We start from the raw sequence: 49,584 nt of genomic DNA on the forward strand, positions 1-49,584 counted from the left end.
CATCCGGCCCACCCACCCGACCAGAGGGAGAGGGGGAAGAGGAGAAGAGCACAAACCCCCCCCCCCCCCCCCCCCCCCCCCCCCCCCCCCCCCCCCCCCCCCCCCCCCGCCCCTACCTCAGAAGCTGGGCCAGGATCTAGAAGTCGTCGTCGAAGGCGACCGAGCCCTCCACCGCCACCTGGTAGGCGGACGGCCGACGTTCGAAGAAGTTCGTCAGTTCCTGCACACCCTGCAGCTCCATGAACGAGAACGGGTTCTCGGAGCCGTAGACGGCCGGGAAGCCCAGCCGGGTGAGCCGCTGGTCGGCCACACATTCCAGGTACTGGCGCATGGACTCGGTGTTCATGCCCGGCAGCCCGTCGCCGCACAGATCCCGGCCGAACTGCAGCTCCGCGTCGACAGCCTCCTTCAGCATGTCGGTGACCTGCTGCTGGAGTTCGTCGTCGAAGAGGTCCGGCTCCTCCTTGCGAACGGTGTCCACGACCTCGAACGCGAAGTTCATGTGCATCGTCTCGTCACGGAACACCCAGTTGGTGCCCGTGGCGAGCCCGTGCAGCAGACCCCGCGAGCGGAACCAGTAGACGTACGCGAACGCGCCGTAGAAGAACAGCCCCTCGATGCACGCCGCGAAGCAGATCAGGTTCAGCAGGAAGCGACGGCGGTCGGCCTTCGTCTCCAGCCGCTCGATCTTCTCGACCGAATCCATCCACTTGAAGCAGAACTGCGCCTTCTCACGGATCGACGGAATCTCCTCGACCGCGTCGAACGCGGCGGCACGGTCGTCCGGATCGGGCAGATACGTGTCGAGCAGCGTCAGATAGAACTGGACGTGCACGGCCTCCTCGAAGAGCTGCCGCGACAGATACAGCCGCGCCTCGGGGGAGTTGATGTGCTTGTACAGCGTCAGCACGAGGTTGTTCGAGACGATCGAGTCTCCGGTCGCGAAGAACGCGACGAGCCGGCCGATCATGTGCTGCTCGCCGGGCGACAGCTTGGCGAGATCGGCCACGTCGGAGTGGAGATCGACCTCCTCGACCGTCCACGTGTTCTTGATGGCGTCGCGGTAGCGCTCGTAGAAGTCCGGGTAGCGCATGGGGCGCAGAGTCAGCTCGAAGCCGGGGTCGAGCAGGTTCTTCTCGGTTGAGCTCATTACTGACAGGCCTCGCAGGACTCGGGGTTTTCGAGGGAGCAGGCGATCGCGTCCGCGTCGGGGCCCGATGTCTGCTGTACGGGAATAGGGGCGGCGGCCGCGGCCTGGCCGGATGCCGCGCGGGCGATCCGGGTCGCCGGGCGCGAGCGCAGGTAGTACGTCGTCTTCAGCCCCTGCTTCCAGGCGTACGCGTACATTGAGGAGAGCTTGCCGATCGTCGGCGTCTCCATGAACAGGTTCAGCGACTGGCTCTGGTCGAGGAACGGCGTACGGGCCGCTGCCATGTCGATCAGACCGCGCTGCGGGATCTCCCACGCCGTGCGGTACAGCGCCCGCACATCCTCCGGGATCCAGGCGAAGCCCTGCACGGAACCGCTCGCCTCGCGCAGTGCCTCACGGGTCCGCGCGTCCCACACGCCGAGCTGCTTCAGCTCATCTACCAGATATGCGTTGACCTGGAGGAACTCACCGCTGAGCGTCTCGCGCTTGAAGAGGTTGGAGACCTGCGGCTCGATGCACTCATACACACCTGCGATCGAGGCGATCGTCGCCGTCGGCGCGATGGCGAGCAGCAGCGAGTTGCGCATCCCGGTCTTCGCGACCCGGGCGCGCAGCGCGTCCCAGCGCTCCGGCCAGTTCAGCTCGGTGTCGTAGTGGTCGGGGTGCAGCACACCGCGCGCGGCACGCGTCTGCGACCACGCGGGCAGCGGGCCGGAGCGCTCGGCGAGCTCGCAGGAGGCCTCGTACGCCGCGAGCATGATCCGCTCGGAGATCTTCGTGGAGAGCGCGCGGGCCTCGGGGGAGTCGAACGGCAGCCGCAGCTGGAAGAAGACGTCCTGCAGACCCATCGCACCCAGGCCGACGGGGCGCCACTTCGCATTGGACCGGCCGGCCTGCTCGGTCGGGTAGAAGTTGATGTCGACGACCCGGTCGAGGAAGGTCACGGCGGTGCGGACGGTCGCGTCCAGCCGCTCCCAGTCGATGCCACCGTCGGCGACGAACGCACCGAGGTTGACCGAACCCAGGTTGCAGACGGCCGTCTCGCCGTCATCGGTGACTTCGAGGATCTCGGTGCACAGATTCGACGAGTGGACGACGCGGCCCGGCTCGGCGGTCTGGTTCGCGGTCCGGTTGGAGGCGTCCTTGAACGTCATCCAGCCCTGGCCGGTCTGCGCGAGGGTACGCATCATCCGGCCGTACAGCTCACGGGCCGGCATCGACTTGCGGGCCAGCCCCTTGGCCTCGGCTGCCCGGTACGCGGCGTCGAACTCGTCGCCCCACAGGTCGACCAGCTCGGGCACATCGGCGGGCGAGAACAGTGACCAGTCGCCGTCCGCGTCGACCCGGCGCATGAACTCGTCCGGGATCCAGTGCGCCAGGTTGAGGTTGTGCGTACGCCGCTGGTCCTCACCCGTGTTGTCGCGCAGCTCCAGGAACTCCTCGATGTCCGCGTGCCAGGTCTCCAGGTAGACGGCGGCGGCGCCCTTGCGGCGGCCACCCTGGTTGACCGCGGCGACGGAGGCGTCGAGCGTCTTCAGGAACGGCACGATGCCGTTGGAGTGCCCGTTGGTGCCGCGGATCAGTGAACCGCGGGCGCGGATGCGGGAGTACGAGAGACCGATTCCGCCCGCGTGCTTGGAGAGCCGCGCCACCTGGTGGTAGCGGTCATAGATCGAGTCGAGCTCGTCGAGCGGGGAGTCCAGCAGATAGCAGGAGGACATCTGCGGATGCCGGGTGCCGGAGTTGAACAGGGTCGGCGAGGACGGCAGGTAGTCGAGCCGGCTCATCAGCCCGTACAGTGCCGCGACTTCGTCCAGGGCGCGCTTCGAGTCGTCCTCGGCGAGTCCGGCCGCGACGCGCAGCATGAAGTGCTGCGGCGTCTCGATGACCTGGCGGGTGTGCGGGTGACGCAGCAGATAGCGGCTGTGCAGGGTCCGCAGCCCGAAGTAACCGAAGCGGTCGTCGGCGCCGTCGGCGAGCGAACGCTCCACCAGCGCGTCGAGTGCGGCCGCGTGCAGCGCGACGAACCCGGCGGTACGGTCCGCGATCAGGCCCTCGCGGTGCCCGACGGCGACCGCGGCGGAGAAGGAGACCGCGCCCTGGCTCGCCGCCTCGTCCGCGATGGTGCGGGTCAGCAGCCTGGCCGCGAGCCGGGAGTAGGCGGGGTCCTCGGAGATCAGCCCCGCGGCGGCCTCCGTTGCCAGCGAGCGCAACTCCGCCTCGTCCGACCGGGCGCTACGGCCGCGCAGCGCGGCGGCGGCGACGCGACCGGGGTCGGTGTCGGGCAGATCGACGGTGAGGTCGGTCAGGGTCCGCAGCAGTGCGGTCCCCGGTCCGTCGTGTGCGGTTCCCTCGGACTCGGCCGCTTCGGACACAGCGACTGAAGCCGGATCGGCTGGCGCGATGGTCACGTGGTGCTCTCCCTCGCTCGGCTCGGGGCCGGCGGGGAGCGGGGCAGCCGGGCAGAGGCGGGCCCGCGTCGGGGCAGCACTCATTACGGCGTCCACCGGCCCATCCGCGAGGCCCGGACGTCTGGCATCCGGTTCGGTCGAGCCGGATGCGCTGTCGGCAGGTCCTCGGACTTACTTGAAGGTGCGCAAAAGCACACTGAATACACCGTTGCGGGACAGTTCCGGATTCGCACCGGATTTCCCTGCGACGACAGCGAGCACGAGCATACATGTGGGGGCCGCTGGATGGGACGGCCCCCACATGTTGTGTCGCGCAACAGAAGTCGAGTCGACGGGACAAGCCGTGCGATCCCCTGTCGGAGCAGACGGACGGCCCGCCACGCCCCGCTGAAGGGGGCGCGACGGGCCGTCATCCGGCCGTGGGAGCGGTCGTCAGTGGCCGCCGCCCGGGGCTCCCGCCGTGGCCGGCGGGAGCTCCGCCCGGACGCCCGGGTCGCCCGCGTCGGCCGTGTAGTCGGCCGGGGAGGTCTCGTCGATCCCGGCGGGTGCCTTCACGGCGTTCAGGACGAAGGTGAGCACCACCGTCACCACCACGTTCAGCACGAACGCGGTCAGGCCGATGTAGCCGATCTCGCCGATGCCCGGGATCTCCTTGGACGACCCGCCGAAGTGTGCCTGGGTCGGGCTGGCGACCCCGTACGCGGCCACCGTCCCGTACACCATGCCGACCGCCCAGCCCGCGAGCAGTGCCCAGCGGTGGAACCAGCGGGTGAACAGACCGCCGACCAGGGCCGGCATCGTCTGGAGGATCCAGATCCCGCCGAGCAGCTGGAAGTTGATCGCGACCGTCTTGTCCATGGTGAGGACGAAGGCGAGCGCGCCGACCTTCACCAGCAGCGACACCAGCTTGGAGACCTTGGTCTCCTGTTCCGGGGTCGCGTCCGGCTTCAGGAAGTCCTTGTAGATGTTGCGGGTGAAGAGGTTCGCCGCGGCGATCGACATGATCGCGGCGGGCACCAGAGCACCGATGCCGATGGCGGCGAACGCGACCCCTGCGAACCAGTCGGGGAACATGTTCTCGAACAGCTGGGGGATGGCCAACTGCCCGTTGTCCACCTTGATCCCGGCGGCGATCGCCATGAAGCCGAGCAGCGCCAGCAGGCCCAGCATCAGCGAGTACAGCGGCAGGATCGTGGTGTTGCGCCGGATCACATTGCGGCTGCGGCTGGAGAGCGTCGCCGTGATCGAGTGCGGATACATGAAGAGCGCCAGCGCCGAGCCCAGCGCCAGTGTGGCGTAACCCCATTGGCCCGCTTCACCCGGCGCGAGCGCGCCGCGCGGCTTGCCGGTTGCCGGGTTGGTCTGGGAGAACGCATCGCCCGCCTTGGCGAAGATGTCGTCGAAGCCGCCGAGCTTGATCGGGATGTAGATGATCGCCACCGCGATGACCAGGTAGATCAGTCCGTCCTTGACGAACGCGATCAGCGCCGGCGCGCGCAGACCGGACGAGTAGGTGTACGCGGCGAGCACCGCGAACGCGATCAGCAGCGGCAGGTCCTTGACGAACCAGTGGGTGTTCTCTCCACCGCCCACGCCCATCACGTCCAGCACGGCCTGGATGCCGACGAGCTGGAGCGCGATGTACGGCATCGTGGCGAGGATGCCCGTGACGGCGACCGCCAGCGAGAGCCCCTTCGAGCCGAAGCGCCCGCGGACGAAGTCCGAGGTCGTCACGTACCCGTGCTTGTGCGAGACCGACCACAGCCGCGGCAGGAAGGTGAAGATCAGCGGGTACACGAGGATCGTGTACGGCACGGCGAAGAAGCCTGCCGCGCCCGCCGCGTAGATCGCCGCGGGAACGGCGACGAAGGTGTACGCGGTGTACAGGTCGCCGCCGAGCAGGAACCAGGTGACCCAGGTTCCGAACGAACGTCCGCCCAGGCCCCATTCGTCGAGGCTGGCGTCGTTCTCGGCCTTCCGCCAGCGCGCCGCCAGGAAGCCCATGACCGTGACGGCCAGGAAGAAGAAGATGAAGACGCCGAGCGCGACGCCGTTCACGCCGTCCTTCATGCCGACGCACCCCCCTTGCGGGCGCGCTGGTCACGCTGCCACAGCTTGTACGCGATCACCGTGAGTGCGGTGGAGATCAGCACCCAGAGCATCTGGTACCAGTAGAAGAACGGGATACCGATGAAGGTGGGGTCCACCTTCGCGTACGAACTCACCCAGAGCATCGCCACGAACGGCGCGATGAGACAGAGGGCGATGACCACCCGCACGGGTGTGACGGTGGGCGGTTTTCCTTCTGGGTCTGCTGGCATGTGGCGACTCCGTCCCCTCGCTGATCACCTGGTGTAATGCGCAGGAAATCTAGGGGAGGCTTCCGGTCACCGTCACCCCCTGTCCGCATTGCGGTCCGGCAACGGTCCCGTGTGCGGGCGCGAATGTTCGGAATGTTGTCAAACGTACGACGCATGGTCTGTGCCAAGGTGTGCCAACGGCCCCCGCTGAGTGTGGATTCCACGGGGGCCGCGACGGTTGCGCCCAGGGGTGCATGGCCGGAATCAGCCGGTCGACGCACCTGGACCTCAGTCCGTCGGCCGCTTCAGGCGCGCCACGAACTTGTACCGGTCGCCCCGGTAGACCGAGCGCACCCACTCCACCGGCTCGCCCTGCCCGTCGAGCGAGTGCCGGGACAGCATCAGCATCGGCAGGCCCACATCCGTACCGAGCAGTCCGGCCTCGCGCGGGGTGGCGAGCGAGGTCTCGATGGTCTCCTCGGCCTCGGCCAGCCGGACGTCGTACACCTCCGCCAAAGCGGTGTAGAGCGAGGTGTACTTCACCAGCGAACGGCGCAGTGCCGGAAAGCGTTTGGCCGAAAGGTGCGTGGTCTCGATCGCCATCGGCTCCCCGCTGGCGAGCCGCAGCCGCTCGATCCGCAGCACTCGCCCACCGGTCGTGATGTCGAGCAGCCCGGCGAGCGTGTCGTCAGCCGTGACATAGCCGATGTCCAGCAACTGGGACGTCGGTTCGAGTCCCTGGGCGCGCATGTCCTCGGTGTACGAGGTGAGCTGCAGGGCCTGTGAGACCTTCGGCTTGGCGACGAAGGTGCCCTTGCCCTGGATGCGCTCCAGCCGGCCCTCGACGACCAGCTCCTGGAGCGCCTGGCGCACGGTCGTGCGCGAGGTGTCGAACTCGGCGGCCAGGGTCCGCTCCGGCGGCACGGGAGTGCCCGGCGGCATGGTGTCCGTCATGTCGAGGAGATGTCGCTTCAGCCGGTAGTACTTCGGGACGCGCGCCGTCCGTGTGGCCGCGCCCGTCTCGTTCTCCGTACTGCCCCCGTCGGCACCCATGGTCCGCCTTCCCGACTGCTGCGTTGCTGCCGTCACCGGCTCCTCCGTCTGTCGCGGCTCACATGGTGGCACGGTCCGGGCACGGCTCGTCGCCCTCCCTCAGGTGTCGGTCCTGTAACGGACGCGAGTGCACTTCTTATACACCCTTGACACCCCTAAAGGTCTAGGCCAAGCTCCCGGTGCTGGTCTAAACCATTAAAGACCAGGTCCAGCCCCAGCAGTACTCGTCGAATGTCTTCGCGGTGGGCGGGGTTGCAGTTTCCCTGAGGAGGGTTTGGCGTGAAGCGCAAGCTCATCGCGGCGGTCGGCGTCGCGGGCATGATGATCGGCCTCGCGGCGTGTGGGTCCGACGACGGCGACAGCAACAGCGGTAAGAAGACCGGCCCGGACAGCTACAAGGGCGAGACGCTCACCGTCTGGACGATGTCAGGATCGAACCCGCCCGGGTGGACCAAGACGGTCACCGATGAGTTCGAGAAGAAGACCAAGGCCAAGCTGGAGATCGAAGTCCAGGACTGGAACGGTATTCAGCAGAAGGTCACCACGGCCCTCTCCGAGTCCAACCCGCCGGACGTCCTGGAGATCGGCAACACCCAGACCCCGGCGTACGCCAAGACCGGTGGCCTCGCCGACCTCGGTGACCTGAAGAAGGAGATCGGCTCCGCCTGGGCCGACGGCGTCAACCAGCCCTCCATATACGACGGCAAGCAGTACGCCCTGCCGTGGTACGTGGGCAACCGCGTCGTCATGTACAACAAGAAGGTCTTCAAGGACGCCGGTATCACCGAGACGCCGAAGACCCGTGCCGACCTCTTCAAGGCGTTCGACGCCATCAAGGCGAAGGGCGACGCCGAGCCCATCTACCTGCCCGGCCAGAACTGGTACTTCTTCGACGGTCTGCTCGTCGGCAAGGACGTCTCGCCGGTCAAGAAGGAGGGCGACAAGTACGTCTCCAACCTGGCCGACCCGAAGGTCGGCCAGGCCATGGACGTGTACAGGCAGTACCAGTCCTACTCCAAGGCTCCCAAGGACAAGGACGAGGCCACTCCGCAGCAGGCCGAGGTCTTCGCCAAGGGCAAGACCGGCGCCATCATCGCCATGGGCTACGAGGCCGGCACCGCCATCAAGGCCAACCCGAAGCTCAAGGACGACATCGGCTTCTTCACCATCCCCGGTGAGACGGCGGACAAGCCCGAGGGGGTCTTCCTCGGTGGCTCCAACCTCGCCGTTGCCGCGGGCAGCAAGAAGCAGGAGCTGGCCAAGGAGTTCCTGAAGATCGCGCTCTCCGAGAAGAACGACGGCGCGCTCATCAAGGAGGCCGGCTGGTCTCCGAAGAACGACGCCATGCAGCAGTACACCGTCGGCCAGCCCGCCGCCGAGGCGGCCGGCCCGGCCGCCGCCAAGTCCGGTGGCACCACCCCGCTGATCCCTGAGTGGGCGCCGGTCGAGAACCCGCCGAACCCGATCAAGACCTACATGACGCTGGTCCTGCAGGGCAAGTCGCCCGCCGACGCCGCCAAGCAGGTCGAGGGCGAGCTCAACAAGCGCCTCAGCCAGCAGCAGTAATCGCAGTAGCGCGTCCCGCGCCGGGGCGGCGGTTCTCGACCCGCCGCCCCGGTTGTACGCACCGTTCCGTGTAGGGCTTTGTTGGAAGAGATGGCGAGCATGGCAGTGCAAACCGACCCCTCGGATGTGGCCAAGACGGTCGCAGTCCGCGGGCAGGACGGGAAAACACCCGTCGGGCAGCACGGGGGAAGCAAGCGGAAGGCGGGTATCGGCACAGCGCCGTACCTGTTGATGGTCCCCGCGCTTGCGGTGACGGCGATCTTCCTCGGGTATCCCTTGGTCAAGAACGCCATGCTGTCGTTCCAGAACCTCAATATGGGACAGCTGATCCAGCACGTCACCGAGTGGAACGGCTTCAAGAACTACCAGGAGATCCTCACCGGTGAGGACTTCTGGAAAGTCACGCTCCGCACGATCGTGTTCACCGGCGTCAACGTCGTTCTGATCATGATCATCGGCACGCTGGTCGGACTGCTGCTCGCCCGTCTCGGCAAGAAGATGCGCCTCACCCTGATGGTCGGTCTGGTGCTCGCCTGGGCGATGCCGGTCGTGGCCGCGTCCACCGTGTTCCAGTGGCTGTTCGCCTCGCGCTTCGGCGTCATCAACTACACGCTGGACAAGCTCGGCTGGCACTCGATGGCCGACTTCAACTGGACCGGCTCGCAGTTCTCCACCTTCTTCGTGGTCACCCTGATGATCGTCTGGCAGTCGATCCCGTTCGTGGCGATCAACCTGTACGCGGCGACCACCACCATCGCCAAGGAACTGTACGAAGCCGCGTCACTCGACGGCGCCGGCGTCTGGAAGAGCTTCACATCGGTGACGTTCCCGTTCCTGCGGCCCTTCCTCTACGCCACGACCTTCCTCGAGGTCATCTGGGTCTTCAAGGCCTTCCCGCAGATCTTCACCATCAGTGAGGGCGGCCCCAACCGCCTCACCGAGACACTGCCGATCTACGCCTTCGTCGAGGGTGTCGGCAACCAGCACTACGGCATGGGCGCGGCGATCTCCCTGCTGACCATTCTGATCATGCTGGGGCTGACCTCGTACTACCTCCGCATCGTTCTCAAGCAAGAGGAGGACGAGCTGTGAAGCGCTCACTGCTCGGCCGCATCTGGCCCAACGCAACGGCGATCGTCCTCCTCGCCGCACTGGTCTTCCCCGTCTACTGGATGTTCAGTACGGCGTTCAAGCCGACCGGCGACATCATCACCGAGACGCCGGTCTGGTTCCCGACCGACGTCACGTTCGAGCATTTCAAGACGGCGTACCACGCACCGAACTTCCTGACCCTGGTCAGGAACTCGCTCACCGTCACGCTGCTCGCCGTGGTCTTCTCGCTGATCATCGCGCTCTTCGCGTCGTTCGCGCTGGCCCGGATGCGGTTCAAGGGCCGCAAGGGCATGATCCTGGTCTTCATGATTGCGCAGATGGCCCCCTGGGAAGTCATGGTCATCGCGATCTACATGCTGGTCCGCGATGCCGACATGCTCAACAGCCTGGTCCCGCTGACGCTCTTCTACATGGTGATGGTGCTTCCCTTCACGATCCTGACGCTGCGCGGCTATGTTGCCGCGGTGCCCAAGGAGTTGGAGGAGTCGGCCATGGTCGACGGCTGCACCCGCCCGCAGGCCTTCATCAAGGTGATCCTGCCGCTGCTCGCCCCCGGCCTGATGGCCACCTCGCTCTTCGGCTTCATCACGGCGTGGAACGAATTCCCGCTGGTTCTGATCCTCAACAAGGACCCCGAGGCCAAGACACTTCCGCTGTGGCTCTCCCAGTTCCAGAGCCAGTTCGGCGACGACTGGGGTGCCACCATGGCGGCGGCCTCGATCTTCGCCATCCCGATCCTCATCCTCTTCGTCTTCCTGCAGCGCAAGGCCGTCAGCGGCCTCACCGACGGCGCCGTGAAGGGATAACACCGCTCCATGACCACGCTGATATCCACCACGGACACCATCACCCGCGACGCTCTCGCCGTCCTGCAGCCCGGATTCACCGGCACCACCGCCCCGGACTGGGTGCTGCGCCGGGTCGACGAAGGCCTCGCCTCCGTCGCCCTGTTCGGCCGCAACATCCGGACGCCCGAGCAGGTTGCCTCGCTCACCGCCCGGCTCAGGGCCGAGCGCGACGACCTCCTCGTCGCGATCGACGAGGAGGGCGGTGACGTCACCCGACTCGAGGTGCGTACCGGCTCCTCCTTCCCCGGCAACCTCGCGCTCGGCCACGTCGACGACGTGGCGCTGACCCGTGCGGTCGCCCAGGAACTGGGCCGACGGCTCGCCGAGTGCGGCGTCAACCTCAACTGGGCGCCGTCCGCGGACGTCAACTCCAACCCGGGTAACCCGATCATCGGTGTGCGGTCCTTCGGCGCCGAGACCGAGCTCGTGGCCCGGCACACCGCCGCGTACATCGAGGGCCTCCAGACCGCCGGAGTCGCCGCCTGCACCAAGCACTTCCCCGGGCACGGCGACACCGCGATCGACTCGCACCACGCGATGCCGCGCATCGACGTGGACCTGGAGACGCTGCACACCCGTGAACTGACGCCCTTCCGGGCGGCCATCGCCGCGGGTTCCAAGTGCGTGATGAGCGCGCACATTCTGCTGCCCGCCCTCGACCCGGACCGCCCCGCGACGGTGAGCCCGCAGATCCTCACCGGTCTGCTGCGCGAGGAGCTGGGGTACGACGGCCTGATCGTCACCGACGCCGTGGAGATGCAGGCCATCGCCGGGACGTACGGCATCGAGCGCGGCTCCGTCCTCGCGATCGCCGCGGGGGCCGACGCCCTGTGCATCGGTGGCGGCCTGGAGGACGACGGCACGGTGCAGCGGCTGCGCGACGCGCTGGTCGCGGCGGTGCGCAGCGGTGAACTCGCCGAGGAGCGGCTCGCGGACGCGGCGGCACGGGTACGCGCCCTCGCGTCCTGGACGCGGGGGGCCGAGGGAGCCGGTTCGCAGCCGGGCGCGACGACGCAGGGGGGGACCGCGCCCGGCACCGGGATCGGTTCCGACATCGGCCTGGTCGCCGCCCGCCGCGCGGTGAAGGTGACCGGCTCCGCCGAGCCGCTGACCGACCCCGCTTACGTTGCCGCGTTCACCTCCGCGTCGAACATCGCGGTCGGCGACGAGACCCCGTGGGGCGTCGCCGCGGAGCTGGGCCGGCTGCTGCCGGGCACGGAGACCGACACGTACAGCAGCGAGACCGAGGCACCCGTCGCCGCTGTGCTGCGGGCCGCGGGGGAGCGGCGCATCGTCGTGGTCGTCCGCGACGCCCACCGCCATGCCTGGATGGCCGAGACCCTCGACGCCCTGGTGGCGGAGCGCCCCGACATAGTCGTGGTCGAAATGGGCGTCCCGCAGGCGGCCCCCAGGGGCTCCCTGCACATCGCCACCCACGGCGCGGCCCGCGTCTGCGGCCTCGCGGCCGCGGAGATCATCGCCAGGGGTACGGACCGCCCCCAGGCCTGAAAGCAGGGCGTGATGCAGCACGAGGGGCCGCATCACGCCTGCCCCACCACCGGTCGGCCCAACGCCCTTTCAGACGGACGGGCGTTGCCTGCTGCACGGCCGGTCCAAGCCGACCGGGCGCTTCAAGCCGCTCCGGCGAGTCAAGCCGGTCCGGCGTTTGAGGACACCCCGTCCACCCGGACACGCCTCCCCACGGCGCGAGGGTCAAATCAAGCCCGTCCGGCGATTGAGGACAAGCACGTCCGCAGGACGCGTAACGGCATACGAGAGGGCCGGGACACCCACCACGGGTGTCCCGGGCCCTCTCCCCACGTCCGGTCGGTCTAAAGACCCTGCCACAGCGGCTTCGCCGCATACGTGGCGCGGAAGTAGTCCGCCAGCCTCAACTTCGACGCGGCAGCCTCGTCCACCACCACCGTCGCATGCGGATGCAACTGCAGCGCCGACGCGGGCACGATCGAGGCCACCGGCCCCTCCACCGTCTGCGCCACGGCGTCCGCCTTGCCCTCCCCGGTGGCGAGCAGGATCGGGTGGCGGGACTCCAGGATGGTGCCGATGCCCTGGGTGATCACGTGGTGCGGCACCTGCGTGATGTCGTTGTCGAAGAAGCGCGCGTTGTCGACCCGGGTCTGCTCGGTGAGCGTCTTGATCCGGGTACGGGAGGCGAGCGAGGAGCACGGTTCGTTGAAGCCGATGTGCCCGTCGGTGCCGATGCCGAGGAGCTGAAGGTCCACCCCGCCGGCCTCGGCGAGCGCCTTGTCGTATGCCTGGCAGGCGGCCAGGACGTCCTCGGCGGAGCCGTCGGGGCCCATGAAGGACGCCTCGGACAGGCCGAGCGGTTCGACGACCTCGCGCAGCACCACGGAGCGGTAGGACTCGGGGTGGCCCGCGGGCAGCCCGACGTACTCGTCGAGCTGGCAGATGCGGGCGCGCGAGGCGTCGACGGCGCCGGAGCGGACCTTGGCCGCCAGCGCCTGGTAGATGGGCAGCGGGGTAGAGCCGGTGGCAACGCCGAGAAGGGCGTCGGGCTTGCGGCTCAGCAGGGCGCCGATGGCCTCCGCGATGAGTTCGCCGCCTGCCTTGGCATCCGGGACGATGACAACTTCCACGCGGGGCCTGCCGATCTGAAGAGTTGAATTATGTGGTATAGACCAATCAGGATCCAATCTAGCAGAATCCGGTAACGCGGACACGACGGCCGTACCCGTCCCGGCCGTGGCCCGCTGGCGAGTCTCCGGTTCGCCGTGGTCGACTGGGTCGAACGGCGTTCCTGACACACCGGGACACCCCTGGGAGGCACTCGACATGTCCGCCACGATTTCGGCAGGGAAGAGCGAGCGGCCGGGCCGGATCATGTCCGGCGAGATGGCCGAACAGCCCGGAGTGCTGCGGCGCATCCTCGACCTGGGTGCGGCGTCCGCGGGTTTCGTGCTGCCGACGGCGGGGGTCGCCGAAGAGGTCCAGCCGATCCTGGAGATCCTGCCGCTGCAGATGCTGGCATACGAGGTGACGATCGCACGCGGTCAGGACCCGGACGCGCCGCGTGCGCTGGCCAAGGTCACCGAGACCCGCTGATCACGGGGCGGGGCACGGGCGACGCCCGTAGAACACCCGCGGGCCGCGGCGCCGGGACGGGACCCTCAGCCCGTCCGGCACCGCAGCCCGGAGTTAAGACCGACCACCACCTGGGGGGCGGCGTCGCGGGGTTGGGCACGCACATCTGCGGCGTTGTCGTCAATCACCAACGCTCCGCGTTGGCTCAATCCTCCGCCTTGCAGCTGCACGCACCCAACCCCGCTCCTTCTCCCACCCCCCAGGCGCCGGGCGGTCTGCTCGGCCGGCGGTGTGCGGTGCCCCCGGCCGGGGAGAGGTGCCTGCGCAGTCAGGGCAGAGAGCGCGGGTACCTCGATCCACTCTCCTGTGCGGGGAGAGCGGAAGCTCTGTCTTGAGCATTGTGGACTAGACCATTCTCCCCTGTCTATCCATCGGAAGGCCGCAATTTTCCGGGCCTCCTACCCTTGCACGTACGGCAGGGTCGTTCGGTTCGGAACCATTGCCCGTCCGCGGGTACGCTCGCACATGTGCCCTCCATGAACGACCTCGTCCGCCAGCACACAGCCCTCAGTGACACCGACCTGGAGTGGCTGCATCTGCTGGTCTCGGAGTGGCAGCTGCTCTCCGATCTGTCCTTCGCCGACCTCGTGCTGTGGGTTCCCACCCGCGACGGCACCCGCTATGTGTCCGTGGCCCAGATGCGGCCCAACACCGGCCCCACCTCCTACCAGGACGACATGGTCGGCCACTTGGTGCCGCGCGGCCGCCGCCCACTGCTCGACGCGGCGCTGGACGAGGGCCGGATCGTGCGCGAGGGCGATCCGGAGTGGCGCGAGGAGGTGCCGGTACGGGTCGAGTCGATCCCCGTACGCCGTGAGGGCCGGGTCCTCGGAGTCATCGCCCGCAACACCAACCTCCTGACCGTCCGTACACCGTCCCGGCTGGAGCTCACCTACCTCCAGTCGGCCTCCGATCTGGCCCAGATGATCGCCGCCGGGTCCTTCCCGTTCCCCGGCCAGCAGGTCGACATGGACGCATCGCCGCGCGTCGGTGACGGGCTGATCAGGCTCGACGCCGACGGAGTCGTCCAGTACGCCAGTCCCAACGGTCTCTCCGCGTACCACCGCCTCGGCCTCGCCTCCGACCTGGTCGGCCACCACCTGGGTGGGATCACCGCCGAACTCGCCCCCTCCCGCGGCCCGGTTGACGAGGCCCTGGTCAAACTCGCCAGCGGATACGCGCCCCGTGAGTTCGAGGTCGAGTGCGCGGGCGGGGTGATCCAGCTCCGGGCGATCCCGCTCAAGCCCAAGGGGGTCAGGATCGGTTCCCTGGTCCTCCTCCGGGACGTCACCGAACTGCGCCGCCGCGAGCGGGAGTTGATCACCAAGGATGCCACCATCCGGGAGATCCACCACCGGGTGAAGAACAACCTCCAGACGGTCGCTGCCCTGTTGCGGCTCCAGGCCCGCAGGATGGACTCCGCCCAGGGCCGCGAGGCGCTCAACGAGGCGGTACGGCGCGTCGGTTCGATCGCCATCGTTCATGAGACGCTGTCCCAGAATCTGGACGAGCGGGTGGAGTTCGACGAGATCGCCGACCGGGTCATCGCGATGGTCGCCGAGATCTCGCCGGGCAAGGTCACCTGTCGCCGTGCGGGACGCTTCGGCATTCTCGACGCCGAAGTGGCCACACCGCTGGCGATGGTGCTCACGGAGGTTCTGCAGAACGCCCTGGAGCACGCCTTCACCCTCGCCGAGTCCGGCACGGTGGAGGTGTCGGCGGTACGCGGCGGTTCCCCCGCCGGGAAGCGGCTGCTGATCACGATCCAGGACGACGGCTGCGGACTGCCCGAGGGATTCGACCCGCAGCGCGCCGGCAACCTGGGGCTGCAGATCGTGAGGACGCTGGTGGAGGGCGAGTTGAGCGGCACCTTCGGCATGGTCCCCGCCCCGGACCGCGGCACCCAGGTCGTCCTCGACATCCCGGTTCGCGCCGAGAAGTAGTCCCGGCTGCAGGCAAGGCACGAACACAGCAGTGAGCCCGGACCGTTGATCACGGTCCGGGCTCACTGTTCATGCATGCGCTTCGGGGGTACTGCGCGCTGCGACTCGGGGGGCGGGGTTGTGCGTACGCTCTGTACGCGCCGCCTGGCTGAGGCTCGTAGCGGTGGCGTCGGATCAGGCGCTGGCGTTACGCGCCCGGTTGCGAGCGGCACGGCGCTTCATCGCGCGGCGCTCGTCCTCGCTGAGGCCACCCCAGACGCCGGAGTCCTGGCCGGACTCGAGCGCCCACTGCAGGCACTGCTCCATGACGGGGCAGCGACGGCAGACGGCCTTGGCTTCCTCGATCTGCAGCAGCGCAGGACCGGTGTTGCCGATGGGGAAGAACAGCTCGGGGTCTTCCTCACGACAAACGGCGTTGTGACGCCAGTCCATGGCTGCTACCTCTCCTTGGTATTACATACTGTTGCTTGTGAATGTGAACGCTTTCACGAATCCCCCCGCAGATGACGGGCCGACGCCCAGATGAACTGGTTGCGGTCCTGTGAAGTGAGGAGGGGTTCTGGCTCTCAGTGGAGGCCGTTGTTGCGGGCCGTCCCGATCGCCATGTAGAGATTCGCAAACCTCAGCTGCGGATACAACCCCTTCTGGAAACTTTTTTTTGATTCCTCGGTGTCGACTAGGTCACAGCCGTACTTCTATGGGGTGGAGCCCAGCCCAAACGTTCGAGTTAAAGGACTTTGGTCCCTTCCACTCACACAATCACACGCAGTGCACGGCGTACGCCTGTGAACGTCACACTGGTACGCACTCCCAGATGGTCGCCGTCCATCTGGAAGGGGAGTGGCACCTTTGAATGCAAGGTGAAGTCCGTGAGGTCATGAAGTGAAACGGCGTGCTTGCCGGACGGGCCCTTCTCCGGGCTCGAAGTGAGCAGCTGGGTGCCGTAGCGGGCGACCGCCGGGGCGGAGAGCCGCTTCAGTCCGAGCACGTCCAGGCCGGTGTCGAAGGTGGCCTTCGGGGACGCGTACATGGGGCGACTCCCCAGGTACGTCCACGGAGCCGTGTTGGAAATTATGGACAGCGCGAGGTCGGTGACCGGTTCCCGTCCGGGCCTCTCCAGTGTCATCACCCCGTGCCGCCGGTGCGGCTCCTCCAGGAATTGCCGGACCACCTGGCGTACATACAGCGCATGCGTCGAGCGCTTACCGCGTTCGCGTTGCTGTTCGACCCGGCCGACCACGCCCGCGTCGAACCCGAGCCCCGCGCAGAAAGTGAACCAGCGTTCCGGAACCGACTCGTCCTCGGTACCGGGGGTACCGGCCGCCAGCCCGAGACCGACCGTGCGTTCGGTGCGGTTGGCGAGTGCGTCCAGGATCGCGCCGGTCGCCTCCACCGCATCATTGGGCAGGCCCAGGGCGCGCGCGAAAACATTGGTGGAGCCACCGGGAACCACCGCGAGACTCGGCAGGTTGTCCAGGTCGGGGCCGTTGTGAAGCAGACCGTTGACGACCTCGTTGACCGTGCCGTCGCCGCCCAGGGCGACCACCAGGTCGATCTCTCCGGAGTCCGCGGCCTGCCGCCCCAGGTCCCGGGCGTGGCCGCGGTACTCCGTGGTCACGGCCTCCAGCTTCATCTCGCTGGCCAGCGCGTGGATGAGCACATCACGCGTCCGCGCACTGGTGGTGGTAGCAGCTGGATTGACCACAAGGAGTGCGCGCATGACGGCCAGACTACCTACCGCGTGGTATCGCTCTGAAGTCCTGCCCCATGACCTTCACTCCCGGTGACGACCCGGGCGCGGTCGGACGGGGGATGTCCGTTTCCCGTACGGTTCCCGACCCCGGCTTCGCTTTCGCAGGGCCGGGATGTCAACCTGCAAGGGTGAGTACTCAGCAGAACACGCCTTCCTCGTCGCCTTCGCCGTCGGTCGGACCGGCGAAGCCGAGCAGGATCACTCTCGTGGCCGGACTCACCGCCTTGGAAGGGGCGGCGCTCGTCGGCGGCGGTATCTACATGCTGGTGATGGGGCTGCTCGGGCACCCCGAGAGCCCGCAGCAGGCGGAGATGGGCGGCCTCACGCTGATCGCGCTCGGCCTGATCCCGCTGTTCGCCGCACGTGGTCTGCTGCGGCGGCGCAGCTGGAGCCGCGGCCCCGCGCTCATCACGCAGATCATCGCGCTTCCGGTGGCCTGGACGCTGCTGAAGTCCCACGGCGCACTGATCCCCGCCGGGATCGTTCTCGCCGCGGTGGTCCTGACGGCGCTCTACCAGCTGGTCAGGCCGACGACGGTCGAGGCACTCGGTATCCGCCGACCGGGCACCACGCCGGACGCCTGAGCCGGATGCCCGGCGTCCGGGCCGGGTGAGGCGGCCTTCGGGTGCCGGCGACTCCCCGGGCGCAGGTGCTGCACGCACGAGCCGACCGCCGGGCGGCCGCTGCCCCGCGGGCACGGCCGTTTCCGTCGGCCCCCGCGCCCGAATCGGCCCTTCGTGCTACTCCTCGACGAGCAGCCGCTCGCGCAGCTGCGCCAGTGTGCGGGCCAGCAGCCGCGAGACGTGCATCTGCGAGATGCCGACCTCCTGCGCGATCTGCGACTGGGTCATGTTGCCGAAGAAGCGCAGCAGCAGAATCCGCTTCTCGCGCGGCGGCAGGTCCTCCAGCAGCGGCTTGAGCGACTCCCGGTACTCGACGCCCTCCAGCGCCTCGTCCTCGGAGCCCAGCGTGTCCGCGACCGCCGGGGACTCGTCGTCCGTGTCCGGTACGTCCAGCGAGAGCGTGCTGTACGCATTGGCCGATTCCAGGCCCTCCAGGACCTCTTCCTCGGAGATACCCAGCCGCTCCGCCAGCTCGTGCACCGTCGGCGAGCGGCCGTGCTGCTGGGAGAGTTCGGCGGTGGCCGTGGTGAGCGAGAGCCGCAGCTCCTGGAGCCGGCGCGGCACCCGGACCGCCCAGCCCTTGTCACGGAAGTGGCGCTTGATCTCGCCGACGACCGTGGGGGTCGCGTACGTCGAGAACTCGACGCCGCGGTCCGGGTCGAACCGGTCCACCGACTTGATCAGACCGATCGTGGCGACCTGGGTCAGATCATCCAGCGGCTCGCCGCGATTGCGGAACCGGCGGGCCAGATGCTCCACGAGCGGCAGATGCATCCGCACCAGCTGATTGCGCAGCTCCGCCTTCTCGGCCGACCCGTCGGGAAGCTCGCGCAGTTCGATGAACAGCGCCCGCGCCCCGCTGCGGTCGTGTGGATCGTGGTGCCCGTGCTCGCTCATCTGGCCTGCCTGCTCCGCCTGCGACTGCTCCACCGCGACCGTACGGCCCGCAGGCCCGTCCGCCCCGTCCTCCGGATGGGGCAGGGCCTGCTGTTCCGGGATGCCTGCTGGTCGCACCACCCCTGGTCGGATCGTCTCGTCCCGCACAGGACCGTCCCCGTTCCCGTTGCTCACGCCGGCCCGGGTCCCGCGCCGCGCTGTTTGTAGAGGCTGATACTGACAGTACGGTCGTCGGCGACCGAGGAGTCGACCTTTCCGGCCAGTGCGGAGAGCACCGTCCATGCGAAGGTGTCTCGCTCCGGCGCCCGGCCGTCCGTCGTCGGGGCCGAGACCGTCACCTCGAGAGAATCCTCGATGAGCCGGAAGACGCAGCTGAGGACGGAGCCCGGCACGGCCTGCTGAAGCAGGATCGCGCAGGCCTCGTCGACCGCGATGCGAAGATCCTCGATCTCGTCGAGAGTGAAGTCCAAGCGCGCTGCGAGACCGGCCGTTGCCGTACGCAGCACCGACAGGTAGGCACCCGCAGCGGGCAGCCGGACCTCTACGAAGTCCTGATTCCCGGGCTCGCCTGCGATCTGGGACACCCTCACCTCCAAGGTGGCACAAACTCTTTCGAGGATCCGGGAAGGGTGCCCCGGAGCCATGCGGTACGTCTTCGGTTCTGGTCCGGCGACGCTATCGCGATCCATGATGCCGTGTCGCCGGACCCCCAGCCCATGGCTGTCACTCATGGTAAACCCATGAGTACACACAGTGGGTAGGGGCTTGCGGCGGTCAATTACGAACAACCGGCGCCGGTTTGACGTACCCAGGCGTCAGACGATCGAACCGTCCTCGAAGCACCAGCGCCAGCTTTCGCCCGCCTCGAAGCTCCGCATCACCGGATGACCGGTCTCCTTGAAGTGCCCGGTGGCGTGCTGCAGCGGCGACGAATCGCAGCAGCCGACATGACCGCAGAGCAGACAGAGCCGTAGCTGCACCGGGTGGGTGCCCGCCTCGAGGCACCCGAGGCAGGTCCCGCTGAGCGGGGCCGGCTCGGGGCGCGGCAGTTCGGACACGTGCGCGCAATCACTCATGATTGTCAGGTTACGACGGATGCGAGGACCGTGAAATGGACGCATTGCCGCTGGTGGCATTGGTCGCGGCCAGTGCGGCCGTGGCGGGGGCCGCTCGCCGTACCCCCGTGCCGGCCCCCCTGCTGCTGGTCACGGTGGGACTGATCGCCTCGTATCTGCCAGGGGTGCCGACGTACACCCTGGACGCGCACATCGTGCTGCCGCTGCTGCTGCCGCCGTTGCTCTATACGGCGGCCGTCGACAGCTCGTACCTCGACCTGCGGGCCAATCTCCGGCCGGTGGCGCTGCTCTCCGTCGGTTACGTCCTGTTCGCGACCGTCGCGGTCGGCTGGCTGGCGTACCGCCTCGTGCCGGACCTGCCGCTCACCGCCGCGCTGGTGCTCGGCGCGGTCGTCGCTCCGCCGGACGCCGTCACGGCCGCCGCGATCGCCCGCCGGGTCGGGCTGCCCGGCCGGGTCACGACGATCCTGCAGGGCGAGTCCCTGGTGAACGACGCCACCGCGATCACCGCCTACAAGGTGGCGCTCGCCGCCGCCGTCGGCGAGGGCATGAGCTGGGGTGCCGGGATCGGCGAATTCCTCCTCGCCGCGGTCGGCGGCGTCGTGGTCGGCCTGGCGCTGATGGTGCCGCTGCACTGGCTCCGTACGCACCTCAAGGAAGCCCTGCTGCAGAACACGCTGTCGCTGCTGATCCCCTTCGTGGCGTACGCGGCGGCCGAACGCGTACACGCCTCCGGAGTGCTCGCCGTGGTCGTCGTCGCGCTCTATCTGGGCCACCGCTCCTGGCAGGTCGACTTCGCGACCCGGCTCCAGGAGGCGGCCGTCTGGAAGATGGTCGCGTTCATCCTGGAGTCCGCGGTCTTCGCGCTGATCGGGCTCCAGCTGCCCTTCGTGCTGAAGGGTCTCGGCACATACGCAGTGGCAGATGCCCTCTGGTACGCGGTGGCCGTGTTCCTCGCCGTCGTCGTGGTCCGCTTCATCTGGGTCTACCCGGCGACGTATCTGCCCAGGTGGCTGTCGAAACGGATCAGGGAGCGCGAGACCGAGACCAACTGGACGGGGCCGCTGATCGTCGGCTGGGCCGGGATGCGCGGAGTCGTCTCGCTCGCCATCGCCTTCTCCATCCCCCTGCTCGCGACCGACGGGCGTGCCTTCCCGGCCCGCAATCTGGTGCTGTTCCTGACCTTCACCACCGTCATCGGCACCCTCGTCGTCCAGGGGCTCAGCCTGCCGCTGCTGGTACGCGTCCTGAAGCTTCCGGGGCGCGATGCGACGGCGGAGACCCTGGCCGAGGCGCAGGCGCAGAGCGAGGCGTCCACGGCCGCCGAGGCGCGTCTGGAAGAGCTGCTCACCGACCGGCGCAACTGGCTGCCGGGACCGCTCACCGACCGGCTGCGCACCGTCCTGGAGCGCCGCCGCAACGCGGTGTGGGAGCGGCTGGGTGCGGCCAATCCGGTGACCGGGGAGTCTGCGGACGACACGTACCGGCGCCTGGCCGGGGAGATGATCGAAGCCGAGCGCGAGGTCTTCGTACGGTTGCGGGACGAGCGGCAGATCGACGACGAGATGCTCCGCACGCTGCTCAGACGGCTCGACCTGGAGGAGGCGGCGGCCTACCGGGAGGAGTCGGAGGCGCCTTAGGCCGACCGGTGGGATGCGCCTACGGCCGGCCCGTGACGACGGCCGCGACCGTGGTTCCCGCGGGGAACGCGCCCTCCTCGGCCAGCGCGGTGAGTGCGTACAGCAGCTTGGCGACATAGAGGCGCTCGACGGCCAGCCCGTGCCGCTGCTCGAAGTCGTCCGCGAAGGCGTGCAGTTGCGGGGTCGTACGGGCGTAGCCGCCGAAGTGGAAGCGCTCGTCCAGGGACCACGACCCGGCGGGCCCGCCGAACGCCTCCTGCTGCAGTTCCCGTACCGCGTCGCCGAGGAAGCCGCCGCGCAGCACCGGGATGCCGAGCGCGCGCTGCCCCGGTGCGAGGCCGGCGGCCAGTCCGGCGAGGGTGCCGCCGGTGCCGCAGGCGACCGCGACCACGTCGGCCCGGCCGTGCAGTTCGCGGCCCAGCTCCGTACAGCCCTGTGCGGCCAGGGCATTGCTGCCGCCCTCCGGGATGACGCGGCACTCCCCGAAGGCGTTCAGCAGCCCCGCCAGGACCTCTGGATCGCCCTTCGCGCGGTACGTCGTACGGTCCACGAAATGCAGGGTCATCCCGTCGGCGGCGCAGCGGGCGAGCGAGGGGTTGAGGGGACGGCCGGCCAGTTCGTCACCGCGCACGACCCCGATGGTGGGGAAGCCGAGCAGCCGCCCGGCGGCGGCGGTGGCCCGCAGATGGTTGGAGTACGCGCCGCCGAAGGTCAGCACGGTGCGCCCGGCGGCGGCCCGCAGGTTGGGGGAGAGTTTGCGCCATTTGTTGCCCGGGAGATCGGGGTGGATCAGATCGTCGCGTTTGAGCAGCAGCCGTACGCCGTGGCGCGCGAAACGTACGTCCTCGGCCGGTTGCAGGGGCGAGGGGAGCACCGGCTGCAGGCGGGAGAGGTCGAGTGCTTCGGAGGGCATGCCGCAATTGTCGCTGTGCCATGCCGTGCCGGGTGGGCGCGGGTCATTTCAGGCGGTCGTGGATCCGGTCCCGCATGGAGTCCATCGAGAAGCCGCGGGGATCGATCTTGCCGGGCTGCCACTCCTTGTGGCCGATCACTGAGCGGGACGTCCAGCTGTGTTGACGGCAGACCGCGGCGGCGGCCTTCTCGATCGCTTCGAGCTGTTCGTCGGGCCAGGGGTCCTCGCCATCGCCGAGGTTCTCGCACTCGAAGCCGTGGAAGTGCCTGTTCCAGTCGGTGTTGGCCTCGTTGTCGGACGGGAGGCGCTTCTCGGCGACGACGGCGCGCAGAACGTCGTCGTCGCCGAGTCCGGCGTGGTGGGCGCGGCCGTAGCCGACCAGGTGGACCCGGCCGTCCTTGGCGATCACGCCGTGGCACAGCGGGCCGGGCAGCTCCGGATAGCCGTCGCGGCAGATGCGGACGGTGGCGGCGGTGCCCTCGGTGACCGTGTGGTGGATCATCACGCTGTTGACCGGGCCCCAGGGGCCCTGGTGGTTGCGGTTGTGGGTGCGCCGGTCGCCGATCTGGACGACGGTGAGCCCCTCGTCCATCAGGGCTTCCAGAAAGGTGCTCGCGGACATGGGTGAGGACATGGCCGACTCCTTTTGCGCGTGGGGGACCGGGCCTTGACGCGCTTGTACCGGAATGTCGGTCTCCGGGCCATCCCCGGACCGGTTGTTCGGGCCGTGTGCGAGCCGTTCCGGTCAATTCCGCGAGCAGTGGGCCGGGGTCAGCCCTGGGCGAGCCACAGGTCGGGGCCGAACACCTCGTAGTGGATGTCCGCAGCCGGGACGCCCTTGGCCAGCAACTGGGTACGTACGGCGCGCATGAAGGGCAGTGGTCCGCAGAGGTAGGCGTGGGTGCCGGGGGCGATCGCGAGGCCGCTCAGGTCGACCCGGCCGGTGCGGTCGGCGGGGTGGCCGGGCTCCGGGGTCTCGTACCAGAAGTGGGCGATGGCGTCGGGGAGTTTGCCGGTGAGCAGGGCGTGGTCGGTGCGCATCGCGTGGTCCGCGGGGGAGCGGTCGCCGTGCACGACGGTGACCGGGGTGCGGTGTCCGGTCGCCGCGAGGTGTTCCAGCATCGACAGCATGGGGGTGCAGCCGATGCCCGCGGAGGCGAGCAGGAGCGGGGCGTCGGCGGAGTCGAGTACGAGATCGCCGTACGGGGCGGAGACGCGCAGCCGGTCGCCCGCCCCGACCTCGGCGTGCAGATGACGGGAGACCTCGCCGTCGGGCGATCCGTTGCCGTGCACCCGCTTGACGGTGATCGAGCGGAGCGGGGAGCCGGGGGCGCTGGAGAGGCTGTACTGGCGGATCTGGCGGGCCCCGTCGGGGAGCTTCACCTGTACGGAGACGTACTGGCCGGGGCGGAAGGCGGGGGCGGGTGCGCCGTCTGCCGGGCGGAGCTGGAAGGTGGCCGCATCCGCCGTCTCCTCGATCCGGGTGGCCACCTCCCACTCGCGCCACACGTCACCGGCGACGACGCCCTGCTGTGCGTACAGCCGCTCCTCGATCGAGATCAGGGCGCCCGCCATCAGCCAGTAGACCTCGTCCCAGGCGGCGGCGACCTCCAGGGTGACCGCGTCGCCGAGCACCTCGGCGATGGCGGCGAACAGATGGGTGTGCACGATGTCGTACTGCGCGGCGGTGACGCCGAGCGAGGCGTGCTTGTGCGCGATCCGGCTGAGCATCACGTCGGGACGGGTGTCCGGGTGCTCGACCAGCTGGGTCGCGAAGGCGGCGATGGAGCCCGCGAGAGCCTGGCGCTGGGCACCGGACGCCTGGTTGCCGCGGTTGAAGAGGTCGCGCAGCAGCTCGGGGTGGGCGTCGAAGAGCTTGCGGTAGAAGAGATCGGCGATGTCTCCGATGGCCGCTCCCACGGCGGGGAGGGTGGCACGGACGGTGGCGGTCGACGTCTCGGAGAGCATCGTGACTCCTTGGCTCTTGAATTGGTATCTGAGATTCGTATTTTTGGACGGTGTGAAACCGGGCGATGGCGCCCGTGGTGCGGTGTGCGGTGGCTCAGAGCCTGTCGGGTGACCTCTGATCGGGCGGCCACGGCATGGCACGCACTCCCCCAAGGCCTTAAGGGCCAGGGGGCCCCTCCGGCGTTGCCGAAATGCCCTAGTAGCTCCGCTACGAGGCCATCCCGGCGCCTTGGAATCGCACGCACCATGCCGCGTCCGCTCTCCGGCCGAAGGGCACCCGACGGGCTCTCAGTCGGCGGCCGGGTGGCCGCTGCTGATGCCGATGAGCAGCGGTCCGGTGGGGGAGGTGACGAGTTCGCCGACGGTGATCGGATCGAGCGAGGCGTAGAAGGCCTCCTCCGCCCGGCGCAGCGCGCCGCGCAGCCGGCAGGCCGAGCGCAGGGGGCAGGGGGTGGCGCCCTCGCACTCGACGACGTCGCCGGGTCCCTCCAGCTCCCGGACGAGTCCGCCGATCGAGGCGGTCCGGCCCGCTCCGGTGAGGCTGAGCCCGCCGCCGCGGCCCCGGCGCGCCTCGATGAGGCCGAGGTGCTGGAGCTTGGCGACGACCTTCGCGGTGTGGGTGTACGGCACCTGCATGGTCGCCGCCACCTCCCGGGTGGTCGGCGGGTCCTCGTTCTCCACGACGGCGAGGCGCATCAGTACGCGCAGCGCCACGTCGGTGAATCTCGTCAGCCGCATGGTGGACACGGTAGATAATTTGCATCAGGGATGCAAATTAATGGGACCCGTGGACATCGCTGAACGTCGTGCCCAGCCCAAAGCCCGAATAGTCACACTCTTTTGTGTAATGGCGTGCCGACTCTCCGTGCTGAAAGGCTTCTTCACGCAGGTCAGCCGATGATCGAGAGGACGTCAGATGTCCGTTGGTGAAGAGGTTCAGAACGCGCCGGTGCCGCCGCAGCAGAGTCTGGGCACGGCAGCGGCGCGGAACCTCGCGACGACCACCAAGTCCGCTCCGCAGATGCAGGAGATCACCTCACGGTGGCTGCTGAAGATGCTGCCATGGGTGCAGGTGCAAGGTGGCACCTACCGGGTCAACCGCAGGCTGAGCTACTCGGTCGGGGACGGCCGGGTGACCTTCGTGCAGACCGGTGACCGGGTCACGGTCATTCCCGCCGAGCTCGGAGAGCTGCCCGCCCTGCGGGAGTTCGACGACGAGGAGGTGCTCGGCGAACTGGCCCGGCGGTGCGAGCAGCGTGAAATCGCCGCGGGCCAGGTTCTGGCCGGCGCCGGGGACGCGGCGGACCGTGTCTTCCTCCTGGCGCACGGCAAGGTCGAGAAGGTCGGCACCGGCCCGTACGGGGACGAGACGGTGCTCGGGGTCCAGGCCGACGGGGCGTATTTCGGCGACCACGCACTGATCGACGGCGACGCCGTCTGGGAGTACACGGCCCGTGCTGTCACCGCCTGCACGGTGCTGACGCTGAGGCGGGCCGACGTGCTGAATCTCGCCGAGCGCGCGGATTCGCTCCGCACCCATCTCGCCGGACTGCTTAGCATTCCGCAGCAGCGCACCAACAAGTACGGCGAGGCGGAGATCGATCTCTCCGCCGGCCATGTCGGCGAAGCCGTCGTCCCGCATACATACGTGGACTATGAATCGGCGCCGCGCGAGTACGAACTCAGCGTCGCCCAGACCGTGCTGAAGGTCCACAGCAGGGTCGCCGACCTCTACAACCAGCCGATGAACCAGACCGAGCAGCAGTTGCGGCTCACGGTCGAGGCGCTGCGCGAGCGCCAGGAGCACGAGCTGATCAACAACCGCGAGTTCGGTCTGCTCAACAACTGCGACTACGGGCAGCGCCTCCAGCCGCACGACGGAGCGCCCAGCCCCGACGACATGGACGAACTGCTCTCGCGCCGCCGCGGCTCGAAGCTCTTCCTCGCGCATCCGCGGGCCATCGCCGCATTCGGCCGTGAGTGCAACAAGCGCGGTCTGGTGCCGGAGAGCGTGGAGGTCGGCGGACACCATGTGCCGGCCTGGCGGGGCGTACCGATCTTCCCGTCCAACAAGATCCCGGTCACCGACGCCCGGACCACGTCGATCATCTGCATGAGGACGGGTGAGGCCGAGCAGGGCGTCATCGGACTCCAGCAGACCGGCATCCCCGACGAGATCGAGCCCAGCCTGTCGGTCCGGTTCATGGGCATCGACGAGCAGGCGATCATCTCCTACCTGGTGACGGCCTACTACTCCGCAGCCATCCTCGTTCCGGACGCCCTCGGCGTACTGGAAAACGTAGAGGTCGGCCGCTGGCGGTAGCCCATCGGGGGCCCGGACGGCGATGTCCGGGCCCCCGTCAACCCCCGCCACCGGGCAGCCGTGCCCGGGGCGGCCTCGGGAGGACGCCCAGTGAAGACCCACCACGCACCTCAACCACCCACACCCCGGGCCCCGGGTGACGACGACCCGGCCGCCCTCGCAACGCAGGGCCATGAGGCCGCAGCCCTCCTGGAGCAGACCCGCACCCTCGTCGATCCTCAACTGCACGCCGCCGTCGACTCCTTGCCCGGATCGATCCGCCGCGTGGCGATGTACCACTTCGGCTGGCAGCAGGCCGACGGCACCCCGTCATCGGGACGGGCGGGCAAGGCGATCAGGCCCGCGCTCGTCCTCGCCGCCGCCCGCGCGCTGGGCGGTGACCCGCAACGGGCGGTACGGGCAGCCGTCGCCGTGGAGCTGGCCCACAACTTCACCCTGCTGCACGACGACGTCATCGACGAGGACCGGACCCGTCGGCACCGGCCCACGGCCTGGGCGGTCTTCGGCATTCCGGACGCGGTCATCGCCGGTGACGCCATGCTCGCCCTCGCCCAGCGGCTGCTCGCCGAGGACACCGGCCCGGCCTCGGTCCGCGCCTCGGCGAGGCTCTCGACCTGTGTCATCGAGCTGTGCGCAGGCCAGCAGGCCGACTGCGACTTCGAGGACCGCGGTCCGGACGAAGTCTCGCTGGACGAGTGCCTGGCCATGGCCACCGCCAAGACGGGCGCCCTGCTCGGCTGCGCCTGCGCACTGGGTGCGCTGTACGCCGGCGCGGGGGAGCGGGCGGTCGGCGCCATGGACGGATTCGGCCGGGAGGCGGGCCTCGCCTTCCAGCTCATCGACGATCTGATCGGCATCTGGGGGGATCCTGCACAGACCGGAAAGCCGGTCGGGGCGGATCTGGTCGCCCACAAGAAGTCCCTGCCCGTGGTCGCAGCACTGACCTCCGGCACGCCCGCAGCAGCCGAACTGGCCGTGCTCTACCGGGGATCGATGAATGCACCTGGTGAGGTGAGTCGCGCCGCCGATGCCGTCGACCGGGCCGGCGGCCGGGACTGGGCGCAGGTCTGCGCGGCCGACCGGATGGCACGCGCGGTCCACCACCTGTCCCGGGCGGTCCCCGACCTGGCCGTGGCGGGCGATCTCCTGACCCTGGCGGAGTTCGTCACCCGCCGGACGCACTGAGCACGGAAAGGAGGGAGCGGGACGCGGAGGGGGATCAAAGGGGCACGGAGAAAGGAACGGAGAGCCGAGACCGGTGAAGGGGGCGGAGGAAGGGGAACGGAGCAAGGTGCCGAGGTCACAAGGCCCGTGAGACGAAAAGGAGGGCGACCGGGCGACTGTCATGCGCACGGGCTACAGTCCGTGCCCATGACAGATGAGTCATGGGCAGGGTGGTACCGGGACCGACAGGGTTCCGACGCCGTCATCCTCACCACCGACGGACAGCAACTCCGCCTCCGCGCCAGAGGCATCGACTTCGAGGGCGAAAGCTTCGACGGCCTCACCCCGGTGGCCGGCACACCACCGGCCGACGACCTGTTCGCCCTGGTGGACGGCGCGTTGGGCGACTGTGTCCTGGAGTGGGACCTGCCGCTCCCGGTCCTCTGGGACGGTGCCGTCCATCAGGCCACGCTCAGCTGCCTGCTGTCGCTGCGCCGCCCCGATCCGTATCTCTACCTGGAGCTGCAGTTCGGCGGGGCGGCCTACCGGTCCCATCGTGCAGAGAGCGATTTCGCGTCCGCCCTCGCCACGATCCAGCGCGTCCTGCCGCCCGGCGTGCGCCTGCAGACCTGCATCGCCTGCGCCTTCTCGGACTACTTCCCGACCCCCGGCCGCGGCCTTTCCGGCGGCCTCGCATGCTTCCGGGGCGCCAAGGACGCCTACCGCGGGGCGGCCGGTGAGGGCGATGTCATGGATCTGTGGGACCGGCGGACCGGATTCGTCCAGGAGATCTGGAGCTGCCGCGAGTACGAGCCCCGCCCGGACCGGGGCGCCGGCACCGGGCACCGGGGTGCGTTCCCGCTGGAACTGGCTTGACCTTCTCTGCCTGACCGGTTGCCGCCTGCCGCCTGCCGCCTGCCCGCCTGCCCGCCTGTCCGCCCGCCTGCCCGCCTGTCCGCCCGGCCGCCCGGCCGGCCGGGCCGGGGCGAGCTCGGTCCCGGGCTCGCCGCCCTCCGGTTGCTCGTCGGGCTGTTCCCGGCCACGACGAGGGCGGTCCGTACCTGATCCCGCCATCCCCGACGGCATGCCATCCCAATGGCATGCCGTCAAAGCTTTGCCGCATCTCCATTGTTCTACTAGCATGCAAACAATGGAGGTTTTCATGATGCGTAAGAATCTGGGCCGCGCGACGCTCGTCGCCCTGCCGTTCCTGCTCGCGCTCGTCGCCGATCTGGTGCTGCTCGCCGTCTTCCGAGACCGGCTTCCCGGACAGCTGGCCAGTCATTTCCGGGCCGATGGCCGGGCGGACGGCTATACGGGGCAGGTGTGGCACGCCGTGGCCGACGTTCTGCTGTTCGCCGTGACCGGTGCTCTGTGGGCCCTCACGGTGCTGCGGGGGAAGTTCTACGGGTGGGCCTACCGCTGGCTGGTGGCCGGTGGATATGCCTTCGCCGGATTCCTCGGCTGGGTGATGGCAGCCGTGCTGCTCGCCAACGTGGATGCCGGTGAGAATGCGCAGGGGGAGGCGCAAGGTGTGTCATTCCCGATGTGGCAGCTCGCGGTCGCCCTGGGAGTCGCAGTGCTCGCCGGAGGGCTGGGGATGGTGCTGGCCGCGCTCGGTCCCGTACCGAAGCAGCCGGCCGCGACCGGGCAGGCCGGGGGCGGCGCGCGGATCGTGCTCGCCGACGGGGAGGTCGCCGGATGGGCGCGCAGCACCGGGAGCTGGTGGCTGCCGCTGATCGCGCTCGCGCTCGTGGCCGGCGGGGTGGTGCTGCTGTTCGTCTCGGGCTGGGCGGCCGCGATTCCGCTGCTCCTCCTCGGTGTGCTGCTGGCCGCCTTCGCCCGGCCGTACGTGGTGGTGGACCGGCGCGGCATCACCATCTCGGGAATGCTGCCCTGGCCGCGCCTCAGAGTGCCGCTCGACCGGATCGAGGCCGCGACCAGCAGGGACATCAACCCCCTTGCTGAGTATGGGGGCTGGGGGTATCGCATCCGCCCGGGACGGAGCGGTGTCATGATCCGCTCCGGTGAGGGAATCGTGGCGACACTGGCCGGCGGCCGGGACTTCGCGGTGACCGTCGACGATTCGGCGACCGGCGCCGCGCTCCTCAACACCCTCATCGACCAGCACCGAGCGGAGCACTGACCATGCTCTTCCGGGTCGATCCCACGTCCACCGTGCCGCTCGGTGATCAGATCGCGGCGTCCGTGCGCCGCGCCGTTGCCGAGGGGGCGGTGGTGCCGGGCGAGCGTCTGCCCGCCGCCCGGGTGCTCGCCGATTCCCTGGGGGTCAATGTCCATACGGTGCTGCGGGGTTATCAGCAGCTCCGCGAGGAGGGGCTGATCGAACTGCGCCGGGGGCGCGGTGCGGTCGTCACCGGCGGCGCATCCCCGCACCGGGCCCGGCTGCTGGAACGCGTACGCGAAGTGGTCGCGGACGCGCGCGAGCTGGGGATGACGGAGGACGAGCTGCTGACCCTGGTCCGTACCGCACTCAACAACCCGTAGGCCGGCGCAGGCCGTCCCAGCCCCAGCGCGGCGTCGGGCCGGGATCGCCGAGGTCCTCGCCGACCGGGGACGCCGACACATCGCGGGCGACGCCCGTGCCCCAGTCGAAGTACTCCAGGACCCGGCGGCGCAGCAGCGCGTCGTCCGGGAGTTCCTTCTCGACGGCGTCCGTCATCAGCTCCATCCAGCGCAGCCGCTGCGGCTCGGTGATGGACAGCCCGAGGTGGGCGCGCAACAGGGCCTGGTGGCCGCCGTGTTGCGCGGTGAAGTCGGTGGGACCGTCGAAGATCTCGGCCAGCCAGACGGCGACATGCTCGATATGGGTCGGGGTGAAATCCGCGAAGACGGGTGCGAGCAGCGGATCCGCCAGCACGTTGTCGTAGAAGGTGTTGCTCAGCCGGCGCAGTGGGTCCATGCCGCCGACGGCTTCGTACAGGGAATCGGGACGCTCGCTCACGCTCGTACCTCCATGGGGGACGGCCCGTCTGTGGCGGCCGTTTCCAGCATCCCCGGGAACGAGTGGCACACCCGGCCCGTTCGCTGCGGGCGGATCGAGTGGGGGCGAGCATTCACCTGTCCGTCGGACGCCCAAGGGGCCACCCCGTCCTACGAGGTGGCCCCCGGTGCCGCTGAGCGGCCGGACAGTGGTCAGGAGCCGCTGCGGGCGAGTGCGGCCGCGAAGCCGTTCTGCCACAGGTTGTTCACCCGGCTGCGCTCGTTCGCGTTGGGGTAGGGATTCGTGCAGGACGTGCCGGGGCCGCCGCCCGACATCAGCTCGCTGCACGGACCGGAGTAGTGGTCCGGCAGGCCGAGCACATGACCGGTCTCGTGCGCGGTGACGCGGGTCGAGTTGTACTGCTGGTTCTGCGCGTAGTCGAGGAAGATGTAGCCGTTGCCGTGCCCGTCGGTGCTGGCGTACGAGCCGCTCGGGTCGTTGCCCTCGTAGTAGGCGAAGTCGGCGTTCGAGCCTTCCTGCAGCCGGACGTTGGAGACCGAGCTGTTCCAGATCTGCGCGCTGTTGGCTATCTGGGTGCGGAAGCTCGGCGCGTTGGCGGTGCTGTAGACGATGGTGACCGCCTGGGCGCCGGGGTTCGCCGCCCGCTTCTTGGCGACGGACTTGGCGACCGCCTCGAAGAACGCCTTGTTCGCGGCGGCGCTCTCGTGCGACCCGGAGCCGGAGGTGTAGCCCGCGTGAGCCTCCGAGGCGGCGGCGGGTGCGGGAGAGGAGGCGATGGCGGGTGCGGTGCCCAGCGCGGCCGCGAGTCCGAAGCCGAGGCCGACCACGGCCGACATGACGGTCCTGGGGTGTCTCATGGGGGGTCTCCTACCGATTGCCTGTCCGATGAACCCGTCCGGTCATCGGACTCGGACGGGGTGCGGTACGGAGAGAGTGTCGGGGAGCGGAAGCCGTGGCGGATGATGTCAACCGGCGATAGCACCGGCCTATCGCCGCCCCCGGTGCCGTTGTCGACGTCTCCACCAACTCCAGTTGAATTAAAGGGCTTTGATGGGATTGGGGCGTCTGGTGCGACAGTGGCCCGCCGTCCTACGCTCGACCGTATGGAGCTTGAGGTGAGACACCTCAGGGCGCTGTGCGCCATCGCTGACACGGGCAGCCTGCACCGAGCGGCCCGCAGGCTGGGCGTGAGCCAGCCCTCCCTGACCACCCAGCTGCGGCGGATCGAGAACACTCTGGGTGCCGAGTTGTTCAGCCGTGAACGGACCGGTTGCCGGCCGACGTTGCTCGGCCGCTCCGTCCTCAGCCGGGCCCGCCCTCTGGTCGACGGAATGACCGCCCTGGTCAGCGAGGCGAAGGCGGAGGCCGGCGCGGTCCGCGCCTCGGGCCCGCGGCTGCGCATCGGCTGCACCGCGAGCCGGGTGATCGGCGGCTGGCTGCGCAGGCTGCGGCTCCGGCTGCCCGGCACGGACATCTCGCTGCGGGTCGACGTATCGGCCAGTGCCCTGCTGCATACGGTCGATGCGGGCGGGCTCGATGTCGCCTTCGTGCACGAGGTCGAGGGCTGTCCGCTGGCCGTCCCGGAGGGCCTGGAGCAACGCGTACTCCTGGACCGTGAGCCGCAGTTCATCTCCATGGCCCGGGACCATCCCGCCGCCGCCCGGCCCGTGGTCGACCTCGGGGACCTGGCCGCCGACCGGTGGATGGTCGACCCCACGGTGGACGGCGAATGGGACGGGCTGCGCCGGGTGTTCGACGAGGCGGGCCTCGCGCCGACCGTCCTGCACGGCGACTACCTCACCGCCGCGTCCCTCGTGGTGCTCGGCGAGGCGGTCGCACCCTGCCAGCCCACCTCCGGGCCGCGCGACGACATGGCGATCCGTCCGCTGCGCGACGACCCCCTGGCCGTACGGCTGCTGCTGGTGTCCCGGCCGGGTGCCGACATGGCGACGGTGTACGGGGAGCTGGAGGCGGCCTACCGGGAGGCGGCCCAGCGGGCGGCCGGGTACCACCAGTGGCTGCTGCGCAACCGCAGCCCGCTCGCCCGCACACCGTGAAGGTCCGCTGTCCGATTCCGCCGAGAGCGAGGAGCTGTTCCGGTCCGGCCGTCCCGCGGGCAGAGTCGGTCCCATGAGGCTTCTGATGCTGGGCGGTACGGAATTCGTCGGTCGCGCCGTCACCGAGGCGGCGCTCGCGCGCGGCTGGGAGGTCACGGTGTTCCACCGAGGCCGTCACGCACCCCCGCAGGGCGTGACGGAACTCCTCGGTGACCGCGCCACCGGCGACGGCCTCGCCGCGCTGGCCGCAGCCGCCGGCCGCCACGGGGGCACGCCCGAGTGGGACCTGGTCGTCGACACCTGGAGCGGCGCCCCCTCGGCCGTACGGGACGCGGCCCGTCTGCTGGCCGACCGGGCCGCCCGCTACGCATACGTTTCCAGCCGTTCCGTGTACGACTACCCGGCCCCGGCCGGTCTGCCCGAGGACGGCCCGCTGGTGGCCGGTGCCTCGCCCGACGCCGGTGGGGACGTCTCGTACCCCCTTGCCAAACGCGGCGGCGAACTGGCCGCACTCGACGCCTTCGGGGACCGGGCCCTGCTGGCCCGAGCGGGACTGATCCTGGGCCCCTGGGAGAACGTGGGCAGACTGCCCTGGTGGCTGCTGCGGATCGCCCGAGGCGGGCGCGTACTGGCCCCGGGGACACCGGACCTGACGCTCCAGTACATCGACGCCCGCGACCTCGCCGATTGGCTCCTGGACGCGGGTCGCGGTGGTCTGCACGGGCCGTACAACCTGGTCAGCCGCCCCGGCCACGCCACCATGGGGCAGCTGCTGGACGCCTGTGTACGCGCCACCGGCTCAGACGCGGAACTTCGCTGGACACCCGCTCGGACCATCCTCGCGGCAGGTGTGGAGCCCTGGAGCGACCTGCCCATCTGGCTGCCGCCGGGCGAGCTGTACGACACCCTGCACCAGGGTGACGTCAGCAAGGCGTACGCGGCCGGTCTGCGGTGCCGGCCGGTCTACGAGACGGTCGCCGATACCTGGAAGTGGCTGGTCGAACTGGACGGCGCGGCCCCGCAACGGCCGGACCGGGCCGCGGTCGGTCTGGACCCGCGGGTGGAGGCCGAGCTGCTGGCGGATACGGCCTGACGCGCGCTCGCCCGCACGGTGTGCCCCGATGCGGCGGCCCTACGTATCGGGGTATTCCCGGGTGCATCGGAAACGGGCCGGCCCACCCTGACCCCCTCGGATTCGGAATCACCCACCCCGGCCCCTACGGAGACGGCCCCCGCACCGAAGCCCACCCCCACCCACTCCCGACCACAATCGGCCGGACGGCGCCGGCCACAGGGGCTCGCTCCCGAACACGGGTTCCCACGGCGGTGAATGGATTCTCGGCAGCATTGCCGCAGTTCTGCTCGCTGCCGGATCGGCGGCCGCGCTGATGGCCCGCAGGGCGCGTCGACGCAGCTAGTTTTGGCCCATGGCCGAACTGCTGCTGCACCTCACCGAAGGCCCCTTGTGGGAGGCGGCCCGCGGGATCGGGACGTACGAGATGTCCACCCGCGGCCGCACCCTGCACGAAGAGGGCTTCATCCACTGCTCGCTGCCGCACCAGCTCGCAGGCGTGGCCGAGATGCTGTACGGCGCCGGGAGCCGGGCCGGGACCGGTGACCAGGATCTGGTGGTCCTCGTCATCGATCCCGCCCGTCTCCCGGCACCCGTACGGTACGAGCCCGTCGCGCCCGGCGGCGAGGAGTTCCCGCACATCTACGGACCCGTCCCGGTGGACGCGGTCGTGGAGGTGCGCCCCTGGCTGCGAAAGGAAGGCGACCCCGCATGAACCCCCCACCCCCCACGGACCCAAGCGCCCCCATCGTCGCCGTCACCGGCGCGAGCGGTGCGGTCGGCGGCCGAGTCGCACAGCGCCTGGTGCGTGCCGGTGTGCCCGTGCGGCTCCTCGGCCGCGACCCGTCCCGGCTGCCGGAGCTGCCCGGCGCCGTCGCCGCACCGCCCGCCCCCTACGGTGACGGGGAGGCCATGCGCCGCGCCCTCGCCGGGGCGCACACGCTGTTCCTCGTTTCGGCGCACGAGAGCCCCGACCGGGTGCGCCAGCACACGACGGCGGTGGACGCGGCGGTCGCGGTGGGCGTCGAACGCATCGTGTACATCTCCTTCCTCGGCGCGGCGCCGGACGCGACGTTCACCTTCGCCCGGGACCACTGGCACACCGAGGCGCACATCCGGGCCGCAGATGTCCGCTACACCTTCCTGCGCGACAGCCTGTACCTCGCCGGGCTCCCGGCGATGACCGGAGCCGACGGGGTGCTGCGCGGTCCGGGTGGCGACGGCCGGGTGGCGGCGGTGGCGCACGAGGACATCGCGGACGCCGCGGCCGCCGTGCTGCCGGCCGACACCGAGAGTACCGACACCCGCCACGACGGGGTCACGTACGACCTCACGGGCCCCGAGGCGTTCACCCTCGCCGAAGCGGCCGAGGAGATCGGCCGGGTCACCGGCCGGACCATCACCTATGTACCGGAGACCCGCGAGGAGGCCTATGCCTCACGGGCGCAGTACGGTGCCGAGGACTGGGAGGTGGCCGGCTGGGTGACGTCGTACGAGGCCATCGCCACCGGCGAGATGTCCACGGTCTCGGACGCCGTACCGAACCTCACCGGGCATCCGGCGATGAGCCTGGCCACCTATCTGAGGGAGCATCCGGACAGCTGTCGGCATCTGCTGAAAACGGACTGACGCCACGGCGGGCGACACCGGAAGAGGAGAGGGGCCGGCAGCCCATGCGTACGGAATCCCCCTGGGGTCCATGGGATCCGGCCCCGCTCGAAGAGGCTGCCCGCCTCTTCGCCCCGTTGCGCGCCTCCTGGTGGATCGCGGGCGGATACGCGGTCGAACTCGCCGTGGGCCACACCTTCCGGGACCACGGCGACATCGACGTACTCCTGCTCCGCCGTGACCAGCTCACCGCCCAGCAGATCCTGGCGGGCTGGGAGTGGTGGGCCGCCGATCCTCCCGGCACCCTGCGCCCCTGGCTCCCCGGCGAAGTCCTGCCGCCGTACGTCCACGACATCTGGTGCCGCCCCGGGCCCGCCGAGCCCTGGCGCATCCAGCTCACGCTCGACGACACGGAGGGCACCGACTGGCTGTTCCGCCGCGATCCCCGCATCCGGCTCCCGCTCGACCGGCTCGGCCGGGTCTCGAAGGACGGCGTCCCATACCTCTCTCCTGAGGTGCAGCTCCTGTACAAGGCCAAGTCCCCGCGACCCAAGGACGAACAGGACTTCGCGACGGCGCTGCCGGCCCTCACCGCGGACCAGCGCGCCTGGCTGACCGAGACGATCACATTGGCCCAGGGCACCGGCCACCCGTGGGCAGCACGTCTGCGTGCCCACCCGGTCGGCTGACCACCCCTCACCTCACGTACGCGCCCGCCCGCGCCGCCGCGGTCGCGGCCGCGGCGGCGCGATCTGCCGCCGCCGCGTCGAGCGGGTCGCCGCTGGCCAGCAGCCGGTAGTAGAGGGGGGCCGATACGGCGCGGATCACCTCTTCCGCGTCCGTGCCCGCGGGCAGCTCCCCGCGTTCGACGGCCTCGGTGACGCAGCCGGACCACTCCTTGATGCGGATCGCGTAGAAGCGGTGCAGGGCCTCGGCCGTGCGTGGGTCGCAGGTTGCCGCGGCGATCACGGACTTGAAGAGGGCCCCCTGCCGTGGATCGGTGAGGGTGGTGACCACCAGCCGCGCATTGGCCCGGAGGTCCTCGGCCAGGGAACCTGTGTCCGTACGGGGTGAGGACTGCTCGGCCATGTCGTCGAGCAGGTCGGCGATCAGGCCGGTGGGGGTGGACCAGCGCCGGTAGACGGTCGTCTTGCCGACTTCCGCGCGGCGCGCGACATCGGCGAGGTCCAGGCGGTCGAAGCCGTGCTCGGCCAAAGCATCGCCTGCGGCCCGCAGGACCGATTCACGGACCCGGGCGGTACGGCCACCGGGCCGGACGGTGCCGGGGTCCACACCCTCAGAAGTCATAACGGGTCTCCAGTTCCATTAGTGAAGCTTCCTCTGCTACGGTGACTCCCACATTAACGGAACCATAGTCCCATTAATACCTCTCCCTGAGGAAGGGCAGTCATGTCCGCACCCAGCCGGGCCCAGTCTCCCGACATCACCGATGCCGCTTCCGCCGTGCCGTCCCCGAAAATCCGTATGACCGGACGGCAGAAGCTGGTCCTCGCTCTTCTCCTCGGCGCCCAGTTCATGATCGCCGTGGACTTCTCGATCCTGAACGTCACACTGCCGGTCGTCGGCGAGGGCCTCGGCTTCTCCCTCTCCCACCTGCAGTGGATCGCCACCGCGTTCGCGCTCGCCGCCGCCGGCTTCACGTTGCTGTTCGGCCGCGTGGCCGATCTCGTGGGCCGTAAAAGGCTGTTCCTGGGCGGCATGGTCGTCCTCGGTCTCTCCTCCGCCCTGGGCGGTCTCGCCACCTCGCCCGAAGTCCTGCTCACCGCCCGGGTGTTGCAGGGTCTCGCGACGGCGGCGGTCACCCCGGCCGGACTCGCGCTGCTGACCACGGCCTTCAAGGAAGGCCCGCTGCGGGAACGCGCGCTGGGTCTCAACGGCGCACTGATGTCCGCCGGATTCACCGCCGGAGCCATCCTCGGCGGCCTGCTCACCGATCTGCTCTCCTGGCGCTGGGCCTTCTTCATCAACGTGCCCGTGGCCGCCCTGGTGGTCTCCCTCGCCCCGGCCGTCATCACCGACTCGCGCCCCGCACGACGCCCCCGGCTCGATGTCCCCGGAGCCGTGACCGTCACCGGCGGACTGCTTCTGCTCGTCTACGGACTGACCCAGGCCGGCGAGTCCGGCTGGACCACGCCCACCACCCTGGCCGCACTCCTCGCAGGTCTCGCGCTCCTCCTCGGCTTCTGGTACGTCGAGAAGAGGGCCGCCTCGCCCCTGGTCCCCGTTCGCATCCTGAAACGGCGCAGCGTCATCTGGGGCAACACCGCCGGCCTGATCGCCTTCGTCACCGAGACCTCACTGGTCTTCCTGCTCACCCTCTATCTGCAAGAGGTCCTCGGCTACTCACCGCTCGCCACCGGTCTCGCCTTCGGTGTCCTGGGCATCGGCACCGTGACCGGCGGCGCGTTCGGCGGCCGTGCGGTCGGCCGGTACGGCAGCCGTACGACCATCGTCGCCGGCGGCGTCATCCAGGCCGTCGCCACGCTCTGCCTGGTGGCGCTCGGGACATCGGGGGCCTGGATCTGGCTTCTGCTGGTGGCCACCTTCATCGGCGGCATCGGCAACATGCTGATGATCGTCGGCTTCATGGTCACCGCGACCTCCGGTCTCCCCGACGAGGAACAGGGCCTGGCCACCGGCCTCGCCACCATGACCCAGCAGGTCGGCATCACCATGGGCATCCCGGTGATGAGCGCCGTCGCCACCGCGCGGATGTCCGCCCTCGGTGACACCGGACCCGAGGGTGTGCTGTCGGGAGTCTCGGTCGCGATCCTGGTCGACTCGGCACTGGTCCTGGCCGGCGCCCTGCTCGCCGGCGCCTTCCTCGGTCCGCGTCGAGCAGGTGGTGGCGCGCGTCGGTGAGCAACGGCCCGCCCGCCGACGACGCGGAGATGCCGGACGGATCGACCCCCGTCCGGCATCTCCGCCCTGTCAGCCCTCGTCGTGCACTTTCTGCAGCGCGGCGATGTCCAGCTTCTTCATGGTCATCATCGCCGCGGTGGTCCGCGCGGCCTTTTCGGCGTCCTGGTCGCCGATCAGAGCGATCAGCGCCTCGGGGACGACCTGCCAGGAGACGCCGTATCTGTCCTTCAGCCAGCCGCAGGGCCCTTCTTCGCCCCCGTCGGTGAGACTGCTCCAGTAGTGGTCCACCTCGTCCTGGTCCGAGCAGTGGATCTGGAACGAGATGGATTCGTTGAAGGTGAACTGCGGTCCGCCGTTCAGCCCGACGAACTTCTGGCCGTTGATCTCGAACTCGACCGCCATCGTCGATCCGGCGGGCCCGGGCCCTGCTTCGGTGTAGCGGCCGATCCTGCCGAGGCGGGAGTTCTTGAAGACCGAGAGGTAGTACTCCGCCGCCTCCTCGGCCTGCCCGTCGAACCACAGACATGTGGTGAAGCCCTTGGTGGTCATCGCTGTCTCCTGTCGTGAGCGCATGTCCGTCGTGTGCGCATGTCCACCCATACCGACTGACCTCGTCCCGGAAACTCGTCGGTCGCATATCGCATATGGGGGGCATTGGCGGCACCCCGGGCCACGGCGGACAGCCGCGGCTCAGCGGGTGTCCGGTCCGGGCCGGGACCATTCCCGTCCGCCACGAAGAGGGGTATCAGCGCCGTTCGGCTCCATACGGCCCCGACTGGACGAGCGCCGGTGAGGTCATGGTGACGGCGGAGACCCCGCCGGGCGGCGTGACCCTTGCGCCGGACAAACAGCTGTCTCCTGCCGGGTGTTGACTCTACGCTTACCGGAACGGGACTGCGCAGTCCCGCAGGTTGCGGAGCCGTGGCAGAGCGGCCCATTGCGATCGGCGTGCGGGAGTTCCCCCGCATGCCGACTGAGGGGGTTCGGGCGGACCTGCCCTCCCCGTCCGCGGGTTCGAATCCCGCCGGCTCCGCAGCCGATCGGCTGACCGCATTTCCCGTACGTCTCCCGGACGTTCCGGGAACGCGGAAGGGCCCGACCGGTCGAAGCGGTCGGGCCCTTCTGACTGTCCGTCCGGCCTGCGGCGGAGCCGCGGTCGCCGGGGCGGGGCGATCAGGCCTTCTTGGTCTCCCAGAAGATCTTGTCGATCTGGGCGATGTAGTCCAGCGCCTTCTGGCCCGTCGCCGGGTCCGTGGAGGCCTTCGCGGCCGACAGCGCCTTCAGGGCGTCGTTGACCAGCTGGTGCAGCTCCGGGTACTTCTCGAAGTGCGGGGGCTTGAAGTAGTCGCTCCACAGCACCGAGACGTGGTGCTTGGCGAGCTCGGCGCGCTGCTCCTTGATGACCACCGCGCGGGCCCGGAAGTGCGGGTCCTCGTTGGCCTGGTACTTCTCCTGGACGGCCTTGACGGACTCCGCCTCGATGCGGGCCTGGGCCGGGTCGTACACGCCGCAGGGCAGGTCGCAGTGGGCGCTGACCTTCACCTTGGGGGCAAACAGGCGGGAAAGCATTGAGCTGTCCTTCCTCGTGATCGTCTTCTCAGGTGGGACATTACTCCGTGAGAGACGGGATTTAGTGGGTGCCCCCATGGGCTTAGGTCAAAAGTCCAGGGTGAGGATGGGCCCAGTGGCCGAATGTACGGAACGCTGTACGGGACGGTGTACCGGACGGACCGGGGAGGTGCCGGAGAGATGCGGGAGGTGCCGGAGTTGCCTGAACTGACGCAGGAGCAGCCCGGGCGGGGGCTGGCTGCGCGCGTGCCGTTCCAGGTGGTGGAGGTGACGGGGCCGTCGATGGTGCCCACGCTCCATCACGGGGACTGGCTGCTCGTGCAGTACGGGGCGACGGTGCGCCCCGGGGACGTGGTGATTCTGCGCCATCCGTTCCAGCAGGATCTGCTGATCGTCAAGCGGGCCGCCGAGCGTCGTCGGGGCGGCTGGTGGGTGCTGGCCGACAATCCCTTCGCGGGCGGTGACAGCACGGATTACGGGACGGTGCCCGAGGAGCTCGTGCTGGCCAGGGTCCGGGCGCGCTATCGACCGCTGAAGGAGGATCAGCGGTCGCTGTGGGGTGTGGTGACCTGGGCGGTTTCCGCGCTGCGGCCGGTGTCGGCGGCCCGTTCCGTCTCCAGGCGCTTGCGGGCCCGGTAGGCGGCCACGTTGGCGCGGGTCGCGCAGCGGTCCGAGCAGTAGCGGCGGGAGCGGTTGGTCGAGGTGTCGAGATAGGCGTTGCGGCACGGCGCCGCCTCGCACACGCCGAGCCGGTCCACACCGTACGAGGTGAGATGGAAGGCGAGGCCCATCGCCGCGATGGCGGCGTACCCGGCCGTCGCGTTCGACGGGTGGTCGGCCAGGTGCATGTGCCAGTCAGGCTTGCCGTCCTCGTCGCGCAGATCGTGCCCGGAGATCTGCGGGCTGACCGGGAATTCCAGCAGCAGTGAGTTGAGCAGGTCGACGGCGAGTGTCTGGTCACCGCCGTCGGCCGCTTCGAAGACCGCGCGCAACCGTGCCCGTACGGACCGGAAGCGGGTCACATCCGCGTCGGTTGCCCGCCGGGCCGCCTGTCCGTTGGCGCCGAACAGCTCGCGGACCGCCTCGACGGAGGTGAGGGAGTCCTTGTTGCGGGCCGGCTCCTCGGTGTTGACCAGACGCACGGCATAGTCCGAGTAATAGGCCAGTTCCACTTGTAGTCCTTACGGCGTCGGTCTAAAGTCGATGCAGCGAACGATGTAATGGTCTTTTACTGTTCCAGGGTATTACATGGGAGGTTCCTCGTGGCGGAGACACTGACAGGTACTGACTGGGCGGCCTGGCAGGAGAGCTGGGACCGGCAGCAGGAGTGGTACATGCCCGACCGCGAGGAACGGTTCCGGGTGATGCTGGACATGGTCGAGGCCATTGTGGGGCCCCGGCCGAGAGTGCTCGACCTCGCATGCGGTACGGGAAGTATTACGGACCGGCTGCTCAAGCGGTTCCCCGAGGCCACCAGCACGGGCGTCGACCTCGACCCGGCGCTCCTCGCCATCGCCCGCGGCTACTTCGACGGCGACGAGCGCGTCACCTTCGTCACCGCCGACCTCAAGGACCCGGACTGGACAGGGCAGTTGCCGTACGACTCGTACGACGCCGTCCTCACCGCCACCGCCCTGCACTGGCTGCACACCGAACCGCTCACCGCGCTCTACCGGCGGATCGGCGGACTCGTCAGGGACGGCGGAGTGTTCATGAACGCCGACCACATGATCGACACCGAGACCCCCCGTATCAACGCGGCCGAACGCGCCCACCGGCACGCGACCATGGACCGTGCCAAGGCCGCCGGCGCTCTCGACTGGGCGGACTGGTGGGCCCTCGCCGCCAAGGACCCGGTTCTCGCCGGGCCGACCGCGGAGCGGTACAAGATCTACGGCGAGCACGCGGACGGCGACATGCCGTCCGTGCGGTGGCACGCCGACACCCTGCGCGGGGCGGGGTTCGGTGAGGCGCGGGCCGTCTGGACATCCCCGTCGGACAGCCTGGTGCTGGCCGTGAAGTAGCGGCGGTATGCGCGGGAAGGGGTGGTACGGGCACGGGGCGGTTTCCAGGGCCCGCGCCGCCCCTTCTCTTTCTGTCTTCTGCCGCAGCCCGCCGCATTGGAAGGGTGAGACAGCCCGCACCCGCAGACCTGGAGAGGGGTGCTGACGATGCGGATCGATGACGATGCCGCGCTGCACGCCTTCGCGTGCCGTTTGTCGCGCGACAGGTGTGCGCGGACGAACGGGCTGCGCTGCTATCCGATCGTGGGAATCGTGCGGCTGTGAACAGCGAAGTGACAATGTCTGCCAATTCTGATCTTGTCGTACCCGTGGGCGGGTGATGGTTGTACGGTCGGATATGTGCAGCTTCGCTACTCCTTCCGCATCGAGCCGACGCCAAGTCAGCGCATCGCGTTGTCAGGGGCGTTCGGTTGTGCGCGGGTGGTGTGGAACGACTGTCTGCGGGCACGGCGGGACGCACACGCTTCGGGCGAGCCGTTCCTGAAGTAGGCGGAGCTGTCGAAGCGGTACATCACCGAGGCGAAGAGGACCACCGAGCGATCGGGCCGGGAAGGTCCGCTGGTCGCGTCGGCTTCCGTCCGCGCCTGCCACGGTAACGGTGATCAAGGACGCGTCCGGCCGGTACTTCTGCTCCTTCGTCGTGGAGACCGACCCGGCGGACGAGATCTTGCCCGCGCTCGATTCGGATCAGGGCGTCGACTTGGGACTGACTCATTTCGCCGTGATGGCGGACGGCTCCCGCGTGAAGTCGCCCCGGTTCCTGCGCCAGGCGGAGAAGAAGCTGAAGAGGGAGCAGCGTCGGCTGTCCCGTAAGGCGAAAGGGTCGAGGAACCGGAACAAGCAGCGGATAAGGGTCGCCCGCGCTTATGCGAAGGTGGCCGATGCGCGCAGGGACTTTCACCACAAGCTGTCCACGAAGCTGATCCGCGAGAACCAAGCCGTCAGCGTGGAGAGCCTGAATGTGAAAGGACTTGCCCGCACCCGCCTGGCCAAGTCGGTGCACGACGCGGGATGGTCCGCCTTTGTGACCATGCTGGACTACAAGGCGACCCGGTACGGGCGCACCCTGACCAAGGTGGACCGCACTTTCCCGTCTTCTCAGGTGTGTTCCGTATGCGGACACCGTGACGGGCCCAAGCCCCTGCGCCTCCGGGCATGGACCTGTAGCGGGTGTGGCACCTGGCATGACCGGGACCACAACGCGGGCCAGAACATCAAGTACGAAGGAAGGCGCATCCGGGCAGCGGCCCAATAGACAGCACCACCCACCCCCGGACCGGGGGCCCTCGCTCGGCAACGGGCAAGGTAAACGCCTGCGGAGCGCACGTAGGACCAGGACACGTCCCGGCAGCGTGCACAACTCCCGCCCGGGGGCGGGGAGGAACCAGGAACCCGGCTCAAGGCGAACCGTGCCAACGGACGCCAGGGAGAGAATTCCCTCACACTTGTGTGCGGGAAGGAGGTCAATGGGAGGACCTGAGCGTCTCAAGGCCACGGGCACACTGCTCGGAACGGAGGGACAAGACGGTCGCAGCGTCGGCTATCCCATCGGCGGCACCGCGGACGCGCCGCGCGGCTCGATAGCTCCGACCGGGCCAAGAACCTGGGCAAGCCGACTAAGGGGCCACCCCCGACGGGCTGCGTACCCGAGGAACCAGGGATACGTGGAAGAGGGCGGTACGAACCCTGTCCGGGTTCGTACCGCCCTCTTCCACGTATCCCTAGAGCACCTTCGACAGGAACGACTTCGTCCGGTCGTGCTGCGGGTTGGTCAGTACGTCGCGCGGGTGGCCCGACTCGACCACCACGCCGTCGTCCATGAAGACCAGCGCATCGCCGACCTCACGGGCGAAGCCCATCTCATGGGTCACGACGATCATCGTCATGCCGTCCTCCGCGAGACCGCGCATGACGTCCAGGACATCGCCCACCAGTTCCGGGTCGAGCGCCGACGTTGGCTCGTCGAAGAGCATCAGCTTCGGCTCCATGGCCAGGGCGCGGGCGATCGCCACCCGCTGCTGCTGGCCGCCGGAGAGCTGGGAGGGGTAGTTCTTCGCCTTGTCGGCGAGTCCCACCCGGTCCAGCAGACGCTCCGCCCGGGCCCTGGCCACTGCTTTCGCCTCGCCCTTGACCTGGACCGGAGCCTCCATGACGTTCTCGATCGCCGTCATATGAGGGAAGAGGTTGAAGCGCTGGAAGACCATGCCGATGTCCCGGCGCTTCAGGGCGACTTCGCTGTCCTTGAGCTCGTAGAGCTTGTCGCCCTTCTGGCGGTAGCCCACCAGCTCGCCGTCGACGTACAGCCGGCCGGCGTTGATCTGCTCCAGGTGGTTGATGCACCGCAGGAAGGTCGACTTGCCGGAACCGGACGGGCCGATCAGACAGAAGACCTCGCGCGGGGCGACCTCCAGGTCGATGCCCTTGAGGATGTGCGCGGCGCCGAAGGACTTGTGGACGCCCTCGGCCTTCACCATGGCGGTCATGCCATGCCTCCCTTCGGGCGGCTCAGGGACAGCAGGTTGGCCCTGATCTTCTGCAGCGGGGTGGGCGGCAGGCTGCGGCTGGACCCGCGTGCGTAGTACCGCTCCAGGTAGAACTGGCCGATGCTCAGCACCGAGGTCATGATCAAGTACCAGGCCGCGGCCAGGAAGTACATCTCGACCGGGGCTCCGGACGACTGCCCGATGTCCTGGGCGTACTTGAACAGCTCGTAGAACTGCACGGCCGCCACCAGCGACGTCGTCTTGAGCATGTTGATGACTTCATTGCCCGTCGGCGGCACGATCACCCGCATCGCCTGCGGGATCACGACGCGCCGCAGGGTCTTGCCGTGGCTCATGCCCAGCGCGTGCGACGCCTCCGTCTGGCCCTCGTCGACCGAGAGCAGACCCGCACGGCAGATCTCCGCCATGTAGGCGGCCTCGTTGAGGCCCAGGCCGAGCAGCGCCGTCAGCAGCGGCGTCATGAAGCTCGACCAGTAGTCCTTGTAGACCGGTCCGAGGTTGATGTACTCGAAGACCAGACCCAGGTTGAACCAGACGAACAGCTGGACCAGGACCGGGGTGCCGCGGAAGAACCAGATGTAGAACCAGGCGATCGACGAGGTCACCGGGTTCTTCGACAGCCGCATGACGGCCAGCAGGACGCCGCCGACGATGCCGATCACCATCGACAGGGCGGTCAGCAGCAGGGTCTGGCCGACGCCCTTGATGATGCGGTCGTCGAAGAAGTAGTCGGGGACCGCACCCCAGTTGATCTTGCCCTGGCTGAACGCGTAGATGATCGCGACGAGCGCGGCGATGGCGATGACGGCCGAGACGTACCGGCCGTAGTGCCGGACCGGAATGGCCTTGATCGCCTCCGGTCCGGCCGGCGGGGTGGTGGGTATGGGCGGCTGGTCGGCCGGGCCCGTCTTCTCGATGTCAGTCACAGGAAGAGCCTTTCAGCGCCGGAGCCGTCTCAGGATCCGCCGTTCAGCTTGGCCTCGGTGACCGCGCCCGCCTCGACGCCCCACTTGGAGATGATCTTTCCGTACTCGCCGTTCTTGATGATCGCGTCCAGGGCCGCCTGAACGGCCTTGGTCAGCTGGTCGTTGCCCTTGGCGACGGCGATGCCGTACGGGGCGGCCTCGACCTGCTCGCCGACGAGCTGGAAGTCCTTGCCGCCGCCCGAGGTCTTCACCGCGTACGCGGCCACCGGGAAGTCGGAGGAGCCGGCGTCGGCGCCGCCGCTGCGCAGCCGGGTCTGGGCCTCCAGGTCGTTGTCGAAGGTCTCCATGGCGATCTTCTTGCCGCCCGTACACTTCTTCGACTCGGACTTGGCGAGGTCGTGCGAGACCGTGCCGCGCTGGACGGCGATCTTCTTGCCGCAGAGGTCCGCCCAGGTCTTGATGCCCTGGTCGTCGCCCTTCCTGGTGTAGATCGAGACACCGGCGCTGAAGTAGTCGACGAAGTCGACACCCTCGCCGACCTTCTTCTTCGTCTCGGAGTCGACGCCCTCCTGGCGGTCCTTGGTGTCGGTCATCGACGACATCGCCAGGTCGTAGCGCTTGGAGCGCAGGCCGGTGATCAGCGTGTCGAACGTGCCGTTCTCGAACTGGAACGTCACGCCGAGCTCCTTGCCGAGCGCGGCACCGAGGTCGGGGTCGATGCCGACCGTCTTGCCGGACTTGTCCTTGAACTCCACCGGCGGGTACGCGATGTCCGAACCGACCTTGATGATGCCCTTGTCCTTGATCTCCTGCGGCAGGAGGGCGGCAGCTGCGGAGTCATTGGTCTTCGTCGAGCCGGAGCTGTTGGATCCGCTCTTGGTCTGGTCGCCGCAGGCGGTCAGCAGCATGGTGCCGGCGACCGCGATGGCGCCGACCGCTGCAATCCGGGACTTCGCGGCCGTACGGCGTGTGGTGCTTGCGGTCATGATCGGGTTCCTCCGGCAGATGAGGGTGGTGCCAGGCGGTATGACACACGATGTCGGATGTCGCCGCCCTGTGCGATTACGGCATCTTGCCATTCGGATTTGCCCAAACAGGGGGCCAGTCATGTCAAAATCGGGTAACGGGCGATCCCCGAACCTCAAGGGGCCGGTACATCAAGGCCGGACCATCTGTGGGGTTTTCTTCTTGACACCGGAGGATTTTCGGCGCGTCTCGACTGGTGAACGCCATTTCGCCAATTGGCTGACTTGTCCAGATATTCGACTATGAGTCACATCACCGCGTCGGTATGGACTCGTCCGTGACGTGGTCCGTCCGGTAAGAAAGACCTTTACACCCCTCATCCGGGGCTCAGGGCGCGTGTGCGGCGCGCCCGCGCGTATGTATCTCCCCCTGCCGGGGCGGGCCAACCGCCGGGCGCAGGGAACGTACGCGGTGCCCGCCCACCCCTCCTCAATCAGGAGTGGCCACCCTCAAACGTTGAAGACTTAAGGGGTCAACACCATGGCAGCGGAGATCGTCAATCCTCGCAGCGACAGCACCACCGACAGCGCCACCGAAGAGCCGTTCGATCCGGCCTTCGCGCTCCACCGCGGCGGCAAGATGGCCGTGCAGGCCACCGTTCCCGTCCGTGACAAGGACGACCTGTCCCTCGCGTACACACCCGGCGTCGCCAAAGTGTGCAGCGCCATCGCCGAGAATCCCGAGCTGGTCCACGACTACACCTGGAAATCGCAGGTCGTCGCCGTCGTGACCGACGGCACCGCGGTGCTCGGCCTCGGCGACATCGGCCCCGAGGCGTCCCTCCCCGTGATGGAGGGCAAGGCAATCCTGTTCAAGCAGTTCGGCGGCGTCGACGCGGTCCCGATCGCGCTCGCGACCACCGACGCGGACGAGATCGTCGAGACGGTCGTCCGGCTCGCGCCGTCCTTCGGCGGCGTGAACCTGGAGGACATCTCGGCGCCGCGCTGCTTCGAGATCGAGCGCAAGCTGCAGGAGCGGCTCGACATCCCGGTCTTCCATGACGACCAGCACGGCACCGCCGTCGTGACGCTCGCGGCCCTGCGCAACGCCGCGAAGCTGTCCGGACGGAGCCTCGGCGAGCTGCGCGGCGTCATCTCCGGCGCCGGTGCGGCAGGGGTGGCCATCGCCAAGTTCCTGCTGGAGGCAGGGCTCGGCGATGTCGCCGTGGCCGACCGCAAGGGCATTGTCAGCCGGGACCGCGAGGACCTGACGGACGTCAAGCGCGAGCTGGCCGAGCTCACGAACCGGGCCGGGATCTCCGGCCCGCTGGAGAGCGCGCTGGCCGGCGCGGACGTCTTCATCGGGGTTTCCGGCGGTACGGTGCCCGAGGCGGCCGTCGCCTCGATGGCGCCGGGTGCGTTCGTCTTCGCCATGGCGAATCCGAACCCCGAGGTCCACCCCGACATCGCGCACAAGTACGCGGCCGTCGTGGCGACCGGGCGTTCCGACTACCCGAACCAGATCAACAACGTGCTGGCCTTCCCCGGCATCTTCGCGGGTGCCCTTCAGGTCCGGGCCTCCCGGATCACCGAGGGCATGAAGATCGCTGCGGCGAATGCGCTGGCGGATGTCGTGGGCGACGAGCTCGCGGCGGACTACGTGATTCCGTCGCCGTTCGACGAGCGGGTGGCTCCGGCGGTCACGGCCGCTGTGGCCGCGGCGGCGCGGGCGGAGGGCGTGGCTCGGCGCTGAGGTCCGGGGCGGGGCGGGGGACGGGTTCCCGGGTGCGGGGTGCGCCTGCGGCGGGCTTGTCCCCACCCCGCCTCTTCCCGTAACCCGGGGCTCCGCCCCCGGACCCCCGCTCCTCAACCGTGGGAGGGGCTGATTCTGCCCCCGCCCCCTGCGCGGTGCGCGTCACACCCGTGGCTGGTTACGTCGGCGCGCGCCCCGGCCTATCGTCAAGGCCATGTTCGCCGCCTACGCATCCCGCATCGACCGCGACCACCCCCTCAACGGCCTTGAGCTGGGCGAACGCCCCGCCCCCGAGGCGCGTCCGGGCTGGACGACCGTCAGCGTCCGGGCCGCTTCCCTCAACCATCACGATCTCTGGTCCCTGCGCGGCGTCGGTCTCGCCGAGGACAAGCTGCCGATGATTCTCGGCTGCGACGCCGCAGGGATCGACGAGGACGGCAACGAGGTCGTCCTGCACTCCGTCATCGGGCAGACCGGGCACGGCGTCGGCCCGAAGGAACCCCGTTCCATCCTCACCGAGCGCTATCAGGGCACCTTCGCCGAGCAGGTCACCGTCCCCAGCTGGAATGTGCTGCCCAAGCCGAAGGAGCTCACCTTCGAGCAGGCCGCCTGTCTGCCGACCGCCTGGCTCACCGCGTACCGGATGCTCTTCACCAACGCCGGGGTGCGTCCCGGCGATTCGGTCCTCGTCCAGGGCGCGGGCGGCGGCGTCGCCACCGCCGCGATCGTGCTCGGCCGGGCGGCCGGGCTGCGGATCTACGCCACCAGCCGCGACGAGGCCAAGCGCAAGCGCGCCGTCGAACTCGGTGCGATCGAGGCGTACGAGCCGGGCGCGCGGCTGCCGCAGCGCGTCGACGCGGTCATCGAAACGGTCGGCGCCGCCACCTGGTCCCACTCGGTGAAGTCGCTGCGCCCCGGCGGCACGCTCGTCATCTCCGGCGCGACCAGCGGTGACCGGCCCTCGCACGCTGAGCTGACCCGGATCTTCTTCCTGGAGCTGAAGATCGTCGGCTCGACCATGGGCTCCAAGGACGAGCTGGAGGATCTGCTGGCGTTCTGCGCGACGACCGGCGTACGGCCCGTCATCGACGAGGTGCTGCCCCTGGACCGGGCCCGCGAGGGATTCGAACGGCTGGACGCGGGCGACCAGTTCGGAAAGATTGTGCTCACCTGCTCTTGAGGTGTTCGGGGTGAGCTGTTCTCATCTGCGCCATGCGAATGCGGACGCGAATGGGCAGCGTACTCACCTCGATCGTCACGTCGGCCGTGCTCGCGGGGGGGGGCCCCGCCCCCCCCGCCGACGCACAGCCCGCACCCCCAGAACGGACCGGGATCCCCCGCCTCACCAACGACGAGGGACGCACCCCCCCCCTTCCCGGATGGAGGGTCTCTGG

Annotated in this window: 47 protein-coding genes, 1 tRNA gene, 2 pseudogenes and 1 riboswitch; of the genes and pseudogenes, 26 read left to right on the forward strand and 24 right to left on the reverse strand. The window is 69.1% G+C overall.

Going from position 1 to position 49,584, the window contains the following annotated elements; genetic code table 11:
* Nucleotides 1-136: 136 nt before the first annotated feature.
* From ACZ7IB_RS04510 to ACZ7IB_RS04530, 5 genes are all read right to left on the reverse strand, one after another.
* Nucleotides 137-1,150 carry a ribonucleotide-diphosphate reductase subunit beta gene (locus ACZ7IB_RS04510; RefSeq protein WP_470909110.1) on the reverse strand — a complete coding sequence of 338 codons (1,014 nt, stop codon included), beginning with the start codon at nt 1,148-1,150 and terminating at the stop codon, nt 137-139.
* Nucleotides 1,150-3,561, reverse strand: coding sequence for a ribonucleoside-diphosphate reductase subunit alpha (locus tag ACZ7IB_RS04515; RefSeq protein ID WP_470909111.1), 2,412 nt, complete (start codon nt 3,559-3,561; stop codon nt 1,150-1,152). The genes ACZ7IB_RS04510 and ACZ7IB_RS04515 overlap by 1 nt, the downstream gene beginning before the upstream one ends.
* A gap of 151 nt (nt 3,562-3,712) precedes the next feature.
* Nucleotides 3,713-3,815: riboswitch (adenosylcobalamin-variant (AdoCbl-variant) riboswitch) on the reverse strand.
* A gap of 178 nt (nt 3,816-3,993) precedes the next feature.
* Nucleotides 3,994-5,631 (reverse strand): monocarboxylate uptake permease MctP, encoded by a 1,638-nt coding sequence (mctP, locus tag ACZ7IB_RS04520; RefSeq protein ID WP_470909112.1) that lies wholly within the window; start codon nt 5,629-5,631, stop codon nt 3,994-3,996.
* Nucleotides 5,628-5,882, reverse strand: coding sequence for a DUF3311 domain-containing protein (locus tag ACZ7IB_RS04525; RefSeq protein ID WP_114246558.1), 255 nt, complete (start codon nt 5,880-5,882; stop codon nt 5,628-5,630). Before ACZ7IB_RS04525 ends, mctP begins: the two co-directional genes overlap by 4 nt.
* Before the next feature lie 267 nt (nt 5,883-6,149).
* Nucleotides 6,150-6,914 carry a GntR family transcriptional regulator gene (locus ACZ7IB_RS04530; protein ID WP_072483818.1) on the reverse strand — a complete coding sequence of 255 codons (765 nt, stop codon included), beginning with the start codon at nt 6,912-6,914 and terminating at the stop codon, nt 6,150-6,152.
* 279 nt (nt 6,915-7,193) lie between these two features.
* Between ACZ7IB_RS04530 and ACZ7IB_RS04535 the strand changes: the two genes are divergently transcribed.
* The 4 genes from ACZ7IB_RS04535 to ACZ7IB_RS04550 all read left to right on the forward strand — a co-directional run bounded on the left by ACZ7IB_RS04535 (nt 7,194) and on the right by ACZ7IB_RS04550 (nt 11,950).
* The gene (locus ACZ7IB_RS04535; RefSeq protein ID WP_470909114.1) at nt 7,194-8,480 is read left to right on the forward strand and encodes an extracellular solute-binding protein; all 1,287 of its coding nucleotides are present in this window, start codon (nt 7,194-7,196) and stop codon (nt 8,478-8,480) included.
* Between the two features lie 99 nt (nt 8,481-8,579).
* Nucleotides 8,580-9,572 (forward strand): carbohydrate ABC transporter permease, encoded by a 993-nt coding sequence (locus ACZ7IB_RS04540; protein WP_470909116.1) that lies wholly within the window; start codon nt 8,580-8,582, stop codon nt 9,570-9,572.
* Entirely contained in the window at nt 9,569-10,399 is an 831-nt protein-coding gene (locus tag ACZ7IB_RS04545; RefSeq protein ID WP_470909118.1) for a carbohydrate ABC transporter permease, read from the forward strand. The genes ACZ7IB_RS04540 and ACZ7IB_RS04545 overlap by 4 nt, the downstream gene beginning before the upstream one ends.
* A 9-nt stretch (nt 10,400-10,408) precedes the next feature.
* Nucleotides 10,409-11,950: a glycoside hydrolase family 3 protein gene (locus ACZ7IB_RS04550; RefSeq protein ID WP_470909120.1), complete on the forward strand. Its 1,542-nt coding sequence runs from the start codon at nt 10,409-10,411 to the stop codon at nt 11,948-11,950.
* Between the two features lie 323 nt (nt 11,951-12,273).
* Here ACZ7IB_RS04550 and nagB read toward each other — a convergent pair whose 3' ends face one another.
* Nucleotides 12,274-13,059 (reverse strand): glucosamine-6-phosphate deaminase, encoded by a 786-nt coding sequence (gene nagB, locus ACZ7IB_RS04555; RefSeq protein WP_470909121.1) that lies wholly within the window; start codon nt 13,057-13,059, stop codon nt 12,274-12,276.
* Nucleotides 13,060-13,360: 301 nt separating this feature from the next.
* Between nagB and ACZ7IB_RS04560 the strand changes: the two are divergent.
* Both ACZ7IB_RS04560 and ACZ7IB_RS04565 read left to right on the forward strand, forming a co-directional pair.
* A pseudogene (locus tag ACZ7IB_RS04560) lies at nt 13,361-13,525 on the forward strand (SIS domain-containing protein); the annotation flags it as partial.
* Between the two features lie 515 nt (nt 13,526-14,040).
* Nucleotides 14,041-15,507, forward strand: coding sequence for a histidine kinase N-terminal domain-containing protein (locus ACZ7IB_RS04565; protein WP_470909516.1), 1,467 nt, complete (start codon nt 14,041-14,043; stop codon nt 15,505-15,507).
* A 174-nt stretch (nt 15,508-15,681) separates the two neighbouring features.
* On the opposite strand, the gene ACZ7IB_RS04570 is transcribed toward ACZ7IB_RS04565, so the two are convergent.
* On the reverse strand, nt 15,682-15,939 hold the full coding sequence (locus ACZ7IB_RS04570) for a WhiB family transcriptional regulator (RefSeq protein WP_003953983.1): 258 nt from the start codon (nt 15,937-15,939) through the stop codon (nt 15,682-15,684).
* Nucleotides 15,940-16,258: 319 nt separating this feature from the next.
* On the reverse strand, nt 16,259-17,227 hold the full coding sequence (locus tag ACZ7IB_RS04575) for a diacylglycerol/lipid kinase family protein (protein WP_470909122.1): 969 nt from the start codon (nt 17,225-17,227) through the stop codon (nt 16,259-16,261).
* 239 nt (nt 17,228-17,466) lie between these two features.
* On the opposite strand from ACZ7IB_RS04575, the gene ACZ7IB_RS04580 reads away from it, so the two are divergent.
* Nucleotides 17,467-17,844, forward strand: a complete 378-nt coding sequence (locus ACZ7IB_RS04580) for a hypothetical protein (RefSeq protein WP_470909517.1) — start codon at nt 17,467-17,469, stop codon at nt 17,842-17,844.
* A 156-nt stretch (nt 17,845-18,000) separates the two neighbouring features.
* Here ACZ7IB_RS04580 and ACZ7IB_RS04585 read toward each other — a convergent pair whose 3' ends face one another.
* From ACZ7IB_RS04585 to ACZ7IB_RS04595, 3 genes are all read right to left on the reverse strand, one after another.
* On the reverse strand, nt 18,001-18,954 hold the full coding sequence (locus ACZ7IB_RS04585; RefSeq protein WP_401993342.1) for an RNA polymerase sigma factor SigF: 954 nt from the start codon (nt 18,952-18,954) through the stop codon (nt 18,001-18,003).
* Nucleotides 18,951-19,364 carry an ATP-binding protein gene (locus tag ACZ7IB_RS04590; RefSeq protein WP_073781878.1) on the reverse strand — a complete coding sequence of 138 codons (414 nt, stop codon included), beginning with the start codon at nt 19,362-19,364 and terminating at the stop codon, nt 18,951-18,953. The genes ACZ7IB_RS04585 and ACZ7IB_RS04590 overlap by 4 nt, the downstream gene beginning before the upstream one ends.
* A gap of 231 nt (nt 19,365-19,595) precedes the next feature.
* Nucleotides 19,596-19,856 carry a UBP-type zinc finger domain-containing protein gene (locus ACZ7IB_RS04595; protein WP_470909124.1) on the reverse strand — a complete coding sequence of 87 codons (261 nt, stop codon included), beginning with the start codon at nt 19,854-19,856 and terminating at the stop codon, nt 19,596-19,598.
* A gap of 35 nt (nt 19,857-19,891) precedes the next feature.
* Here ACZ7IB_RS04595 and ACZ7IB_RS04600 point away from each other — a divergent pair, with 35 nt between their 5' ends.
* Nucleotides 19,892-21,496, forward strand: a complete 1,605-nt coding sequence (locus ACZ7IB_RS04600) for a Na+/H+ antiporter (RefSeq protein WP_470909126.1) — start codon at nt 19,892-19,894, stop codon at nt 21,494-21,496.
* A 19-nt stretch (nt 21,497-21,515) separates the two neighbouring features.
* Here ACZ7IB_RS04600 and ACZ7IB_RS04605 read toward each other — a convergent pair whose 3' ends face one another.
* The 4 genes from ACZ7IB_RS04605 to ACZ7IB_RS04620 form a co-directional block, all read right to left on the reverse strand.
* Complete coding sequence (locus tag ACZ7IB_RS04605) at nt 21,516-22,409, reverse strand: 1-aminocyclopropane-1-carboxylate deaminase/D-cysteine desulfhydrase (protein WP_470909128.1); 894 nt, start codon at nt 22,407-22,409, stop codon at nt 21,516-21,518.
* Between the two features lie 43 nt (nt 22,410-22,452).
* A complete protein-coding gene (locus ACZ7IB_RS04610; protein ID WP_470909129.1) occupies nt 22,453-23,043 on the reverse strand; it encodes an N-acetylmuramoyl-L-alanine amidase in 591 nt (196 codons plus the stop codon).
* 137 nt (nt 23,044-23,180) lie between these two features.
* On the reverse strand, nt 23,181-24,377 hold the full coding sequence (locus ACZ7IB_RS04615; RefSeq protein ID WP_470909131.1) for a globin domain-containing protein: 1,197 nt from the start codon (nt 24,375-24,377) through the stop codon (nt 23,181-23,183).
* 288 nt (nt 24,378-24,665) lie between these two features.
* Nucleotides 24,666-25,115 (reverse strand): RrF2 family transcriptional regulator, encoded by a 450-nt coding sequence (locus tag ACZ7IB_RS04620; RefSeq protein ID WP_470909132.1) that lies wholly within the window; start codon nt 25,113-25,115, stop codon nt 24,666-24,668.
* A 178-nt stretch (nt 25,116-25,293) separates the two neighbouring features.
* On the opposite strand from ACZ7IB_RS04620, the gene ACZ7IB_RS04625 reads away from it, so the two are divergent.
* The 5 genes from ACZ7IB_RS04625 (at nt 25,294) to ACZ7IB_RS04645 (ending at nt 30,372) form a co-directional block, all read left to right on the forward strand.
* Nucleotides 25,294-26,700 (forward strand): family 2B encapsulin nanocompartment shell protein, encoded by a 1,407-nt coding sequence (locus ACZ7IB_RS04625; RefSeq protein WP_470909134.1) that lies wholly within the window; start codon nt 25,294-25,296, stop codon nt 26,698-26,700.
* A gap of 189 nt (nt 26,701-26,889) precedes the next feature.
* Nucleotides 26,890-27,885, forward strand: a complete 996-nt coding sequence (locus tag ACZ7IB_RS04630; protein WP_470909519.1) for a family 2 encapsulin nanocompartment cargo protein polyprenyl transferase — start codon at nt 26,890-26,892, stop codon at nt 27,883-27,885.
* A gap of 186 nt (nt 27,886-28,071) precedes the next feature.
* The gene (locus ACZ7IB_RS04635; RefSeq protein WP_470909136.1) at nt 28,072-28,740 is read left to right on the forward strand and encodes a DUF6304 family protein; all 669 of its coding nucleotides are present in this window, start codon (nt 28,072-28,074) and stop codon (nt 28,738-28,740) included.
* Nucleotides 28,741-29,026: 286 nt separating this feature from the next.
* A complete protein-coding gene (locus ACZ7IB_RS04640) occupies nt 29,027-30,010 on the forward strand; it encodes an SdpI family protein (RefSeq protein WP_470909138.1) in 984 nt (327 codons plus the stop codon).
* A 2-nt stretch (nt 30,011-30,012) separates the two neighbouring features.
* On the forward strand, nt 30,013-30,372 hold the full coding sequence (locus tag ACZ7IB_RS04645) for a GntR family transcriptional regulator (protein WP_351256520.1): 360 nt from the start codon (nt 30,013-30,015) through the stop codon (nt 30,370-30,372).
* Here ACZ7IB_RS04645 and ACZ7IB_RS04650 read toward each other — a convergent pair.
* Together ACZ7IB_RS04650 and snpA are read right to left on the reverse strand one after the other, a co-directional pair.
* Nucleotides 30,359-30,829 (reverse strand): group II truncated hemoglobin, encoded by a 471-nt coding sequence (locus ACZ7IB_RS04650; RefSeq protein ID WP_470909140.1) that lies wholly within the window; start codon nt 30,827-30,829, stop codon nt 30,359-30,361. The genes ACZ7IB_RS04645 and ACZ7IB_RS04650 overlap by 14 nt on opposite strands.
* 191 nt (nt 30,830-31,020) lie before the next feature.
* On the reverse strand, nt 31,021-31,686 hold the full coding sequence (gene snpA, locus ACZ7IB_RS04655) for a snapalysin (RefSeq protein WP_470909142.1): 666 nt from the start codon (nt 31,684-31,686) through the stop codon (nt 31,021-31,023).
* A gap of 246 nt (nt 31,687-31,932) precedes the next feature.
* On the opposite strand from snpA, the gene ACZ7IB_RS04660 reads away from it, so the two are divergent.
* The 6 genes from ACZ7IB_RS04660 to ACZ7IB_RS04685 all read left to right on the forward strand — a co-directional run bounded on the left by ACZ7IB_RS04660 (nt 31,933) and on the right by ACZ7IB_RS04685 (nt 36,255).
* A complete protein-coding gene (locus tag ACZ7IB_RS04660) occupies nt 31,933-32,886 on the forward strand; it encodes a LysR family transcriptional regulator (protein ID WP_470909143.1) in 954 nt (317 codons plus the stop codon).
* An 85-nt stretch (nt 32,887-32,971) separates the two neighbouring features.
* Entirely contained in the window at nt 32,972-33,979 is a 1,008-nt protein-coding gene (locus ACZ7IB_RS04665) for an NAD-dependent epimerase/dehydratase family protein (protein WP_470909520.1), read from the forward strand.
* Nucleotides 33,980-34,079: 100 nt separating this feature from the next.
* Nucleotides 34,080-34,304, forward strand: coding sequence for an LPXTG cell wall anchor domain-containing protein (locus ACZ7IB_RS04670; protein ID WP_470909522.1), 225 nt, complete (start codon nt 34,080-34,082; stop codon nt 34,302-34,304).
* 9 nt (nt 34,305-34,313) lie between these two features.
* Complete coding sequence (locus ACZ7IB_RS04675) at nt 34,314-34,673, forward strand: DUF952 domain-containing protein (RefSeq protein WP_470909144.1); 360 nt, start codon at nt 34,314-34,316, stop codon at nt 34,671-34,673.
* Entirely contained in the window at nt 34,670-35,587 is a 918-nt protein-coding gene (locus tag ACZ7IB_RS04680) for an NAD(P)H-binding protein (protein ID WP_470909146.1), read from the forward strand. The genes ACZ7IB_RS04675 and ACZ7IB_RS04680 overlap by 4 nt, the downstream gene beginning before the upstream one ends.
* 44 nt (nt 35,588-35,631) lie before the next feature.
* The gene (locus ACZ7IB_RS04685) at nt 35,632-36,255 is read left to right on the forward strand and encodes a nucleotidyltransferase domain-containing protein (RefSeq protein WP_470909148.1); all 624 of its coding nucleotides are present in this window, start codon (nt 35,632-35,634) and stop codon (nt 36,253-36,255) included.
* Nucleotides 36,256-36,262: 7 nt separating this feature from the next.
* On the opposite strand, the gene ACZ7IB_RS04690 is transcribed toward ACZ7IB_RS04685, so the two are convergent.
* The gene (locus ACZ7IB_RS04690; RefSeq protein ID WP_470909150.1) at nt 36,263-36,874 is read right to left on the reverse strand and encodes a TetR/AcrR family transcriptional regulator; all 612 of its coding nucleotides are present in this window, start codon (nt 36,872-36,874) and stop codon (nt 36,263-36,265) included.
* Between the two features lie 102 nt (nt 36,875-36,976).
* Between ACZ7IB_RS04690 and ACZ7IB_RS04695 the strand changes: the two genes are divergently transcribed.
* Entirely contained in the window at nt 36,977-38,449 is a 1,473-nt protein-coding gene (locus ACZ7IB_RS04695; protein ID WP_470909152.1) for an MFS transporter, read from the forward strand.
* Nucleotides 38,450-38,518: 69 nt separating this feature from the next.
* Here the strand turns inward: ACZ7IB_RS04695 and ACZ7IB_RS04700 are convergent, their stop codons facing one another.
* On the reverse strand, nt 38,519-38,998 hold the full coding sequence (locus ACZ7IB_RS04700; protein ID WP_470909154.1) for a VOC family protein: 480 nt from the start codon (nt 38,996-38,998) through the stop codon (nt 38,519-38,521).
* A gap of 366 nt (nt 38,999-39,364) precedes the next feature.
* Here ACZ7IB_RS04700 and ACZ7IB_RS04705 point away from each other — a divergent pair.
* Nucleotides 39,365-39,482, forward strand: a tRNA-OTHER gene (locus tag ACZ7IB_RS04705).
* A gap of 140 nt (nt 39,483-39,622) precedes the next feature.
* Here the strand turns inward: ACZ7IB_RS04705 and sodN are convergent.
* On the reverse strand, nt 39,623-40,018 hold the full coding sequence (gene sodN, locus ACZ7IB_RS04710; protein ID WP_093899557.1) for a superoxide dismutase, Ni: 396 nt from the start codon (nt 40,016-40,018) through the stop codon (nt 39,623-39,625).
* Between the two features lie 180 nt (nt 40,019-40,198).
* Here sodN and sodX point away from each other — a divergent pair, with 180 nt between their 5' ends.
* Nucleotides 40,199-40,657, forward strand: coding sequence for a nickel-type superoxide dismutase maturation protease (sodX, locus tag ACZ7IB_RS04715; protein WP_470909523.1), 459 nt, complete (start codon nt 40,199-40,201; stop codon nt 40,655-40,657).
* On the opposite strand, the gene ACZ7IB_RS04720 is transcribed toward sodX, so the two are convergent.
* Nucleotides 40,561-41,190 (reverse strand): CGNR zinc finger domain-containing protein, encoded by a 630-nt coding sequence (locus ACZ7IB_RS04720; protein ID WP_470909156.1) that lies wholly within the window; start codon nt 41,188-41,190, stop codon nt 40,561-40,563. The two genes, sodX and ACZ7IB_RS04720, sit on opposite strands and share 97 nt — an antisense overlap.
* Before the next feature lie 48 nt (nt 41,191-41,238).
* Here ACZ7IB_RS04720 and ACZ7IB_RS04725 point away from each other — a divergent pair, with 48 nt between their 5' ends.
* Both ACZ7IB_RS04725 and ACZ7IB_RS04730 read left to right on the forward strand, forming a co-directional pair.
* The gene (locus ACZ7IB_RS04725; protein ID WP_470909158.1) at nt 41,239-42,042 is read left to right on the forward strand and encodes a class I SAM-dependent methyltransferase; all 804 of its coding nucleotides are present in this window, start codon (nt 41,239-41,241) and stop codon (nt 42,040-42,042) included.
* Between the two features lie 339 nt (nt 42,043-42,381).
* Nucleotides 42,382-43,261 (forward strand): annotated as a pseudogene (locus tag ACZ7IB_RS04730) (RNA-guided endonuclease InsQ/TnpB family protein); the annotation flags it as partial.
* 502 nt (nt 43,262-43,763) lie between these two features.
* On the opposite strand, the gene ACZ7IB_RS04735 reads toward ACZ7IB_RS04730, so the two are convergent.
* From ACZ7IB_RS04735 to ACZ7IB_RS04745, 3 genes are read right to left on the reverse strand one after another with little or no spacing between them, the layout of a single operon-like run.
* Nucleotides 43,764-44,525: an amino acid ABC transporter ATP-binding protein gene (locus tag ACZ7IB_RS04735; protein ID WP_383971833.1), complete on the reverse strand. Its 762-nt coding sequence runs from the start codon at nt 44,523-44,525 to the stop codon at nt 43,764-43,766.
* Nucleotides 44,522-45,472: an amino acid ABC transporter permease gene (locus ACZ7IB_RS04740; RefSeq protein ID WP_470909160.1), complete on the reverse strand. Its 951-nt coding sequence runs from the start codon at nt 45,470-45,472 to the stop codon at nt 44,522-44,524. Before ACZ7IB_RS04740 ends, ACZ7IB_RS04735 begins: the two co-directional genes overlap by 4 nt.
* A gap of 29 nt (nt 45,473-45,501) precedes the next feature.
* Nucleotides 45,502-46,458, reverse strand: coding sequence for an ABC transporter substrate-binding protein (locus ACZ7IB_RS04745; protein ID WP_470909162.1), 957 nt, complete (start codon nt 46,456-46,458; stop codon nt 45,502-45,504).
* A 520-nt stretch (nt 46,459-46,978) separates the two neighbouring features.
* Here ACZ7IB_RS04745 and ACZ7IB_RS04750 point away from each other — a divergent pair.
* Both ACZ7IB_RS04750 and ACZ7IB_RS04755 read left to right on the forward strand, forming a co-directional pair.
* Entirely contained in the window at nt 46,979-48,190 is a 1,212-nt protein-coding gene (locus ACZ7IB_RS04750; RefSeq protein WP_327272973.1) for an NAD(P)-dependent malic enzyme, read from the forward strand.
* Between the two features lie 214 nt (nt 48,191-48,404).
* Nucleotides 48,405-49,370 carry a zinc-binding dehydrogenase gene (locus ACZ7IB_RS04755; protein ID WP_470909163.1) on the forward strand — a complete coding sequence of 322 codons (966 nt, stop codon included), beginning with the start codon at nt 48,405-48,407 and terminating at the stop codon, nt 49,368-49,370.
* Nucleotides 49,371-49,584 lie beyond the last annotated feature (214 nt).

The organism is Streptomyces sp. NPDC037301 (assembly GCF_055602785.1).

What these genes read in the sequence shown, in the direction of transcription:
- ACZ7IB_RS04510 (WP_470909110.1), bottom strand. Translation starts at nt 1,150, where the DNA reads ATGAGCTCAACCGAGAAGAACCTGCTCGACCCCGGCTTCGAGCTGACT.
- mctP (WP_470909112.1), bottom strand. Translation starts at nt 5,631, where the DNA reads ATGAAGGACGGCGTGAACGGCGTCGCGCTCGGCGTCTTCATCTTCTTC.
- ACZ7IB_RS04525 (WP_114246558.1), bottom strand. Translation starts at nt 5,882, where the DNA reads ATGCCAGCAGACCCAGAAGGAAAACCGCCCACCGTCACACCCGTGCGG.
- ACZ7IB_RS04530 (WP_072483818.1), bottom strand. Translation starts at nt 6,914, where the DNA reads ATGGGTGCCGACGGGGGCAGTACGGAGAACGAGACGGGCGCGGCCACA.
- ACZ7IB_RS04540 (WP_470909116.1), top strand. Translation starts at nt 8,580, where the DNA reads ATGGCAGTGCAAACCGACCCCTCGGATGTGGCCAAGACGGTCGCAGTC.
- ACZ7IB_RS04550 (WP_470909120.1), top strand. Translation starts at nt 10,409, where the DNA reads ATGACCACGCTGATATCCACCACGGACACCATCACCCGCGACGCTCTC.
- ACZ7IB_RS04565 (WP_470909516.1), top strand. Translation starts at nt 14,041, where the DNA reads ATGAACGACCTCGTCCGCCAGCACACAGCCCTCAGTGACACCGACCTG.
- ACZ7IB_RS04570 (WP_003953983.1), bottom strand. Translation starts at nt 15,939, where the DNA reads ATGGACTGGCGTCACAACGCCGTTTGTCGTGAGGAAGACCCCGAGCTG.
- ACZ7IB_RS04575 (WP_470909122.1), bottom strand. Translation starts at nt 17,227, where the DNA reads ATGCGCGCACTCCTTGTGGTCAATCCAGCTGCTACCACCACCAGTGCG.
- ACZ7IB_RS04595 (WP_470909124.1), bottom strand. Translation starts at nt 19,856, where the DNA reads ATGAGTGATTGCGCGCACGTGTCCGAACTGCCGCGCCCCGAGCCGGCC.
- ACZ7IB_RS04600 (WP_470909126.1), top strand. Translation starts at nt 19,892, where the DNA reads ATGGACGCATTGCCGCTGGTGGCATTGGTCGCGGCCAGTGCGGCCGTG.
- ACZ7IB_RS04605 (WP_470909128.1), bottom strand. Translation starts at nt 22,409, where the DNA reads ATGCCCTCCGAAGCACTCGACCTCTCCCGCCTGCAGCCGGTGCTCCCC.
- ACZ7IB_RS04610 (WP_470909129.1), bottom strand. Translation starts at nt 23,043, where the DNA reads ATGTCCTCACCCATGTCCGCGAGCACCTTTCTGGAAGCCCTGATGGAC.
- ACZ7IB_RS04615 (WP_470909131.1), bottom strand. Translation starts at nt 24,377, where the DNA reads ATGCTCTCCGAGACGTCGACCGCCACCGTCCGTGCCACCCTCCCCGCC.
- ACZ7IB_RS04620 (WP_470909132.1), bottom strand. Translation starts at nt 25,115, where the DNA reads ATGCGGCTGACGAGATTCACCGACGTGGCGCTGCGCGTACTGATGCGC.
- ACZ7IB_RS04625 (WP_470909134.1), top strand. Translation starts at nt 25,294, where the DNA reads ATGTCCGTTGGTGAAGAGGTTCAGAACGCGCCGGTGCCGCCGCAGCAG.
- ACZ7IB_RS04635 (WP_470909136.1), top strand. Translation starts at nt 28,072, where the DNA reads ATGACAGATGAGTCATGGGCAGGGTGGTACCGGGACCGACAGGGTTCC.
- ACZ7IB_RS04640 (WP_470909138.1), top strand. Translation starts at nt 29,027, where the DNA reads ATGATGCGTAAGAATCTGGGCCGCGCGACGCTCGTCGCCCTGCCGTTC.
- ACZ7IB_RS04645 (WP_351256520.1), top strand. Translation starts at nt 30,013, where the DNA reads ATGCTCTTCCGGGTCGATCCCACGTCCACCGTGCCGCTCGGTGATCAG.
- snpA (WP_470909142.1), bottom strand. Translation starts at nt 31,686, where the DNA reads ATGAGACACCCCAGGACCGTCATGTCGGCCGTGGTCGGCCTCGGCTTC.
- ACZ7IB_RS04660 (WP_470909143.1), top strand. Translation starts at nt 31,933, where the DNA reads ATGGAGCTTGAGGTGAGACACCTCAGGGCGCTGTGCGCCATCGCTGAC.
- ACZ7IB_RS04665 (WP_470909520.1), top strand. Translation starts at nt 32,972, where the DNA reads ATGCTGGGCGGTACGGAATTCGTCGGTCGCGCCGTCACCGAGGCGGCG.
- ACZ7IB_RS04675 (WP_470909144.1), top strand. Translation starts at nt 34,314, where the DNA reads ATGGCCGAACTGCTGCTGCACCTCACCGAAGGCCCCTTGTGGGAGGCG.
- ACZ7IB_RS04680 (WP_470909146.1), top strand. Translation starts at nt 34,670, where the DNA reads ATGAACCCCCCACCCCCCACGGACCCAAGCGCCCCCATCGTCGCCGTC.
- ACZ7IB_RS04685 (WP_470909148.1), top strand. Translation starts at nt 35,632, where the DNA reads ATGCGTACGGAATCCCCCTGGGGTCCATGGGATCCGGCCCCGCTCGAA.
- ACZ7IB_RS04690 (WP_470909150.1), bottom strand. Translation starts at nt 36,874, where the DNA reads ATGACTTCTGAGGGTGTGGACCCCGGCACCGTCCGGCCCGGTGGCCGT.
- ACZ7IB_RS04695 (WP_470909152.1), top strand. Translation starts at nt 36,977, where the DNA reads ATGTCCGCACCCAGCCGGGCCCAGTCTCCCGACATCACCGATGCCGCT.
- ACZ7IB_RS04700 (WP_470909154.1), bottom strand. Translation starts at nt 38,998, where the DNA reads ATGACCACCAAGGGCTTCACCACATGTCTGTGGTTCGACGGGCAGGCC.
- sodN (WP_093899557.1), bottom strand. Translation starts at nt 40,018, where the DNA reads ATGCTTTCCCGCCTGTTTGCCCCCAAGGTGAAGGTCAGCGCCCACTGC.
- sodX (WP_470909523.1), top strand. Translation starts at nt 40,199, where the DNA reads ATGCGGGAGGTGCCGGAGTTGCCTGAACTGACGCAGGAGCAGCCCGGG.
- ACZ7IB_RS04725 (WP_470909158.1), top strand. Translation starts at nt 41,239, where the DNA reads ATGGTCTTTTACTGTTCCAGGGTATTACATGGGAGGTTCCTCGTGGCG.
- ACZ7IB_RS04735 (WP_383971833.1), bottom strand. Translation starts at nt 44,525, where the DNA reads ATGACCGCCATGGTGAAGGCCGAGGGCGTCCACAAGTCCTTCGGCGCC.
- ACZ7IB_RS04745 (WP_470909162.1), bottom strand. Translation starts at nt 46,458, where the DNA reads ATGACCGCAAGCACCACACGCCGTACGGCCGCGAAGTCCCGGATTGCA.
- ACZ7IB_RS04750 (WP_327272973.1), top strand. Translation starts at nt 46,979, where the DNA reads ATGGCAGCGGAGATCGTCAATCCTCGCAGCGACAGCACCACCGACAGC.
- ACZ7IB_RS04755 (WP_470909163.1), top strand. Translation starts at nt 48,405, where the DNA reads ATGTTCGCCGCCTACGCATCCCGCATCGACCGCGACCACCCCCTCAAC.